A 56,939-nucleotide genomic window follows, 5' to 3' on the forward strand; every position below is an offset into this window, starting at 1 on the left:
ACTTGAGTTGGACACGCTCAACTCAACGCGATAGCAGGTGTTCGATGGCAACTCTCCCGGTACTTCCCCTGACCGACGCCGTGCTCCTGCCCGGCATGGTCATCCCGGTGACCCTCGACCCGACCACCCAGGCCGCCGTCGACGCGGCCCGCGCCACCGGCGAGGGCACGCTGCTCGCCGTGCCCCGCCTCGACGGCGAGTACGGCCCCGTCGGCGCGGTCGCCACCATCGAGAAGGTCGGCCGGCTGCCCAGCGGCGAACCGGCCGCCGTCGTCCGCGGCCTGTCGCGCGCCCGGATCGGCTCCGGCGTGCCCGGCCCCGGCGCCGCCCTCTGGGTCGAGGCGACCGAACTCGACGAGCCCGCCCCCGCCGGCCGCGCCCGCGAACTCGCCCGCGAGTACCGCGCCCTCATGACGTCCGTGCTCCAGCAGCGCGGCGCCTGGCAGGTCATCGACGCCATCGAGCGGATGACCGACCTCTCCGAGCTGGCCGACTCGGCCGGCTACGTGTCCTGGCTCAGTCTCGCCCAGAAGACCGAACTGCTCGCCGCGCCGGACGTCACCGCCCGGCTGGAACTGCTCGTCGGCTGGGTGAAGGACCACCTGGCCGAGCAGGAGATCGCCGAGCAGATCAGCACCGACGTCCGAGAGGGGCTGGAGAAGTCCCAGCGGGAGTTCCTGCTGCGCCAGCAGCTCTCCGCCATCCGCAAGGAACTCGGTGAGGACGAGCCGGACGGCTCCGCCGACTACCGGGCCCGCGTGGCGGCCGCCGACCTGCCCGACAAGGTCCGCGAGGCGGCGCTGCGCGAGGTCGGCAAGCTGGAACGCGCCAGCGACGCCTCCCCGGAGGCGGGTTGGATCCGGACCTGGCTCGACACGGTGCTGGAGATGCCGTGGGGCACCCGTACCGAGGACCACACCGACCTGGCCGCCGCCCGCGCCGTGCTCGACGCCGACCACGCCGGCCTGGCCGACGTGAAGGACCGCATCCTGGAGTACCTCGCCGTGCGCAACCGGCGTGCCGAACGCAACCTCGGCGTGGTCGGCGGCCGGGGCTCCGGCGCGGTGCTCGCCCTCGCCGGCCCGCCCGGCGTCGGCAAGACCAGCCTCGGTGAGTCGGTCGCCCGCGCGCTCGGCCGCAACTTCGTCCGGGTCTCCCTCGGCGGCGTACGCGACGAGGCCGAGATCCGTGGCCACCGGCGCACCTACGTCGGCGCGCTGCCCGGCCGGATCGTGCGCGCCCTGCGCGAGGCCGGCTCGATGAACCCGGTCGTGCTCCTCGACGAGGTCGACAAGCTCGCCGCCGGCTACTCCGGAGACCCGGCCGCCGCCCTGCTGGAGGTGCTCGACCCGGCGCAGAACCACACCTTCCGCGACCACTACCTCGAGGTCGACCTCGACCTGTCCGACGTGCTCTTCCTGGCCACCGCCAACGTGGTGGAGGCCATCCCCGGCCCGCTGCTGGACCGCATGGAACTGGTCACCCTCGACGGGTACACCGAGGAGGAGAAGGTCGCCATCGCCCGCGACCACCTGCTGCCCCGGCAGCGGGAACGGGCCGGGCTCACCGCCGAGGAGGTCGACGTCGCCGACGACGCCCTCGCCCGCATCGCCGGCGAGTACACCCGCGAAGCCGGCGTACGGCAGCTCGAACGGGCGCTCGCGAAGATCCTGCGCAAGGTCGCGGTGGCCCTGGCCGCCGACCCGGCGCCGGTCCGCGTCGACACCGGCAACCTCGCCACCTACCTCGGGCGGCCGAAGTTCACCCCGGAGTCGGCGGAGCGCACGGCCGTGCCCGGCGTCGCCACCGGCCTGGCCGTCACCGGCGCGGGCGGCGACGTGCTCTTCATCGAGGCCACCAGCATGGAGGGCGAGCCGGGGCTGACCCTGACCGGCCAACTCGGCGACGTCATGAAGGAGTCGGCGCACATCGCGCTGTCGTACCTGCGCTCCAACGGGCGCCGCCTCGAGCTCGACCCGAACGCCCTGGCCGGACGGCGGATCCACCTGCACGTGCCGGCGGGCGCGGTGCCGAAGGACGGCCCCAGCGCCGGCATCACCATGGTGACCGCCCTGGCGTCGCTGGCCAGCGGCCGGGCGGTGCGCCCCGAGTTCGGGATGACCGGCGAGGTGACGCTCTCCGGCCGGGTGCTGCCCATCGGCGGGGTGAAGCAGAAGCTGCTCGCCGCCCACCGGGCCGGCCTGACCGAGGTGATCATCCCGGCCCGCAACGAGCCGGACCTCGACGACCTGCCCGCCGAGGTGCGGGAGGCGCTGACCGTGCACACCCTGGCCGACGTCGCCGACGTGCTCGCCCTGGCGCTGCGCCCGGCCGACGCCGACACCCGCCCCGATCCGGCGCTGACCGCCGCCTGAGGTGTGAGGAAGGGCCCCCTGTCAACGCCTCGCGCGTAGCAGGGGGCCCTTCCCGACGTGCGGGGTCAGCGGCGGTCGCGCCGGTCGAAGTCCCGGTCGCGGCGCTCGCGCCGGTCGGCCCCGTCGAAGCGGCGCTCGCCGCCGCCGTCGCCGTCACGATCCCGGCGTACGGTCGCCTTGCGACCCTTGATGGTGCTGCCGCGCAACCCCGCGATCACCTCGTCGGCGACGCCCTGGGGCACCTCCACCAGCGAGAACCGGTCGGCGATCTCGATCGAGCCGATGTCCCGACCGCTGATCCCGGTCTCGCCCGTGATCGCGCCCACCAAGTCCTGCGGGCGGACCCCGGCGCGCCGGCCCAGCCCGATGAAGACCTGGGTGGTGCCGCCGCTGCGGGGCCGGGCGCCGCCACGCCGCTCGCCCCGGCCGCCGGCCTCCGGCCGCCCCTCGCGCGGGCCCCGGACGGGAACCTGGGGGATCTCCTCCTCGTCGTCCGAGCCCGGCGACGTCGCCTCGTGCGCCAGCTTCACCGCCGCGAGGGCCACCTCGACCAGGTCGAACTCGTCGGTCAACGACTCGACGATCGCCCGGTACGGGTCGAGGTCGTCCTCCAGCAGGCTCTCCCGCAGGGCGCCCTGGGTCAGCTCCAGCCGCCGGGTGCGCATGTCCGCCACGGTCGGGATCTTGTCGATGGCGATGCGCTGACCGGTGACCCGCTCGATGGTCTTGAGCATCCGGTGCTCGCGCGGCTCGGCGAGGGTGATCGCCACGCCCTCCCGACCGGCCCGGCCCACCCGGCCGATGCGGTGCACGTACGACTCGGGCGCCGACGGCACGTCGTAGTTGACCACGTGGGTGAGCTGCTCGACGTCCAGCCCGCGCGCGGCCACGTCGGTGGCCACCAGCAGGTCCGCGGTGCCCGTACGCAGCCGGCCCATCACCCGGTCGCGCTGCTCCTGGCTCATCCCGCCGTGCAGCGCCTCGGCCCGGTAGCCCCGGCCGTTCATCGTCTCGGTGAGCCGGTCGACCTCCTCACGGCTGCGGCAGAAGACGATCGCCGCCGTGGGGGACTCGACGTCCAGCACCCGGCCCAGCGCGGCCGGCTTGTGCGCCCGGGCGACGATGTACGCGCTCTGGCGCACCCGGGGCGCCTCGCCGGCCACCGGCTGCTCGCGGGCGATGAGGATGCGTACCGGGTCGGTCAGGTGCTTGCGGGCCAGCCCGTCGATGCGCGCCGGCATCGTCGCCGAGAAGAGCACCGTCTGCCGCTGCTCCGGCGCGTGCTCCAGGATCGCCTCGATGTCCTCGGCGAAGCCCATGTCGAGCATCTCGTCGGCCTCGTCGAGCACCACCGTGGCCAGCGCGCCCAGGTCGAGCGTGCCCCGGGCGATGTGATCCAACGCGCGGCCCGGGGTGGCGACCACGACGTCGACGCCGAGGTCCAGGGCGCGCAACTGCCGGCCGATCGGCTGCCCGCCGTAGATGGGCAGCACCCGCGCGCCCAGGTCCTTGCCGTAGCGGTGGAACGCCTCGGAGACCTGCACCGCCAGCTCGCGGGTGGGCACCAGCACCAGCGCCACCGGGGCGCCGCCGGGCCGGTCGTCGGGCATCCGCTGCAACAGCGGCAGCGCGAAGGCGGCCGTCTTGCCCGTGCCCGTCGCGGCCTGACCCAACAGGTCCCGACCGGCCAGCAGCGGCGGGATGGCCTCCCGCTGGATCGGAGTGGGCTCCTCGTAGCCCAGGGCGGTCAGCGCGCCCAGCAACTCGGCGCGTAGTCCGAGATCCGCGAAGGCGCTCGTGTCGTCGAGGGCGGCGGGGCCGGGCTCGGTGGGCGGGTCGTGCCGTACGGGTGCGGAACTCATGCCGTCAAGCTTTTCATCACCGCCACGACGCCGTTTCGCCGACCGGCACAACCGTGACCCGGGCGGGCCCGTCGCCGTGCTCCGGGGGCTAGCCTGGCGGCGTGCGTACGGTCGAACTGGTCTGCTCGCCCGAGCTGGAGGCGGCCGTGCGCGGCGCCTGGGAACGGCTGGCCACGGCGGGCCTGCCGAGCCTGGCCCGCAACGCCCACCCGACCAACCGGCCGCACCTGACCCTCGCCTCCGTCGACGAGTTCCCGCCCGGCGCCCGGCCGCGCCTGGCCGCCCTGTTCGACGCGGCGCTGCCGCTGCCGGTGCGGCTGGACCGGATCGCGGTGCTCGACGGCAGCGCCCCGCTGGTGTGGCTGCTGCGCCCGTCGCCGGAGTTGACCGCCCTGCACGCGTCGGTGTGGGACGTCCTCGCGGCGGCGCCGGGCCAGCGCCCCTGGCACGCCCCCGGGCGGTGGCGGCCGCACCTGAGTCTGGCGCTGCGCTTCCGCGACGCCGACCGCCGGCTGGCCCGCGCGGTGGCCGGCGTCGAGCGTCCCGGCGGTGCGTTCGTCGCCGCCCGCAGCTACGACGGGTCGACCCGGACGGTCAGCCCGCTCGGCGGCGACGAGCGCCGCGGCTGACGGGGCGGGCGCTGCGGCTGACTGGCGACCGTCGCGGCTGACCGGCCCCGCCGCCGCGCCGGCCCTGCCGCCCGGCGACGGGGCCGGGCCCCACCGTCCGGCGGGGGCCCGGCCCGGTCGAGGGCTCAGCGGGGCTCAGCGGTGGAAGCGCAGGTAGTCGAAGTGCGCGGTGACCGCCGGGTCGGCGCCGCCGTGCGCGACCAGCCCGATCCGGGGAGTGGTGTCGGCCGGGAACGTCCAGACTCCGCCCCACGTCCAGTTGCGCCCGTCCCGGCTGGAGCCGGCGCGGAACTCGTGCTCGCCGGAGACCGGGTCGACCCGGTGCGCCAGCCGCAGCCAGGTGGTGGCCGCCGGGGTGCCGACGATGGTGCCGCCGTAGACCGGCCGACCGGCGAAGGGCAGCTCGTAGCCGTACTCCACCTGCCGGGTGTTCCAGATGGCGACCTGCGCCAGCCGGGCGAACCGGTCGTCGTCGACGTAGGCGACGAGCCCCGCCTGCTGGTAGTTGCGGACCGTCTCCTCGCCGAGGTCGAGGGTCACCTTCGTCTCCACGACGTAGTCGCCGCTCGGCGCGTCGCGCAGCAGCACGCCGGCGGTGTTGCCGGTGCCGGTCAGGTCGGCACCCTGCACCGGCCAGCGCAGCGCCCCGCCCGACACGGTGGCCGCCGGGTCCGGCCGGACCCACCGCCACGCCGGGTCCAGCCCGCCGGTGAACTCGTCGGAGAACGCGGGCAGCAGTCGGCCCGCCCGCGGCTCGGCGACGGCGTGGCGCACCGGTCGGTGCAGCCGGGCGACGCTGACGTTGTCGAACCCGGCGGACCCGCCGGTGGCGGTGAGCGTTACGCGCCCCGCCACCGGCCGCGCCAGCCGCAGCGACACGACCGCCAGCTGGTCGCCGAGGCGGGCCGGGCTCAGCTCGGCCACCAGGTCCCGGCCGCGTACCTCGACGGCGAGGTGGTGCCCGGCGGCGGCGTCGAAGCCGGCGGGCAGCGGCGCGCTCACGGTACGTCCGCCGTCGGCGGCCACCAACCGGCCGGCGGCGGCGTCCACCCGCACCGAGACCCGGCCGCCGAGCGTGAGCCCGGCCGTCCCGGCGGCGGGAAGCCGCAGGTCGGCCTCCGCCCGCACGTCACCACCCACGGTCGTACGGCTGGTCAGCGCGCCGCTGCCGGTGAGGCGGCCGTCGGCGACCCGCCAGTCCCCGGCGCCGCGCCGCCAGCCGGCGAGCCCGGCGTCGAAGCGCTCGTCCACGCGGCCGGTGGTGACCGGCGCGGGCCGGGCGCCCTCGGACGGGCCGGCACCGGCGTTCACCGTCGGCCAGCCGTCGATCCAGTCGAGGCGGTCCAGCAGCATCGGCCGCTCGTTGACGCCGAACGGCTCGTCCAGGTACGGGTCGGCCCGGTCGATGGCGTGGTAGACGATCCAGTCCTGGCCCGACAGGTCGGTGAGGAAGCCGTTGTGGCCGGTGCCGATCCACCGGTTGCCGTTCTGGGTGAGCACCGGCGTGCCGCCGGCCCGGGAGGCGCTCAGCGCGATGCCGTCGCGGTCGACGAACGGCCCGCGCGGGCTCCGGGACCGGCCGACCTGCACGGAGTAGCCGGTGGCCGGGCCCGCGCAGCAGTTCGCCGTGGAGGCGAACAGGTAGTACCAGCCGTCGTGGCGCACCACGTGGCTGCCCTCGAACTTGTTGTCGATGGCGACCATGGTGGGCGTGCCGACGGCGCGCAGCCCGTCGGCGGAGAGCTCGGTCACCGAGATCCCGCCGTAGTAGCTGCCGTGGTAGAGGTAGTGCCGGCCGTCGACGTCGGTGAACTGGCTCGGGTCGATGGTCCACAACCAGCCCCCGCCGCCGCCGGGGCGGGGCGCGACCACGGGCTCGTCGGCGAAGGTCCACGGGCCGGTCGGGGTGGGTGCGGTGGCCGCGCCGACGGCGAAGTCGCCGCCGTCGGGGGAGACGGTGGTGTCGGTGACCGTCACGTACATGACCCAGCGGTCGCCGACCCGGCGCACGTCGGGGGCCCAGAAGCCGGCGCCCGGCGCCGCATACGCCGGGCGCTGGTCGGCGCCGAAGGCGTCCCCGACGTACGTCCAGTCGACGAGGTCGGCCGAGCGGGCAGTGGGGACGCGGTGGAAGACCCCCTCGCCTTCGCGCAGCGGGTCGGTGGTGCCGTACGCGTACCAGAAGCCGTCCTCACCACGGACGATCACCGGGTCGGCGAAGGTGTCGGCGAACCCGGCCGAGACGGGATTGTGGTAGCGGAGGTCGGGTACGGCGGCGGCCGGCGCGGACGCCGTCCCGGCCAGGACCAGACCGATGACGGCGGCGAGCGCCCCGGCGCGGCGGAGATGTCCCATCAGACCTGCCTCGGGTGCGAGATGTCGATCAGGATCGGTGCGTGTCCGTTTCTACAACGTTGGATACAACGTTGTAAAGGAGTGGCGGCACTTCGGTGTCCGTTGCGAGTTACCCGCGCCCGGGCGTGGATCCGTGCTCACTCCCGCGCTGGTCCGCTGCCAGTCCGGCGCGCTGGTCCCGGCGCCGGTGCGCCGGTCGGCGTTCCGCCGCCGTGCGCCACTTGCGTCCGCCGGTCGGCGTTGCGCCGACGCCCGTCCCGCCCGCCGGTCTCTTCTCGGACCTGATCTTCCGGGCGGCGAAGAACCAAGTGTCCTGTCCCGAATCCTGTTACCGACGGTGAGGGCGAGCTGCGGCTACCGTGCGTCACGGCCGATGTTCCGGCGGCAGATTGCCCTCTTGGCCCTTTGCTCTGCATCCCTCGACGCACCACCAATCTGAGCTGGGCTTTTGGATGTACTGGCCCAATCGGAGGCGTGAGTGCGTCTGACTCTAAGTAGTTGGTGCGTATGTGGATGCAGAGCAAAGGGCGGCGAGGGGAATGTGGCCGGGCGACCCGATAGCTACTTTCCGTCATGCTGTAGCTGTAGCTGTAGCTGTAGCTGTAGCTGTAGCTGTAGCTGGCGCGGCACGGCTGGGATGGCGCGCGTAGCGCGTGGCGGGGGTTCGAGTTGGTGGACGCCGCAGCCGCCGCCCGGGGCAGGAAGCCTCCGCTGAATGCGGGTGCTGAGCCGGCTCCCGGCGCTGTGGCCGTCGACATGGAGGCGAGGTGCGCCCTGGCGGCTTGGCGCCCTGGTGGCCACGGTGGCCCTGGCGATCGACTGCATCACCAGAGGTCGTGGCTGGGGCGGGCGCCGCGGGGCTGGCCGTGCTCGGGGTCCGGCGCCGCGATGCGCGTACGACCGCCGTCATGGGCCGAGGTGCAGCGGGTTGGGCGGCGGTGTCCCTGCCGTGGCCGTTCGTGCCTGGCGACGGCAGGGCAGCCCTGAAGGAGTAGATAGGAGGATTGTTCGGACTCCTCCCGTGCAGCCCGATTACGGTGTGTTCAGGGCGATGCACAGTGCTGCCGTGACGGGAGAGAGGACCCGACCATGCGAGTGCCCAGCCGAAGCCCGGGACAGCGGCCCGGCTTCTCCGTCACACCCGCCGCCCCGACGCGGCGGCGCGCGTTCGCCACGCCGACGCGGCCCGCGGCACCGGACCTCGACGCCTACCGGGCGGCCGTGGCCGACCTGCTGGTCGAGGTCGGCGCGCTCGCTGGGGAGTCCTGCACCAGCGCGCGGCAGATGCTGATCGACGACCGGCTGCGCGAGCCCGCGATCGCCTCGGTGCTGGAGGCCACTCCACAGGGGCCCGTCGGCGCCCGCGAGACGCTGTTGCTGGAGATGGCCCGCTACCAGCCCAACGCGCGCAGCTCCGCCGCCGACCTCACCGCGCTGGTCCGGATCTACCTGCTTTCCCGCATCGACGTGATGTGGTGGCGCGACGCCCCCACCTTCCTCACCGACGCCCAGGTCGACGCCAGCCCGGAGCTGGTGGACCTGGAGTGGCTGCGCCGGCGGGACCTGCTGCGCTTCCGCTACACCGAGCAGCCCCGCACGCTGCTGGGACGCGGCACGCGGGCGGTGCGACGCCGGTTGCTACCCGCCGCCACGCCGCGTACCGCCGGACTGCGCTTCCGGCGGGCCCGCCGGGAGGTGGTGGCGCTGCTCAACGACATCGCCCGGCAGTTCGCCGCCAGCACCCCGCCCGGCACGCCGTCGCTGTGGGTGACCAGCCTGGTCCGCAGCGCCGAGCACCAGCACCGGCTGCGCCGGCTCGGGTACGCCGCCATGGTGCCCAGCGGCCACTGCCTCGGCTGGGCGGTCGACGTGGAGATGGAGTGGTTCGACCGGTTCGGGGTCCGGGACACCCTGGCCGAGCTGCTGCTGGCCCGGCAGCGGACCGGCGAGGTCAACGTGGTCGACGAGGGCCAGGCCTGGCACGTGTGCCTCGCGCCCGCGGCGCGGCGGCGGCTGCGCCGGGCGTACGAAGCCGAGATGGGGGTCTGAGCCCGATGTGTGGCATCGCGTTGAGCCTCGGCCCCGAGGCCGATCCGACGATCTTCCGGCGGATGCTCGCCACCCTCGCCCCGCGCGGCGAGGTCACCGAGACCCGCTACGAGAACGGCCTGCTCACCGGCACCCGCCGGCTGCCGATCGTGGACCGCGAACGCGCCGTGCAGCCATGGGCCTCCGCCGACGAGCGGTGGCTGCTCTGCTACAACGGCGAGGTCTTCAACCACCACGAGCTGCGCGCCGAACTCGTCCGGCTGGGCCACCGCTTCCGCGGCACCAGTGACACCGAGGTGGTGCTCGCGGCGTTCCTGCACTGGGGCGAGGGCATGGTGACCCGGCTGCGCGGCGAGTACGCCTTCGCCGTCGTGGAACGGGCCACCGGCCGGGGCTACCTGGTCCGGGACCCGCTCGGCGTCAAGCCGTTGTACTGGTGCCGCACGCCCGGCTGCCTGCACGTCGCCAGCGAGGTCAAGGCGCTGGTCGGGCACCGCGCCCCGATCGCCGAGGTGCCGCCCGGGCACCACGGCTGGGCCGAGCCCGACGGATCGGTCCGGCTGCGTCCGTACGTCGACCTGCTCACCCTCGGCGACGGGCTGCCGGTGGTGGACGACCCGGACGAGGCCGCCCTGCTCGTCCGTGCCGCCCTCACCGACAGCATCCGGATGCGGGTGGACACCGACCTCACCGTGGGGGTGGTGCTCTCCGGCGGCCTCGACAGCTCGCTGGCCCTGCTGCACGTACGCGAGATGCACCCCGACTGCGTCGCCGTCACGGTCGGCGTGCCCGACAGCCCCGACGTCGCGTACGCGCGGCGGCTCGCGAAGGACCTCGGGGTGCCGCACGAGGTGGTCGAGCTGCGCCCCCGCGACATCCGGCTGGCCGACATCCGCGAGACCATCAGGATGTCCGAGCTGACCGAGTACGGCGACATCATCAACGCGGTGGTCACCCTGCCGCTGTTCCGCCGGCTGCGCGAGCTGGGCGTGAAGGTGGCGCTCACCGGCGACGGCTCGGACGAGCTGTTCGGCGGCTACCCGATGTACCACGAGGTCGGTCCCGAGGCGTCCCGCCGGCTCTTCCTGCACAAGATCCGCAACCTCTGCCGTACCGAGTTGCAGCGCGTCGACCGGGCCGGCATGGGGCACGGGGTGGAGGCGCGCGTGCCGTTTCTCGACCTGAGCCTGGTCGAGCTGGCGATGCGGCTGCCGATCGGGCTGAAGATGCGCGAGGGGCAGGAGAAGTGGATCGTCCGGCGGGCCTTCGCCGACCTGCTGCCGGGCTACGTCCGGCGCCGGCCCAAGAACCCCATGTCGTACTCCTCGGGGCTGCACGAGCGGGCCCGGCTCTACAAGCCGCTCTTCGCCCGGCTGCACCGCTCGTTCGGCTACGACCTGCTCGAACCGGTGCGCCGCGACTTCGACAACGTGCTGACCCGGTGCGGCAACGACCTGGACCGTGCCATCGCCGACGGCCGGGCCCGGCCCGACTACACGGTGCTGGAGCACGCCCGCGACCTGGTGGGCGCGGCGAAGTGGAACGCCGCCCCGATGGTGCGCCGGCTGGTCGGGCCGCGCCGCACGCGGGGCGACGAGGCGCCGCTGCCCGGGTGACCGGGCGGCACGCACCCCTCGCGGCGCCGGCCGGGGCGCGCCTCGCGCCCGGTCACGCCTCGGGCCCGGACACGCCTCGCGCCCGGCGCGGATCAACCCGGGCGCTCTCGGGTAGTGCTCCCGCCATGGTGGAACTGGACGTGATGGTGCTCGGGCAGGTGGCCCGGGATCTCGTGCTGCTGGTGGACGAGGTGCCGGCCGCCGGCGGGACCGCCCCGGTGCGACGGCGGCGCGAACTGCTCGGCGGCAAGGGGGCCAACCAGGCCGTCGGGCTGGCGCAGCTCGGCGCCGCCGTCGGTCTGCTCGGGGTGGTCGGCGACGACGAGGTGGGGGAGCGGCTGTTGGCGCTGGCGCGGGCCGACGGTGTCGACGTCGAATGGGTATGCCGGCGGCGCGGCACCCCGACCGGACTCATCGTCGACGTGGTCGACGCCGACGCGGACTGGCGCTACCTGGAGGACCTGCCGGAGGCCACCCTGCTCACCCCCGACGACGTCGCCGGGGCGGCGCCCGCGCTGCGCGCCGCGCGGGCCGTACTGATCCAGCTCCAGCAGCCGGCGCGGACCGCCCTGGCCGCGGCCCGGACCGCCCGGGAGGCCGGCCGGCTGGTCGTGCTCGACGGGGCACCCGCCGACGCGGCCGACGCCGACGCGCTGTTCGCCCTCGCCGACGTGCTGCGGGCCGACGCGCGGGAGGTCGAGCTGATCACCGGCGTCGCGCCGGAGGACGCCGGTGCGGGGCTCGCCGCCGGGCGCGCGCTGCTGCGCCGCGGCCCGTCGCTGGTGGCCGTCGAGGTGGCCGGGAAGGGCAACGCGTTCGTCTGGCCGGAGGGCGAGCTGTTCCTGCCGTTGAGCGAGACGCCCACCGTGGACGACACGGGCGCGGGGGACGCCTTCGTCGCCGCGCTGACCCTCGGCGTGCTGCGGGGCGAGCCCCGGGAGCGGGCCGCCCGGTACGCGGTCGCCGCTGCCGGCGCCACCGTCGGTCATCCGGGTGGTCGACCCGCGCTGACGCCCGGGGCGATCCGCGCGCAGCTCGACCGGATACCGGCCGGGTGACCGGCACTCGCCGAGGCGCAACCCGCCGGACGCGGTGACGATTGTGGACGGTCGGGCACGAAGGCGGGTTTTCCGCCCGCCGGGCCCGGGTATCCCGAGATTCTGACCGAGAGGCGGGTGACTGACATGAAGCGCAATCAATACCACGTCGTGCCGAACGGCGGCGGCTGGAAGGTCGAGCAGGGCAGTCAGGTCGTCGGCACGTTCGACACCAAGCAGCTCGCCGTCGAGGCGGGACGCCGGGCGGCGCACGGCAACGAGCCGAGCCAGCTCGTCGTGCACACCTCCGACGGCAAGATCGAGACGGAGTACACGTACCAGAACGACCCGTACCCGCCGGCCGGCTGAGCGCCGCCGCGTCCGATCCGGACACGAACGGGCCCGACCCCCTGCGGGGTCGGGCCCGTCGGCGCGTCGGGCGACTACCAGCTCAGGTAGCTGGGCTGGGTCTGCACGTTCAGTTCGCGGTACCGCACGAGGTTCGCCGACCAGGTGCGCCAGTCGGTCAGCTTCAGGACGTCGAGGCCCTTGACCATGTCGTTGGAGTAGATGTAGCCGTTGTAGTAGTACGCGGACCAGGTGCCACCGCCGACGAGCCGGTCGGCCGAGAGCGGGCCCCGCTCCCAGAACGCGATCTCCTTGGGATTGGCCGAGTCGGTGAAGTCCCAGACGGAGATGCCGCCCTGGTACCACGCCTGGACCATGATGTCGCGACCGAGCACCGGGATCAGCGAGCCGTTGTGCGCCACGCAGTTCTCGGTGTCGGCGTTCATCCGGGGGATCTTGTAGTAGCTGCGGAAGACCATCTTGCGGGCGTCACCGCGACCGGTGATGTCGTAGATGGCGTCGGCGCCCCGCTCCGGGCCGATGGCCTCGTTGCAGGTGGCCGCGCCGCCACCGCCCAGCTCGTCGGTGAAGACCACCTTGGTGCCGGCGTTGTTGAACGTGGCCGAGTGCCAGAACGCGAAGTTGACGGTGTCCCGGACCCGGTTGATCAGCCGGGGGGCCTCCCTGTTGGAGATGTCCATCAGGATGCCGTCGCCCATGCACGCGCCCGCGGCGAGGTTCTTCTCCGGGTAGGCGGTGATGTCGTGGCAGCCGGTGGTCGCCGATCCGCCGGGCCGGCCCTCGTAGCCGCCGTCCGGGAAGAGGTTCGGCGAGGCCACCACCGCCGCGTCGGTGGGCGACTTCACCGGCACCTTGACGATGGAGATGGAGTCGTGCGGGGGCTGGCAGTCGGGGAACTCCGCCCGCGGGCTGTACGAGGAGACGTACAGGTAGACGGTCTTGCGGTCCTTGCCCGGCACCAGGGTGTGGGTGTGCGAGCCGCAGGCCGTCTCCACCGCCTTGACGTAGCGCGGGTTGGCCTTGTCGCTGATGTCGAAGACCTTGATGCCCTCCCAGGACGCCTTCTCCGTCGCCGGCGCGCTGGTGCTGTTGCAGGAGTCGTCGCTGCGCGAGGAGTCGGTGGAGAGGAACAGCAGGTCACCGTGGACGGAGATGTCGTTCTGCGACCCGGGGCAGTAGACCTGCGACACCACGCTCGGCGCGCTCGGCCGGGAGATGTCGTAGATGACGAAGCCGTTGTAGTTGCCGGCGAAGGCGTAGCGGCCCTGGAAGGCCAGGTCGCTGTTGGTGGCGTCCAGCGGCGCCTGCTTCGGCAGGTTGGCGATCTGCCGAAGGTTGGGGCTGCTGACGATCTCGTCGACGCCCGGGATGGTGTTGGCGGTGTCCACGGTGCCCGATGGGGCGGACCGCGCCGCCACCCCGGCGCTTCCGGGCGTGGCGGTGGCGACGCTGGCGAGGAGAAGGCCGGCCGCGGCCAGGCTCACGGTGGTGAGCCGCCTGGCCCGCAGGGTGCGGAAACTGGTCATCGGCGACGCCCTTCGCAAGGGGATGGCGATTGGCCACACCTTACAGTCCGATGAGTTCCATCGATGTGATGTAGGTCACATGAAAGCCTGTCGGTCGATGGATAGCATCGCCATGACCTCTACCGGGGGGAGTGGCCCATGACCAACCGCCGTGCGCGGACCCTGGCCGTCGTCATATCCGCTTCGGTGCTGGCGGTGGTCGTCGTCGCCGTCGCGCGCTCCGGTGGCCCGACCACGGCTCCGGCGGGACAGGTCGCCGCCCCCGCCACGACGTCCGCCCCGGTGGATCCGAGCCGGCCCGCGGTGATCGTTCCCGGTCGGCCGGGCGAGACCGCCGCGGTCCGGCCCGCCGAGGAGCTGCGCGACGCGGCCACGTCCCGGCACAACTCGATGGACGTCTGGTTCGTCCGGATGATGATCCCGCACCACGCCCAGGCGCTGGAGATGGCGGAGCTGGCCGGCGACCGCGCCGGCGACCCTGCCCTGCGCGCCCTCGCGGAGCGGATCCGGGCCAGCCAGGGCCCCGAGATCGGCATGATGCGGGGCTGGCTGCAGGCGCGCGGGCTCTCCACCGACGTGGCCGACCACGATCACGGCAGCATGCGGGGCATGCAGACGCCCGAGGCGATCCGGCAGCTCGCGGCGGCGCGGGGCGCCGAGTTCGACCGGCTCTTCGTGCGGATGATGACCGAGCACCACCAGGGCGCGGTCCAGATGGCCACCGACCTGCTCAAGGTCGGCTCCGACCTCACCCTGTCGGAGTTCGCCAACTCCGTCGCCACCGAGCAGACCGTCGAGATCGACCGGATGCGCGAGCTGCTGGCGTGACCCGGGCGGGTCACCCGACCCGGCCCGGGGCGGGTGACCCCTGACCTGCGGCACGTACGCTGGGTGACCGTGAACCGCACGATCATCGGCCGCCCGTGGCGCGGCGTCGCCTTCGACGTCCTCGTCGCCGCCGTGGTGGTGCTGCTCGGCCTCGCCGGCCTGGCGAACCAGCCCGGCGGATGGAAGGCCACGCTGGTCAGCGCCGCGATGGCGGTGGCCCTGCTGTTCCGCCGGGCCCACCCGTCGGCGGTCGCCGTGGCGGTGGCGGCGCTCGCGCTGGTGCAGGTGGTCGCCGGGTGGGGGCCGCTGGCCTTCGACGTCGCCGTGCTGATCGCCCTCTACAGCGTGGTCAAGTACGCCGACCGGCTGCGCGACGGAATCCTCGCGGGTGTCGGGGCCGCCGTCGGGGTGGTGCTCGCCGGCCTGCAGACCCAGGGCGTCATCGCCTGGTGGGCGACGGCGATCTACTACGGCCTGGTCACCGGGGCCGTCTGGCTGGTCGCGCTGAACGTGCGCACCCGCCGGCTCTACGTGCTCACCCTGGAGGAACGGGCCGCCACCCTGGAGCGGGAACGGGAGGCGGAGGCGCGCGCCGCCGTGGCCGGGGAACGCACCCGCATCGCCCGCGAGCTGCACGACGTGGTGGCGCACAGCATGGCCGTGATGATCGTGCAGGCCGACGGGGCGCGGTTCATGCTCGACCGGGACCCGGAGACCGCCCGGCAGGCGGTCAAGGTGGTCGCCGACACCGGCCGGCAGGCGCTGGAGGAGATGCGCCGGCTGGTCGGCGTACTGCGGGAGCCCAGCGCGCCGGACGCGCAGGCCGGGCCCGGCGCGGCGGATGCGCCCGACGGCCCCGGGGCGGCCGCCGACCCGGCGCACCGCCGGCTGGCGCTGACGGAGCTGCCCGCCCTGCTCGACCGCTTCCGCGCCGCCGGCCTCCGGGCCCGGCACACGGTCACCGGGGAGCCGGCGCCGATGCCGCCCGGGCTGGAGCTGACCGTCTACCGGGTGGTGCAGGAGGGGCTGACCAACGCGCTCAAGCACGCCGGGGTCGGCGCCGGCGTCGAGGTCACCGTCGCCTGCGCGGGCGACGCCGTGGTGGTGCGGGTGGTCGACGACGGCCAGGGCCGCCCGCCGGTCAGCCCGGCGCCCTCCGGCGGGCACGGCCTGGTCGGCATGCGCGAGCGGGTGGGCGTGTACGACGGCAGCCTGACCGCCGGACCCCGACTGGCCGGGGGCTGGCAGGTCGAGGCGCGGCTACCGCTACCGTCGACGTCCGCGACGACGGAGGTGACGGCGGCATGACGGTCCGCGTGGTGATCGTGGACGACCAGGCGCTGGTCCGCGCCGGTTTCCGGATGGTGCTGGACTCCCAGGCGGACCTGGAGGTGGTCGGCGAGGCGATCGACGGCGCCGACGCCCTGCGGCTGCTGGCCCGCGTCGAGGCCGACGTCGTGGTGATGGACGTCCGGATGCCGACCATGGACGGGGTGGAGGCCACCCGCCGCATCTGCCGGGACCGGCCCGCCGGCTCGCCCCGGGTGCTGGTGCTCACCACCTTCGACACGGAGCAGGACGCCTTCGCCGCGCTCCAGGCCGGCGCCAGCGGGTTCCTGCTCAAGAACGTGCCGCCGGAGGAACTGCTGGCCGCCATCCGGGTGGTCGCCCAGGGTGACTCGGTCGTCGCCCCGTCCATCACCCGCCGGCTGCTCGACCGCTTCGCCGGTCGGCTCGGCCCCGGACCCGCCGAGGACCCCCGGATCGGCCAGCTCACCGAGCGCGAGCGGGAGGTCCTCCTGCTCGTGGCGCAGGGCCTCTCCAACGCGGAGATCGCCGCCCGGGTGCACGTCGCCGAGGCCACCGTGAAGACGCACGTCGGGCGGATCCTGGCCAAGCTCCAGCTCCGCGACCGGGTGCAGGCCGTGGTGCTGGCGTACGAGACCGGGCTGGTCACCCCGGGAGGCTGAGCCCGGATACGACCCAGGTCGTACGGGCCCACCCCGTCGGGGGCGTCCCAGGTCGCAGCGGGGTCACCCCGCGCGGGTGGACGCGGTCGCACCGGCGGCGCCCATAGCGTCGGAGACGTCCCAGTCACGATCTCCACGGGGAGCTCCACGTGTCCGTAGCACCTCCCGCGCACGCCACCGCCGGCGTCGCGGTCGCCGCCCACGGCCTGTCCAAGCGGTACGGCTCCGGCCCGGCAGCCGTCGTCGCCCTCGACGGCGTCGACGTCGACTTCGCCGCCGGCCGGTTCACCGCCATCATGGGCCCGTCCGGCTCCGGCAAGTCCACGCTCATGCACTGCCTCGCCGGCCTGGACCGACCCACCTCCGGCAGCGTGCGCATCGGCGACGCCGACCTCGCCCGCCTCGACGACAAGCGGCTCACCCTGCTGCGCCGCGACCGGGTCGGATTCGTGTTCCAGAAGTTCAACCTGCTGCCGGCGCTGACCGCCGAGGAGAACATCGTGCTGCCCCTGTCCATCGCCGGCCGGCGGCCGGAGCGGGCCTGGCTGCGCCAGGTCGTCGCCGCGGTGGGGCTCGCCGACCGGCTGCGCCACCGCCCCGCTGAGCTGTCCGGGGGCCAGCAGCAGCGGGTGGCGGTGGCCCGCGCGCTGATCACCAAACCCTGGGTGATCTTCGCCGACGAGCCGACCGGGAACCTGGACTCACGTTCCGGCGCCGAGGTGCTGCGCCTGCTGCGCGATGCCGTCGACACCCTCGGCCAGACGGTGGTCATGGTGACCCACGACCCGTCGGCCGCCGGGCACGCCGACCGGGTCGTCTTCCTCGCCGACGGCCGGCCGGTACGCGACCTCACCGCGCCGACCGCCGAGCGGGTCCTCGACGCGCTCGCCGGCCTCGACCCGGCGCGCGCACCGGGCGCCGGTCGCGGGGCGGTGACCCGATGATCCGTACGACCCTGCGCCAGCTGCGCGCCGAGGCGCTGCGCCTGATGCTCTCGTCGCTGGCCATCGTGCTCGGCGTCGCGTTCATCGCCGGCACGCTGATCTTCGTCGACGGGATGCGTGCCGGCGCGTACGAGCGGGCCGGCGCGTTCGACCGGCACACCGACCTCGCGGTGCACTCCACCACGGACGACCCGCTGCCGCCCGTGCTGGTCGAGAAGGTGCGCGCCCTCGACGGGGTCGCCGCCGCCGAGGGCGAGCTGCTCGGCTCCGGCGGGATCGTGGGCGCCGACGGCCGCCCCGTGCTCGGCTACGCCGTCCTCGCCGCGATCCCCGTCGACGCGGCGCTGCGCTCGTACGACGTGGTGGCCGGCCGGTTGCCCGACCGCCCGGGCGAGGTGGTGCTGGACGCCGCGACCGCCGAGCAGGAGAGCTTCGCCCTCGGCAGCGGCGTACGCGTCGGCGGCGGCGGGGGAGCGGCCCGCCCGTACACCCTGGTCGGCACGGTCGACGTGGCCGGCACCGCCCGCGACGTCGGCGGCCCGTTCATCGGCCTGGTCGGCGCGGACGCCCTCGCGGTCACCGGCCAGCGGGGCTACGACCGGATCATGGTGGCCGCCCGGCCCGGCGTGGCCGACGGGGCACTGGTCCAGCGGGCCGCCGAGGCCGTCGGCGCCGGCGCGACCGTCAAGACCCGGCAGCGCATCCTCGACGACGCCGTGACCGACGCGGTCCGCGACCTCGAGCAGTTCAACATGGTGCTGCTGACCTTCGCCGGCGTCGCCGTCGTGGTCGCCGGCTTCGTCATCGCCAACACCTTCGCCATCGTGCTGGCCCAGCGGACGCGGCGGACCGCCTTGCTGCGGCTGGTCGGCGCGACCCGGGGCCAGCTGTTCCGCGCCGCGCTGCTGGAGGCCGCGCTGGTCGGGCTGGTCGCCTCCGCCGCCGGCGTGCTGATCGGCGTGGCCCTGGCCGGCGGCATGAACCAGGTGATGACGCGGCTCGACGCGCCGGTCCCCGGCGGCCTCGCCGTCACCGCGTCGACCGTGCTGGTCAGCCTGCTCCTGGGCACGGCGATCACGATGGGCGCCGCACTGCTGCCCGCGTGGCGGGGCACCCGCGTCGCCCCGGTCGCCGCGCTCACCGACGCGGCGGTCCAGCCCGCCCGGGGCGCCGGCCGGCTCCGGTTGACGGCCGGTGCGGTGGTCTTCGCCACCGGGATCGCCGCGCTGGTCGCCGCCGCGTACGCCGTGCAGGTGGTCCTGGTGGCCGCCGGCGGCGTACTCACCTTCTTCGGGATCGTGCTCTTCGGCCCGGTGCTCGTGCCGGCCCTGGTCCGGGTGCTGGGGTGGCCGGCCCGCCGGCTGTTCGGTGCCACCGCCGGGCTGGCCGTGGCGAACGCCGTACGCAATCCGCGCCGGATCGCCGCGACCGCCACGGCCCTGGTGATCGGCATCGGTCTGGTGTCGGCCTTCGTGGTCGGCGCCCGCAGCACCAAGGACGGCATCGAGCGCAGCGTGGACGCCGAGATCGGGGTCGACTGGCTGGTCACCGGGATCGGCGGGGACCTCCCGGCACCGCTCGTGGCCGAGCTGCGCGCCCGGCCGGAGCTGGCGGTGGTGCACGAGCAGCGCGGCGCCGTCGCCGCCGACGTGCGGGTGCAGGCCGCGCACCCCGCCCTGGTCGGCCGGACCCTGACCGGTGTCGTGTCGGGGCAGGTCGATCGGCTGGGCCCGGGACAGGTGCTGGTGCACCGGGAATTGGCCGAGGCCCGGGGCTGGACGACCGGGTCCACCGTCACCGTACGCGGCCGGTCGTTGCGGGTGGCCGCGGTCGTCACCGCCGACGGGCCGACGCTCGCCGGCAGCCCCGTTCCCGCCGGTCACGTGATCGAGGTGGTGGACGCCGACTTCGCCGCCCTCTTTCCCGACGAGCGGGGCTACCTGGCCGAGATCGACCCCGCCGACGGGGTCTCCGCCGAGCAGGCCCGGGCCGCCATAGAGGCGGTGGTCGCCCGGTACCCGACCGCCAACCTGATGGATCAGGGCGCCTACAAGAAGATGCTCACCGCCACCGTCGACATGCTGCTCGCCCTCGTCACCGCGCTGCTGGGCCTGGCCGTGGTGATCGCGCTGGTGGGGGTCGCCAACACGCTGAGCCTGTCCGTGGTGGAGCGGACCCGGGAGAACGCCGTGTTGCGCGCGGTCGGGCTGACCCGGCGACGGATGCGCGCCATGCTGGCCGTCGAGGCGGTGCTGATGGCACTGGTCGGCGCGCTGCTCGGGGTGGGTCTCGGCACCGGCGTCAGCGCCGCCGCGATGGCCCTGCTGGCTCGGATCAGCGGCGACTTCGCCGTGGTGCTGCCGGTGGGGCAGCTCGGGCTGATTCTCGGGGTGGCGGTGCTGGCCGCCCTGGTCGCCTCGGTGCTGCCGGCCCGCCGCGCGCTGTCGCGGCCGGTGGTCGAGGCGCTCGCCGACCAGTGACGTCCGCTGGCCGGTCCCGCCGCCACCGGCACGGCGGGACCTGCCGGCGGTGGCGGGCCCACGAACCGTTGGGCGGGGCCGGGCGTCGCGGGCGGGCCGTGCCGGGGCGCGGTCAGCCTGCCGGCGGGTTGGCGGGCTCGACCGGCGTGGTCTGCGTCTCGGTCGGCTCCACCGGCGGCGGCGGGCTCTGCGTCGGGACGGCGGTGCTGGGCGACGGGCCCGGCGGTTCGGTGGTGCCGCTGGGCTCGGGGGACTCCGGGGCGTCCGACCCGCTGGGCTGGGGGGAGACCGGGGGCGCGGTGGCCGACGGCGAAGGGCTGGAGGTGGAGCCGGTCGGCCGGAACGGCCGGCCCGGGTTGGCGGGCTCGTCGTCCTGCTCCGCCGGCGCCTGCGCGTCACCGCTCGGCTCCGCGGCCGGGGTGGTCGCCTGCGGCACCTTGATCGCCGGCGCGTCGGCCTCGCCCGATGCGCCGAGCGCCGCGCCGAGCCCGGCCAACGCCACCAGCACGGCCGCCGCGGCGCCGACGAGGGTGCCGCGGCGTCTCCTACGGGCCACGCCGGCGACGGCCGGCATGTCGGTGCGGGTGCCCGGGTCCCCGCCGCCCACGGCCGCGGCGGCGGGCACCATGGCGGTGGCCGCGGAGGGGTCGGACACGGCGGCCCGCGCGGCCTCGGCCATCGCCGCCGCGCTGCTGAACCGGTCGGCCGGATCCTTGGCCAGGGCGCGCGAGACCAGCGCGCGGACGGCCTCCGGGACCTCGTGCGGCAGCTCCGGCGGCTCGTCGTCGAGGTGGCGCACGGCGACCTGCAACGGGTTGTCGCCGGTGAACGGCGGGCTGCCGCTGAGGCAGCAGTAGGCCACGGCGCCGAGCGCGTAGATGTCGGTCGCGCCGGACACGGGCCGGCCGGCGGCCTGCTCCGGAGCCATGTAGAGGGCGGTGCCGGGCACCGCGTTCGTGCTGGTGATGCTGGTGACGTTCGTCGACCGGGCGACGCCGAAGTCGACCAGCACGACGCTGCCGTCCTCCTGCACCAGCAGGTTGCTGGGCTTGACGTCGCGGTGCACGATCCCGCCGAGGTGCGCGGCGTGCAGCGCCTGCGCGACCTGCGCGACGATGCCCATCGTCTCGGCCACGTCGAGATGCCCGGCGGCCTCGATCCGCTTGGACAGGGGCTGGCCGGTCACGAACTCCATGACCAGGTAGTCGGCCCGGCTCCCGTCGGGCAGGTCGTCCTCGCCGCAGTCGAAGACCTGCACGATGCCCGGGTGGCGCAGTGCGGCCATGATCCGGGCCTCGGCGCGGAAGCGGGCGATGAAGTCGGGGTCGGAGACCAGCGCCGGCAGCAGGACCTTGACCGCGACCTGCCGGCCGAGGACGAGGTCCTTGCCCCGCCAGACGTCGCCCATGCCGCCCGTGGCGACACGCTCGTCCAGGCGGTAGCGACCGCTGAGTACGACCTCCGATGACAACACAGCACCACCGTACCCAGACCCACCGGGATCGGCTCGTCGCCCGCCCCCGGCCCGGCCCGCGCCGGTCGCGACGCGGGGGCAGCGCAACCCGACCTGCCTCGGATAACCTGTGACGGGCCGTGGACCGTGAGTGACGCCGATCCGGCCAGGGCGGCCTTACGCTGGATGAACGCGCCGCCGCCCGCGCCCGCCGATCGGCGCAGCGTCGTGGGCCGCCGCGTCGTTACAGCGACGGGCCGGCCGAACGGCTAGATATTTCTCACTCTTTTGCCCCCCGGGCGGGCTTGCCCGATCGACCCGGCGCTCCTAGCGTTAGCCCGTCTCGGGCCCGCCCCACGGCGCCGCCGCGGCACCTGCGCCACAGGCCGTGCCACCACGGCAGAGTCCGGACGTGCCGTCCGGGCGACGCGGTCCGGGCGTGATCAGGTCAGCGGGGGGCTGAGGGTGCGGGATCAGGTCCGGTTGCCGGACCGTGCTGGCCTCGCGCACGCCCACGTCGGCGTGCGCCGCCTGCACGTGTCCCCGGGACGAGAGCGGCGGCCGCATGGCGGGTGAGCTGAACGAGGCCGTCCTGGCGGCGCAGGCCGGCGACGAGGATGCCTTCCGCTTCCTCTACCGCAGCCTCCAGCCCGGCCTGCTCCGTTACCTGACCGCCCTGGTCGGCGCGGACGCCGAGGACGTCGCCTCCGAGACCTGGCTGCAGATCTCCCGTGACCTGCCCAGCTTCACCGGCGGCGAGTTCCGGGCGTGGGCCGTCACCATCGCCCGTAACCGGGCCATGGACCACCTGCGCCGGCAACGCCGTCGTCCGTCGCTGCCGGTGCCGGTGCAGGCGCTCGCCGAACTGGCCGGTGACGCCGACACCGCCGAACGGGCCGGCGAGACGATCGGCACCGAGGCGGCGCTCGCGCTGATCGCCACCCTGCCGCCCCGCGAGGCCGAGGCCGTGCTGCTGCGCGCGGTCATCGGGCTGGACGCCGAGACCGCCGGGCGGGTGCTCGGCCGCCGGCCCGGTGCCGTACGCACCGCCGCCCACCGGGGACTGCGCCGGCTCGCCGCGATGATGGAACGCCACGACCCGGCCCGGTCGCCGGCCGCGCCGGAGGCCGCCGTGACGCCGCGACCGCGTACCGGCGGACGGCAGGCGTCGCACGTCGAGCCGGCGGACGGTTGACGTGAGGGGATTCAGGATGTTCTTCCGTCGGACCGAGCGGCCTGCCGACCGCGGCGCGGCCGACCGGCTCCTCGACGACGCACGGGCGGGCGTGCCTCGTACGCCGGAGAACGACGTGTCCGAGCCGCTCAGCCGGTTGCTCGCCGCCGCCGCCGCTCCCGCCCGTCCCGGCGAACTGGCCGGCGAGGAGGCCGCCGTGGCCGCCTTCCGGGCGGCCCGCGCGGCCGGACCCGCCGCCGGGGGAGTCCCGGCGCCGCGCCGTCGCCGGTTCACCGCCGGCGCCGTGGCGTGGGGCGCGGGGATCGCCGTCACCGCCACCGCGGGCGCCGCCTTCGCGGCCGTCACGCTCGACCGGGCCGACGACCCGGCCCCGCCGCGGCACCCCGCCACCCCGGCACCGGCCACCGCGTCGCCAACCACCTCGACGCCGCAGCGCGACGGGCCGAGCGCCACCACCGGCGGCGGCGGCCCCACCGCGACCCCGGCCGGTGCCACCGCCCCGCCGACCTCGGGCGAACCCGGCCCCGGGAGCACCACGGGTGCCGCCCCGGGAACGCCGGAGCCGCCCACCGAGCAGTTGCACGGCCTCTGCCGGGCGTACCTGGCGAAGAAGCCAGCGCAGCGGGAGCGGGCACTGGACAGCCCCTCGTTCGCCGGCCTGGTGACCGCGGCGGGTGGCCGTGGGCAGGTCGAGGACTTCTGCGGGGACCTGGTGCCCGAGGCGGTGGCGGAGTCGCCGGAGTCGCCGACGAAGCGGAGGCCGTCGCCCACCCCGGGTCCGACCGCCGCCGACTGAGTCGTCCGCGCTCCTCCGGACAGCCGCGTGGCCGCCACCGGCTGAGCCGGCGTGGCCGATTCCCCCGGCCGTCGCGGCGGGCCGGGGCCGCCCGTTTGCACTGCACGTTCCGGCCGGTAGGACGAAATTCGTCTGCTAGACAGGAACGGGTGGGGTCGTCGCCGCCCTCGCCGATGACGGTGGGTGGCGTTACGGTGACACCGATCGGAAGTCTGCCGGGAAGGGAGACCGCCCTGTGGTGACGTCGCCGGAGCTCGACCGGACCACCGTTCTGCGGGAGTCCGCCGCCGCCGAGGGCCACCTCGCGCGCATCTGCTTCAAGACCGGTCCACCGACACACACCGGCGTCGAACTCGAATGGACCGTGCACGACGCCGCCGATCCCGCCCGCCCGGTCGACGGCGAGCGGCTACGGGCGGCTCTGGGGCGGCACAGCCCCCGCACCCTCGACCGCGCGAGCCCCGCCGATCCGCTCCCGCACGGTGGCACCGTGACCGTGGAGCCGGGCGGGCAGCTGGAGATCTCCACCGCGCCACGCTCCTCGCTCGCCACCCTCATCCACGCGGCCGACGGCGACATCGCCGAGCTGAGCGGCCTGCTCGACGCCGCCGGGCTGGTCCTCGGCCGCAGCGGCATAGACCCGCACCGGCCGCCCCGGCCGGTGGTCGAAGGCCCCCGCTACCGCGCCATGCGCCAACTCTTCGACCGGCGCGGGCCGGCCGGCCGGACGATGATGTACAGCACAGCCGGCCTCCAGGTCTGCCTGGACGCGGGGGAGCCGGAGCACCTGCCGGACCGGTGGGCGGCGGTGCACGCGCTCGGGCCGCCCCTGCTGGCCGCGTTCGCCACGGCCGACCGGCACGCCGGCCGCAGCACCGGCTGGGCGTCCGCCCGGATGGCGGCCTGGTACGGCATCGAGCCGGCCCGCACCCGTCCCGTCTGGACGCCGACGACCGACGTGGACCCCGTCACCGCCTGGACGAGGTACGTCCTCGCCGCGCCGCTGCTCTGCGTGCGCGGCGACGGCCCCGACTGGACGCCGCCGCCGGGGATCACGTTCGCCGACTGGGTCGACGGGGCGCTGCCCCGGCCGCCCACCACCGACGACCTCGACTACCACGTGAGCACCCTCTTCCCGCCGGTGCGGCCCCGGGGCTACCTGGAGCTGCGCTACCTCGACACGCAGCCGGGCCGCGGCTGGATGCTCCCGCTCGCGGTGCTGGCCGTCCTGTTCGCCGACCCCGCCACGGTCCGCGCGGCCCGCGACGTCGCCGGTCCGGTGGCGCACCGCTGGTACCCCGCCGCCCGCCACGGCCTGCGCGATCCGGCGCTGGCCGCCGCCGCGGCGGACCTGTTCGACCTGGCCCTCGCGGCCCTGCCCCGGCTCGACCTGCCGGCGGCCCTGCACGACGACATCGACCGAGGCGTACGGCGGCGGCGCGACGCCGCGGGAAGGAGTCACCGGTGACCGGGACGACCACCCAGTCGACGGGCGCGGAGCAGCTGCGCAGCCGGATCGCGGCGGAGCTGGCACGCACCCGCGCCCGCACGGCCCTGCTGACCGAGGCCGTCGACGAGGCCGACCTGGTGCGGCAGCACTCGCCGCTGATGTCCCCGCTGGTCTGGGACCTCGCCCACGTCGGCAACCAGGAGGAACTCTGGCTGGTCCGGGACGTGGGCGGGCGCGAACCCGTACGGCGGGACATCGACGACCTGTACGACGCGTTCAAGCAGCCCCGCCGGGACCGCCCGACGCTGCCGCTGCTGCCCCCGCAGGAGGCCCGCGCCTATCTGCTCACCGTCCGGGACAAGGTGCTCGACCTGCTGGACCGGGTCGCGTTCACCGAGCGACCGCTGGTCGCCGACGGGTTCGCCTTCGGCATGATCGTGCAGCACGAGCAGCAGCACGACGAGACGATGCTCGCCACCCACCAGCTGCGCGCCGGCCCGGCGGTGCTGCACGCCCCGCCGCCGCCGGAGCCGCGCGTCCGGGTCGACGCCGAGGTGCTGGTGCCGGCGGGCGAGTTCACCATGGGCACCGACACCGACCCGTGGGCGCTGGACAACGAGCGCCCCGCCCACCGGGTGCTCCTGCCGGCGTACGTCATCGACGCCGCGCCGGTGACCAACGGGCGCTACCGCGAGTTCATCGCCGACGGTGGCTACGACGACCCGCGCTGGTGGAGCCCCGACGGCTGGCGGCACCGCCGGGAGGCGGAGCTGGTCGCGCCGATGCACTGGCGACGCGACGGCGACGGCTGGGCCTGCCGGCGGTTCGGGCGGTGGGCGCCGGTACGCGACGACGAGCCGGTGGTGCACGTCTGCTTCCACGAGGCGCAGGCGTACGCCGCGTGGGCCGGCAAGCGGCTGCCGACCGAGGCGGAGTGGGAGAAGGCGGCGCGCTGGGACCCGGCCACCGGCCGCTCCCGCCGCTACCCCTGGGGCGACGACGACCCCACCGCCGAGCACGCCAACCTGGGCCAGCGGCACCTGTGGCCCGCGCCGGTGGGCGCCTACCCGGCCGGCGCCTCGCCGTTGGGCGTGCACCAGCTCATCGGCGACGTGTGGGAGTGGACCTCCACCCCGTTCCGGGGGCACCCCGGCTTCACCGCGTTCCCCTACCGCGAATACTCGGAGGTCTTCTTCGGCGACGAGCACCGGGTGCTGCGCGGCGGGTCGTTCGGCACCGACCGGGCCGCCTGCCGGGGCACCTTCCGCAACTGGGACTTCCCGATCCGGCGGCAGATCTTCAGCGGCTTCCGCTGCGCCCGGGACGCCCGGCCGGAGGAGGCACAGTCGTGAGGACGGATTCGCCGGGCGGTGCCGCCTGATGTGCCGCCACCTGGCCTACCTGGGGCCGCCGGCGACCCTGCGGGAGCTGCTGTTCGACCCGCCGTACTCCCTGGTGCGGCAGTCCTGGGCGCCGCGCGACATGCGCGGCGGAGGGACGATCAACGCCGACGGCTTCGGCGTCGGCTGGTATCCGGGCGACGGCGAGCCGGTGCGCTACCGGCGCTCGCAGCCGATCTGGAGCGACCCGACCATCGCCCAGCTCGCGGAGGTGACCTCGGCCGGCGCGGTGCTGGCCGCCGTCCGCTCCGCCACCGTGGGCATGGCGGTGCTCGACGGGGCCGCCGCCCCGTTCGCCGAGGGGCGCTGGCTGTTCAGCCACAACGGGGTGGTGCGGGGCTGGCCCGACTCGATGGTCCCCCTCGCCGCCACCCTGCCCGTACGCGACCTGCTCACGCTCGACGCGTCCACCGACTCGGCGCTGCTGTGGGCGCTGGTGCGCCACCGGCTGCGGGCCGGGGTGAAGCCGGCGCGCGCCATCGCCGAGACCGTGACGGCGGTGGCGGCGGCCGCACCCGGTTCCCGGCTCAACCTGCTGCTCACCGACGGGCGCACCGTGGTGGCCAGCGCGGCCGGGCACGCACTGTCGATCCGCGCGACGCCGGCCTCGGTGCTGCTGGCGTCCGAGCCGCACGACGACGACCCCGGCTGGCAGGCGGTGCCGGACGGGCGACTGGTGGAGGCCACCGCGACGGGGGTGCGCGTCCACGCCCTCGCCGAGGTCTGACCGCCGGCCGACAGGGACTTTCCACCCGACGACGAAGGGGATGACATGAGCGCGGAGCCGCTGGAGATCCACCTGGAGGAGCAGGACCTGGGCCGCAGCCTGCGGGAGGACGTCCGCACCGGCCTGACCGCCGAGGAGAAGTGGCTGCCGCCCAAGTGGTTCTACGACGCCCGCGGCAGCGAGCTGTTCGAGGAGATCACCCGGCTGCCGGAGTACTACCCGACCCGGGCCGAGCGCGCGGTGCTGGCCGAGCGGGCCGCCACGATCGCCGAGCTGACCGGGGCGAAGACGCTGATCGAGCTCGGTTCGGGCTCGTCGGAGAAGACCCGGCTGCTGCTGGACGCGTTCACCCGCCGGGGCGGGCTCGGCACGTTCGTGCCGCTGGACGTGTCGGTCAGCGCGCTGCGGCAGTCCACCGCCGAGATCGCCGCCGACTACCCCGGGCTGCGGGTACGCGGCATCGTGGGCGACTTCACCCGCCACCTGGAGCGCCTGCCGACCGGTGGGCGGCGGCTGGTGCTCTTCCTCGGCGGCACGATCGGCAACCTCCTGCCGGCCGAGCGGGCACGGTTCCTCGCCGCGATGCGGGCCGCCCTGGAGCCGGGGGACTGGCTGCTGATCGGCACCGACCTGGTGAAGGATCCGGCGGTGGTGGTGCCGGCCTACGACGACGCGGCCGGGGTCACCGCCGAGTTCAACCGCAACGTGCTGCGCGTGGTCAACCGGGAGCTGGGCGCCGACTTCGACCCGGACGGGTTCGCCCACGTCGCGCTCTGGGACGCCGAGCGGGAGTGGATCGAGATGCGGCTGCGGGCGCGGCGGCCGATGCGCGTGCGGGTGCTCGACCTGACGGTCACCTTCGCCGAGGGCGAGGAGCTGCGTACGGAGGTGTCGGCGAAGTTCCGTCCCGAGGGCGTCGCCGCCGAGCTGGGCGCCGCCCGCTTCGCCGCCCACGACTTCTGGACCGACCCGGACGGCCTGTTCGGCGTCACGCTGGCCCGCGCCGAGTGACCGACCGGCGCGCCGGGTGACCGGTGGCGGGCCCCGGCGGGTGAGCATCTTCACCCGCCGGGGCCGGGCCGATCGGTGATCGGCTAGGCTGGGCGGCGCGAAGGGGAGTAGCCCCCAATGTCGTGGTCGACACACTGGTGCGTTCCGCATCCGGCCACGCGGCCTCGTCATCCGAGGCGGGCGAGACCTTCGACCCAGGCTGTAGCAGCCGGGTCGAGGGCGCCCCCGTACCTCCTCCCGGCTTGATCCGGAAGGATGTCATGGAAGGTTTCCTCGTCGCGCTGGTCGTCAGCTTCGGCGTCATCTTCGTCGCGGAGCTGGGGGACAAGTCCCAGCTGATGGCCCTGACCTTCGCCACCCGCTTCAAAACCGTACCGGTCCTGATCGGGATCACCATCGCCACCGCCGTGGTGCACCTGGCCTCGGTGGCGATCGGCTACGGGCTCGGTGCCACCCTGCCGACCGAGTGGATCTCGCTCGTCGCGGGCGTGGCGTTCCTCGGCTTCGGGGCGTGGACCCTGCGGGGCGACAGCCTCACCGAGGAGGAGAAGCGCAAGGCCGAGAAGACCGGCAAGTCCGCCATCGTCGCGGTGTCGGTCGCGTTCTTCCTGGCCGAGCTGGGCGACAAGACCATGCTGGCCACGATCACCCTCGCCACCCAGTACGGCTGGTTCGGCACCTGGCTCGGCTCCACGATCGGCATGGTGGCGGCGGACGCGCTCGCCATCCTCGTCGGGCGGATGCTCGGCCGGCGGCTGCCCGAGAAGACCATCAAGTACGGCGCCGCGGTGCTCTTCGCGATCTGCGGGCTCTGGCTGATCCTGGAGGCCGTCACGCAGCTCACCTGACGGCCGACCACCGCCCCGCCGGCCACTGCCGCGCTGGCGGCCGACTACCGCCCCGCTGGCCGGGTAACGCCAGCGGATGGGTGTCGAGGAGATCCTGCGCCACGGCTACCAGATCCTGGTCACCGCGGTGGAGGTCGCTGGGGCGGTGGTCATCTTCGTCGGGGCGGCGTGGGCGGCGCTGCGGTTCGTGGTCGAGGGGCTGCGGCACCGCAGCGCCGCCGTGTTCACCCCGATCCGGCTCTCCCTGGGGCGGTTCCTCACCCTCGGGCTGGAGTTCCAGCTCGCGGCGGACATTCTGCGTACGGCGGTGTCGCCGACCTTCGCCCAGATCGGGCAGCTGGCGGCCATCGCCGCGATCCGGACCGCGCTGAACTACTTCCTGGGTCGGGAGATCCGCCAGGAGCAGCAGCAGGTGCGGGGGGCGGAGCGCGGCGGGTGATCCGGGTCCTGGTCACCGCCGTCACGGCGGCCGCCGCGCTGGCCGGGCTGGCGGTGCTGGTCGGCACGGGCTCCTGGCGCTCGGCGATGCGGGTGCTGCTGGACCTGCTCACCGCCGCCGGCCTGCTGCGGCTGGCCGGCGGCCAGGACTGGCCGGACCTGGCCGCCGCGGCGGCGATCGTGCTGCTGCGCCGGCTGCTCTGGGCCGCGCTCACCGCCGGCGCGCCGCCCGGGCGCGCCCACAGCCCGCCGCAGCGGGCCCCGGACGCGCCCGGATGAACGGCGGCGCCCCGACCCGGCGCGGTGCACCCTGATCCGGCGCCAGCCCGGTAGAGCCCGCCCGTCGCGACCCCGACGCGGCACGGTGACCTGCCGGCGCCGGACGGGCCGGTCCGGTCAGCCGTCTCCGCGCTGGTAGACGTCCGGAACGCCGTCGCGGTCGGCGTCCACCTGTTCCGCCTGCGCGATGCGCCGGTAGGCGGCGTTGCGCCGGACCAGCACGACGGTGGCGAGCAGCGCGGAGATCACCGAGCCGGCCAGCACGGCCGCCTTGACGTTGGCGTCGGCGTCGGTGCCGGGGCCGAACGCCAGTTCACCGATCAGCAGGGAGACGGTGAACCCGATCCCGGCGAGCAGCGCCACCCCGAGCAGGTCCGTCCAGGTGATGTCCTCGTCGAGTTGGGCGCGGGTGAACCGGGCGAGCAGGTACGTCGAGCCGAAGATCCCGACGACCTTGCCGAACACCAGGCCCGCGGCGACGCCGATCACGATCGGGTCGGTGACGATCGCGCCCAGGTCGGCGCCGCGCAGCGAGACACCGGCCGCGAAGAACGCGAAGACGGGTACGGCGATACCGGCGGAGATCGGACGCCAGCGGTGTTCGAGGTGCTCGGCGAGCCCGTGCGAGTCGCCGGCCTTGCCCCGCAGGACGGGCACGGTGAAGCCCAGCAGGACGCCCGCCACGGTGGCGTGCACCCCGGAGGCGTGCATGAGGGTCCAGGCGGTCGCGGCGAGCGGGATCAGCGCCCACCACCACGTCTTGCGTCGCTGCACGAGCAGGCCGAACACGGCGATCGGCACCAGGGAGGCCAACAGCGGCAGCGGGCTGAAGTCGTCGGTGTAGAAGATCGCGATGACGGTGATGGCGAGCAGGTCGTCGACCACGGCGAGGGTGAGCAGGAAGGCGCGCAGGCCCTGCGGCAGGTGCGAGCCGATGACGGCCAGCACGGCCAGGGCGAAGGCGATGTCCGTCGCGGTGGGGATGGCCCACCCCCGCAGCCCGTCGCCGCCGAGGTTGACCGCGAGGTAGATCAGGGCGGGCACCGCCATGCCGCCGACCGCCGCGACCACGGGCAGCGCCGCCCGGCGGGGGTCGCGCAGTTCGCCCGCGACGAACTCCCGCTTGAGTTCCAACCCGACGACGAAGAAGAAGATCGCCAGCAGACCGTCGGCGGCCCAGGCGGCCAGGTCCAGGTCCAGGTGCAGGGCCGCGCCGCCCGACCAGGGCACCCACGCGCCGAGGGCGGCGTAGGAGGATTCCCAGGGCGAGTTCGCCCAGGTGAGCGCGATCATCGCGCCGAGCAGCAGGAGCCCGCCGCCGACGGTCTCGGTGCGCAGCACGTCGGCCAGGAACCGGGCCTCCGGCCAGGACGTACGCGAGAAGAACCGCCGGTTCGGGCGGGGGCGGTCGGCGTGCGGGGTGCGGTCGGTCATGCGCGGGTCCACCTCGGTCTTGGGCAGCACGGGACGACGCCGACCAGGCTTCCCGGCACACCGTTGCCGACCTTATCCAGCGGCGGCGTGACCGGCGAGTCGGGACGGCCGATTGCCACCGAGGTCACGCCCGGTCGGTTTCCCCCGCCACCCGGAACGCCGTACGCCCGTTTGTCCGGTGGTGGGTCGGGCGCATATGTCAAGGGCCGAAAATACGTAACTCGGGACATAAGGCGTATGAGTCGCTTTAATGGTTTCACGAGATTAAGTCGACCTTGGGGGTTTTCGTGAAGTTCTTTGGCGTTACCGGCCCGGTACGGAGGCGCGCCTGATGGACGTGTACCGCCAACTCCGCCTCGTGCGCCGGCACTGGTGGATCGTGCTCCTGACCGTCATGGTCGCGCTCGGCGTCACCGCCCTCGTCACCGTCCGGGCGCAGCCCCGCTACGTCGCGTCGGTGACCTTCTTCGTCACCACGCCCAGCCAGGGCGTCACGGACGCCTACCAGGGTGGCCTCTTCCTCCAGCAGCGGGTCAAGTCGTACGCGGAACTGCTGACCAGCGACCGCCTCGCGCAGAGCGTGGTCGCCGAGAACTCCGTCGGGCTCACCGCCGAGGAGATCCAGCGCCGCGTCGGCACCTCGACCGAGACCGGCACCGTGCTGCTGCGCGCGTCCGTGACCGACACGGACCAGAACCGGGCCCTGAAGGTCACCGAACTGCTCTCGGCGAAGTTCGTCGAGCTGGTGCAGAAGGTGGAGACGACCCAGGACGGCAAGGCCGGCCCCATCCGCATCGAGGTGGTCAGCGGGCCCCGGGTCACCCCGACGCCCGTTTCGCCGCAGCCGGTGCGCAACTTCGCCGTCGGTACCCTGATCGGCCTGCTCGCCGGCGTGGGCCTGGCGATCCTGCGCGGGGTCGCCGACATCCGGCTGCGCGACGCCGCCGGCCTCCAGCGCACCACCGGCAGCCCGCTGCTCGGCGAGATCCCCTTCGAGAGCACCGCGAGGTCGCAGCCGTTGATCGTCGGGGAGGCGGCGAACTCCGCCCGGGCCGAGGCGGTGCGCAAGCTGCGTACCAATCTGCGCTTCGTCGACGTGCACGAGCCCGCCCGGGTCATCGCGGTCACCAGCGCCCTTCAGGGGGAGGGCAAGACCACGCTCTCCTGCAACCTCGCGATCGCCCTGGCCGAGGCCGGCTGGCGGGTGCTGCTGGTCGACGCTGACCTGCGCCGGCCGAAGGTCGCCGACTACCTGGGTCTCGACGCCGGCATCGGGCTCACCGACGTGCTGGTCGGCGACGTCCAGGTCGGTGACGTGGTGCAGCGCTGGGGCGACAAGTCCCTGCTGGTGCTCCCGAGCGGCTCGGCGCCGCCCAACCCCAGCGAGCTGCTCGGCTCCAAGGCGATGGCGGACCTGCTGCTCGCCCTGCGGGAGTCGGCGGACATCGTCATCATCGACACCGCCCCGCTGCTGGCCGTGACCGACGGCGTGGTGGTGGCCGTGCAGGCCGACGGCGCGCTGCTGGTCTCGCAGCAGGGCCGCACCTCGCGCAGCCAGGTGGCGCAGGCGGCCCGCGCCCTGAACTCGGTCTCCGTGCGGCTGCTCGGCTGCGTGCTGAACATGGCCAAGGTGGCCAAGGCGGAGGCGTACCAGTACGAGGCATACCGGGTGGTCGCGGGCGCCGCGACGCCGGACCTGCCGGCCGATCCGGCCCCGGTCGCCCGGCACGCGGAGCGCGTCGACGTCGTCAGCGACCGTACGCAGGAACTCACCCGGCTGTCCCGATGAGCGCCGCGAGGGGTCGCATCGACCGTTCGATCTCCTCCGCGCAGCGCCGGAAGTCGGCGACGGTCCCGCCGATGGGGTCCCGCAGATCGTCGGCGTCGGGGGTGGCGGGTTGCAGCCGCCCCCGGGCGCGGGCGGCCGCCTCGACCGCCGCCCGCAGGGGAGCGCCGGCCGGAGCCGTCGTCGGGTCGGCGGCGGCGGCCAGCCGGCCGAACTGCCGGACGGTGAACGTCCGGTGCAGCGCGGCCGGCGCGAGCGCGGTGCACACCGAGCGCTGGCGGCGCGTCGCCGCGAGCACCAGCGTCGCCCCGACCAGGTGCTCCGGGCGCAGCCGCCGGCTGCGGAAGTCGGTCGGGTCCCCGCCGGTCTCCGCCGCCAGGTCCGCCGCGTACGGGTGCATCGGCAGGTCGTCGACGGCGTCGGTGCCGGCGCTGGCGACCGTGACCGCCCGCCCGGCCAGCAGATGGCGGGCGATGTACTCGGCCATCGGTGAGCGGCACAGGTTGGCGTGGCAGACGAACAGCACCCGGTCGACCATGCGGACCCCTCTCGTCGGTGCCGTCGCGGACGGTGGCGCCGCGCCGGTCGCCGGCCGTCGGAGCCGGCCGGCCGTGGAGGGGATGTCGGCATCGTACGCGGGCCGGACGCCCCGACGTCACGGTGCCGCGCCGGGCGGGGCTGTCCGGACGGAGGTGGGTCGGTGAGGGTCGGGATCCTGTCGTACCACTTCCCGCCCGAGCCGGCGTTCATCCCGGGCAGTCTCGCCGAGGAGCTCGCCGTGCGGGGGCACGAGGTGAAGGTGCTCACCGGCTTCCCCGACTATCCCGGCGGCCACGTCTATCCGGGCTGGCGGCAGCGCTGGCGGCACGAGACCCGCAGCGAGCGGTTGACCGTACGGCGGGTGCCGCGCTACTCGGCGGGCGACGGCTCGGTGCGCACCCGGATGGCCGGGCACCTGTCGTTCGCCGGCAGCGCGACGCTGACCGGGCGGTCGTTCCTGGCCGACGTCGACGCCCTCTACGTGCACCTGCCGCCGGCGAACGCCTTCGCGGCGGCGGCTCTGCTGCGGGTGCTGGGCCGGATGCCGACCGTCGTGCACGTGCAGGACGTCTGGGCGGAGGACGAGCCCCTCGGGGCCGAGAACGGGCGGTGGGCCGCACGGATCGCCGCCGCGATGACGCGCGCCTACCGGGCCGCCGACCGGGTCGCGGTCGCCGCGCCGTCGCTGCGTGGCCGGGTGGTCGCGGCGGGCGCGGACCCGGCCCGGGTGCGGGTGGTGCTCAACTGGACCGACGAGCGGATCTTCCAACCCGCGCGGCCCAGCCGGGCGGCCCGCAGGCTGGTGCGGCGCGACGAGCGCTGCGTGGTGATGCACGCCGGCACGATCGGTGCCCGGCAGGGACTGGAGACCGCGGTGCGGGCGGCGGCGGCGCTGGACCACACCGTGGACCTCGTCCTGGTGGGATCGGGCGCGGACGAGCGGCGGGTGCGGGGGCTCGCCGCCGAACTGCGCGCCGAGAACGTGCGCTTCGTCGAGCGGCGGTCGCCGCCGGACATGCCGGACCTGTACGCCGCCGCCGACTACCAGCTCGTCATGCTGCGGGACCTGCCCGAGCTGCGCAGCACCCTGCCGGCGAAGCTCCAGGCGGCGTTCTCCTGCGCCGCGCCGGTGGTGGCCTCCGCCGGCGGCGACACCGCCGAGATGGTGGAGCGGGCCCGGGCGGGGCTCTCCTGCCCGCCGGAGGACTGGGCGAGCCTGGCCGACCGGTTCTGGCTTGCCGCGACCATCCCGCCCCCCGCCCGCACCGACATGGGCCGGCGCGGCCGCGAGGCGTACCTGCGCGAGATGTCGATGTCGGCGGGCGTGGACCGGATCGAACGGCTGCTGTACGAGGCGGCCGCCGGACGCGCCGGCGTGCGGTGAGCGACGAGCGGGGCTCGCTGGGGAGCGACCGCGTCATCACCGGGTGAAACCGATCGTTAGCAGTGTGCAACGGCAGTGGAATGCGGCCCAGTGGCCGTTTTCCAGGAAGGACGTGTGGTGTGACGGAGAGCGCGAGACCGCGTCGACGGCGTGGTCGTTCCCGTCGGCGGCGGCAGGTGCGCCGGGCCCTGCTCGCCGCCCTCGTGGTGGGCTCCCTGCTCCTGCTCACCGCCGGCTGGGTGGGCTTCCGGGGCTGGCAGGCCCGCGCCCACCTGCTCAACGCCGCCGGCCTGGCCCGGGAGCTCAGCGCGCAGGTGCTCGGGGGCGACACCGCCCGGGCGCAGCGCACCCTCGCGGCTTTGCAGGAGCAGTCCGGCAGCGCCCGGGCGGCGACCGGTGACCCCGGCTGGTGGGTCGGTCGGCGCACCCCGTACGCCGGCGACAACCTGGCGGCGGTCCGGCAGATCTCGGTGGCCATCGACGATCTGGCCCGGCAGGCGTTCCCGCCGCTGCTGCGCGCCGACCTGACCAGTCTCGTACCCGCGGGCGGGCGCCTGGACGTGGAGCGGTTGCGGGCCCTGTCGGCCGAGCTGGCCAGGGTCAACTCGGCGGTACGGGGGGCCCGGGACAGCCTCGCGACGGTGCCCACCGACGGCCTGGTCGCCCAGGTCCGGCAGGCGCTGACCGACCTGCGCGGCGAGATCGACCGGCTGGCCGGGCTGACCGCCGCCGCCGACCAGGCCAGCCGGCTGCTTCCGCCGCTGCTGGGCGCCGACGGCCGCCGCACCTACCTCGTGGTCTCCCAGAATCCCGCCGAGCTGCGCGCCACCGGCGGCATGATCGGCGCGTACGCCGTCGTGCACGCGGCCGACGGTCGGGTCCGGATGGGGCAGCAGGGCAGCAGCAGCGCGCTGGGCCGGTTCGTGCCGCCGCTGAAGGTGCCCGCGGAGGTACGCGGGATCTGGGCCGACCTGCCGGGGATCTACCCGGCCGACGTCAACCTCACCCCGCACTTCCCGACCGCCGCCGCCCTCTACCGGGAGATGTTCCGGCGGCGTACGGGCACCGCCGTGGACGGGGTGCTCGCGGTCGACCCGGTGGTGCTGTCGTACCTGCTCAAGGCCACCGGCCCGGTGATGGTGCCCGGCGGGGTCCCGCTGGCTGCCGAGAAGGTCGTGCAGACGGTGCTCAGCGACAGCTACCAGCGGATGGACAACCAGAAACAGGACGCCTTCTTCGCCGCGTCCGCCGCCGCCGTGTTCGACGCGCTGGTCACGAAGAATATTGACCCGAAGGCGTTATTGTCCTCATTTGACCGTGCTGTCACTGAACGCCGGATATTGTTCTGGAGTGCCCGACCCGAGGAGCAACGGACGATCGGCGACAGCCGGATGGCCGGGACGCTCCCGGAGAAGGACACCGTGCCGACCGTCGGCGTGTTCCTCAACGACGGCAGCGGCGCGAAGCTCGGCTACTACCTCCGGCCGTCGGCGACCCTGGCGGTCGGCGACTGCCGGCCCGACGGCCGCCGGGAGCTCCGACTCCGGGTCACCCTGCGCTCGTCGGCGCCCAGGTCGGGTCTCAGCGAGTCGGTCCTCGGTCTCGGTCTGGCCGGCGACCCGTACACCGTCCGCACGTTGGTGTCGGTGCACAGCCCGGCCGGCGGGGCGGTGCTCGCCGCCCGTCTGGACGGCGCCGAGACGGCCGTCGGCAGCGGCACCGAACGGCGCCGCCAGGTCGGCACCGTCAACGTCGAGGTCGGCCCGGGGCAGTCGCGCACGTTGGAGGTCACCGTGCTGACGGCGACCACCGGCGTCGGTGCCGCCGAACTGTGGCTGACCCCCACCGCCACCCCATGGACCACCCAAGTTGTTTCCGCACCAAGCTGTGATCAGTAGGAGGGAACCAATCATGCGGCTATCCCGCATCATCATGGCGCTCACGGTCGGTATGGCCGTGCTGGCCGCGCCGACCGCAGCGGGGGCGGCCCAGCCGCAGCCGGCGCCCGGCACCGGAACGCCACAGCCACCGGTCTACCCGCCCGGCCCCGCGACGCTCGCGGTGAGCCCGCCGACCGTCTTCGTCGGCCAGACCGCCACCCTGATCGGCAGCGGCTGGACGCCGGGCGAGACGGTCATCATCACCGTCAGCACGTCGCCGCTCGCCGCCGCCGTACCGGGTGCCGAGCAGGCGCGCCGCAGCAACGGCGAGATGGTCGCGATGGCGCCGGTCTCGTTGCAGCGGGCGCCCCAGCCGAGCCCCAGCACCATCGTGGTCACGGCGGACGGGGCCGGCAACTTCCGCACCACCTACACGCCGCGTCACCCGGGCAGGTACACCTTCCGGGCCGTCGGGCAGACGTCGGGCCAGGTGGCGACCGCGACGCTGACCGTGCTCAAGAAGCACGCGCCGCCGCTGCCCGTCACGGGCGACAGCCTGAGCACCCCGATGAAGTTCGGCGGCGGCCTCGTCGGTGCCGGCGCGGTGCTCCTGCTGCTGTCGCTGGTCTGGCGCAAGCGTCACCGCTTCGGCATGGGAGCCGCGCGCTGACGGTGAACTCCCTCCGGGCAGGGCCCGGACACCGCGAAACGGCTGGCGCCCGTCGGACAACTCCGGCGGGCGCCAGCCGTCCGCCTGCCCGGCCCCGGTCGCCCGCCGCAGGGCGCCCGTCCGCTCCGCGGCGGGCTCGGCCCCCGGGGCGACCCGGCCGTGCGGGCGTCCTCGGTCGGCAGGCGGGGGCATGGCACCATGACCGTGTCCTGCCCGCCGGGTGGGCGGGACACGACATCTGATGGAGTCGGAATGACAGGACTGGCCGGCGCGCCGGTGCCGGGGCTGGTGCCACTGTGGACGCACGACCCGAGCGCCGCCGGTCCCTACCGGCTGGTCGGCCGGCTCGGCTCGGGCGGGCAGGGAGTGGTCTACCTCGGCGAGGACGAGCAGGGCCACCGGGTGGCGGTCAAGATGATCAACATCGACCTGAGCGATCCCCGGGCGCGTTCGCAGTTCATGAAGGAGATCGCGGCGGCGCGCCGCGTCGTGCCGTTCTGCACCGCGCAGGTGCTCTTCGCCGACGTCGACGGCGAACGACCGTACGTGGTCAGCGAGTTCATCGAGGGTCCCACGCTGCACCGGCACGTACGCGAGCACGGCCCGGTCACCGGCAACGCGCTGCACCGCCTGGCGGTCGGCACCGCCACCGCGCTCGCCGCGATCCACCGCTGCGACGTCGTGCACTGCGACCTGAAGCCCGACAACGTCGTGCTCGGCCGGGACGGCCCCCGGGTGATCGACTTCGGCATCGCCCGCGCGCTGGGCGTCACCGAGACGGTGACCAGCCGGGTGCTGGGGACCACCGCGTACATGGCTCCGGAGCGGTTCCGCAACGACGACTCGGTCGGGCCGCCCTGCGACGTCTTCGCCTGGGCCGCCACCATCGCCTTCGCCGCGGGGGGCCGCCCGCCGTTCGGCACCGACTCGCTCTTCGCGGTGATGCACCGGGTGTTGAACGACCCGCCCGACCTGCCGCCCCTGCCACCGGGCCTCGACGAGCTGATCCGGCAGTGCCTCGCCAAGGACCCGGCGGACCGGCCGGAGGCCGAGCAGGTGCTGATGCGGCTGCTCGGGCAGGACGTCGCGGCGCCCGGCCCGCTGCGTCACGAGAGCGTGCTCCGCCTGGGCAACGAGACCGCCGGCGCGCCGACGCCGAACCAGCGGCTGCCGTTGCCCCGTCCCGCGTCGGACGCACCGCCGGCACCGCCGGAACCGACGTCGCCGACCCGAGTCGGTACGGCACCGGTGGCCCGGCCGGAACCGACGCAACGTGCGCAGAGCCGGTCTGCGGATCCCGCCCCCGCCGACCAGGCGGGCGGCGGCTGGGGGCAGCGGCTGCGCCGGGAGTCGGTCGACGCCTGGGGCATCTCGACCGCGATCTTCCTCGGCTCGGTCGGCGCCGCCGCCGGCTACGTCGCGTCGAGCGGGGTGGGCGTGGCCGCGGCCACCGGGGCTAGCGCCTTCGGCGTGGTGTACGTGGTCCGGCTGCTGGTCGCGGTGGCGCTCGGCGAGCGGGGCGAGCGCCCCTGACCGAGGGGCGCCGGGCCCGCCGCCGTTCGTGGCACCGCCCCGATAGGTTGACTGCCGTCAGTCGACCCGCGAGGAGGACGTCCCATGGCCCCAGCCCCGCCGCGCGCACGACAGTGGTTGCCGTACACAGCGGCCGTCACCGCCGGGCTGCTGGTCATCGTCGGGGCGTTCGTGCTCGTACGGCAGCGGGACGCGGGCAGCGACCGGCCCCGGGCCGACTGCGCCGTCCGCCTGGACGTCAACTCCTCGACGGAGAAGGCGGCGCTGCTGGTCGAGCTGGCGAAGCGGTACAACGACAGCGACCGGTCGCTCGACGGCGGCGGCTGCGCCCAGGTGCACGTCAGCGCCCTGAACTCGGGCCGGGCCACCGAGGTGCTGGCCGCCGGCTGGAGCGGCACCGGCCTGCCGCAGCCGCAGGTCTGGTTGCCGACGTCGAGCCTGTGGACGGGCCAGCTCCGGCTGCTCGACGAGGCCGCGGGGCGAACGCCACAGACCCCGGACCGCTACCCGTCGATCGCCAACAGCCCGCTGGTCATCGCGATGCCCCAACCCAAGGGCGAGCTGGTACGCCAGCGCGGGCCGCTGGGCTGGGGGGAGATCCTCGGCCTCTCCGGGCGGCAGGGCTGGGCGGGTTTCGGCAGGCCGGAGTGGGGCCGGTTCACCTTCGGCAAGGACAACCCGAACCTCTCCACCTCGGGTCTGGCGGCGACCATCGCCACCTACTACGCCGCCGCGAAGCGCTCCAGCGACCTGACCACGTCGGACCTGGCGGATCCGGAGGTGACCCGGTTCGTCCGGCAGATCGAGGCCAACGTGTCGCACTACAGCGACGACTCGGTGGAGCTGCTCCGCGACCTCGCCGAGGCCGACCTGGCCGGCGCCGGCGCTGGCGACATGAGCGCCATCGTCATGCAGGAGGAGCTGGTCCACCTCTACAACGAGGGAGGACTGAGCCCGCGGCAGGAGGGCCAGGAACGCGGCCCCCGGCCGAAGGTGCCGTTGGTCGCCGTGCACCCGGAGGAGGGCACCTTCAACCTCGACCACCCGTTCGTGGTGCTCCCCTCCGCCGACGAGCGGCAGCGCGTGGCCGCGGACGACTTCCTGGCCTTCCTGACCGAGGACGACCAGCAGGCGAGCTTCGCCCGCCTCGGCTTCCGCGACCACGAGCGTCAAGCCTCGGTGGAGCTGCTCGCCAGCGTCGGCGCCGAGCCCGCCGGCGGGCTGACCTACTTCGCGCCGCCGAACCCGGCGGTGGTCGAGACGATGCTGGACGGCTGGAGCACGCTGCGTAAGAAGGCCAACATCCTGATCGCGCTGGACACCTCCGGGTCGATGCAGGCCCCGGTCGGCGACCGCACGCGCTTCCAGGTCGCCTCGGCGGCGGCGGCCAAGGGTCTCGCGCTGCTCAACTCCGAGGACCGGGTCGGGCTCTGGTCGTTCTCCTCGGAGACGTCGAAGCGGCCCGACGGCCCGTACCGGGAGGAGGTCCGGCTCGGCGACTTCGACCAGAAGCGCATCAACAGCCGGATCGCCGGCCTGCACGTCGCGGGCGACACCGCGCTCTACGCGACCGTCCGGGCCGCCCACAAGCAGGTCCTCGAGCGGTACGACCCGCAGCGGATCAACGCCGTCGTCGTGCTGACCGACGGCAAGAACGAGTACGCCCGGGACAACGACCTGGCCCGGCTGCTCGCCGACGTCACCCTGGACCCGCGGCGCCCCGTGAAGGTCTTCTGCATCGCCTTCGACGGGGATTCGGACTTCGCGACGCTGGACCGGATCGCCAAGGCGTCGTCCGGCAAGGCGTTCGACGCCACCGATCCCGCCATGATCGACGAGGCGTTCGTGAAGCTGGTCAGCAGCTTCTGAGCCGCCGGCGCCGGGGCGGGGCGACGCGCACCGCCCCGCCCCGGCGCCGGCGCGACGGACCGGTCGTCGGTCAGATCAGGCCGTGGGCCAGCATCGCCTCCGCCACCCGGCGGAACCCGTCGATGTTGGCCCCGGCCACGTAGTCGCCGGGCAGCCCGTACTCCTCGGCGGTGCTCCAGCAGCGGTCGTGGATGTCGCGCATGATCCCGCGCAGCCGCTGCTCCGACTCGGCGAACGTCCACGAGTCGCGGCTGGCGTTCTGCTGCATCTCCAACGCGCTCACCGCCACGCCGCCGGCGTTGGCCGCCTTGCCCGGCGCGAACCGCACGCCGGCCCGGCCGAGGATGCGTACCGCCTCCGGCGTGGTGGGCATGTTCGCGCCCTCCACCACCGCGACGCAGCCGCCGGCCACGAGCGCCGCGGCCTCCGCGCCGCCGATCTCGTTCTGCGTCGCGCACGGCAGCGCCAGCTCGCAGGGCACCTCCCAGACCGTACGACCGGAGACCGCCACCGCGTGCGGCACGTGCCGGGCGTAGTCGTCGAGCCGGGCCCGGCGCTGCTCCTTGAGCTCCCGCAGCAGCTCCAGGTCGATGCCCTTGTCGTCCAGGACGTAGCCGGACGAGTCGGAGCAGGCGACCACCCGCCCGCCGAGCTGGTGCACCTTCTCGATCGCGTAGATCGCCACGTTGCCGGATCCGGAGACCACCACCCGCTTGCCGTCCAGGCTGTCGCCGGCCTGCCGCAGCATCTCGTCGGCGAAGAAGACCGCCCCGTAGCCGGTCGCCTCCCGGCGCACCTGCGCGCCCCCGTACGCCAGGCCCTTGCCGGTGAGCACCCCCGACTCGTACCGGTTGGTGATCCGCTTGTACTGGCCGAACAGGTAGCCGATCTCCCGGCCGCCCACGCCGATGTCCCCGGCCGGCACGTCGGTCTCCGCGCCGATGTGCCGGTACAGCTCGGTCATGAAGCTCTGGCAGAACCGCATGACCTCCCGGTCCGAGCGCCCCTTCGGGTCGAAGTCCGCGCCGCCCTTGCCGCCGCCGATCGACAGCCCGGTCAACGCGTTCTTGAAGATCTGCTCGAAGCCGAGGAACTTCACGATCCCGAGGTAGACCGACGGGTGGAAGCGCAGCCCGCCCTTGAACGGGCCGAGGGCGCTGTTGAACTCCACCCGGAAGCCCCGGTTGACCTGGATCCGGCCGCGGTCGTCCTCCCACGGCACGCGGAAGATGACCTGCCGCTCCGGCTCGCAGATCCGTTCGATGATCTGCGCCTCGGCGTACTCGGGGTGCCGGGCCAGCGCCGGGCCGATGCTCTCCAGCACCTCGCGTACCGCCTGGTGGAACTCCGGCTCACCCGGATTGCGGGCGACCACGCTGGTGAACACCGTCTCCACGGTCTCCGGCATACGACACGTCCCTTCGCTTGCGGTGGTAGTCCCCGTTGCTACCACCCACCCCCGGTTACCCGCCAACCGTCCCGCGATACGGACCGCGACCGGCGTCCGGTTCACTGGTCGGATGGACGCCCGCCGCCCGCCTGAGCGCCCCGCCGTCGGCCTGCCGTGACGTCACAGGCCGTGGCGCCGGTCGCCCACCACCCGTTCGCAGAGCGCCGCCTCCGAGCGCGCGGAGAAGGGGTCGCGGCGGGCGGCCACCGCCCGGCGGGTCTCCTCGGCGACGAGGTCGGCGTTGATCTGGGCCGCGGCGACCACGCCGGCCGCCGCGGCGGCACCGACCTGGGCGGCGGGGTCGGTGACGTTGCCCGCCACCCACACGCCGGGCACGTCGGTGCGGCCCGTCGGGTCGGCGGGGACGTGCTCGCCTGCCCCCGCCGGGTGTTCCGCCGCCGCGAGCCCGAGGGCCGCGAGGAAACCCGCGCGCGCCACCATCCGCGACGAGACGGCCAGCGCGTCGCGGTCGACGACCGCGCCGTCGCCCAGCCGTACGCCCACGAGGCGGTCCCCGACGACCTCCAGGGACGCGACCTCGCCGTCCACCACGCGGATCTCCCGGGCCGCCAGCTGCTCCGCCTGCTCGTCGGAGAGCGCCGTGGTGTGCCGGAAGTACGTGACGTCGGCGCTCAACTGCCGGAACAGCAGCGCCTGGTGCACCGAGAGCGGCCCGCCGGCCAGCACCCCGATCGCCCGGTCGCGGACCTCCCAGCCGTGGCAGTACGGGCAGTGCAGCACGTCCCTGCCCCAGCGCTCCCGCAGCCCCGGGACGTCCGGCAGTTCGTCCACCAGCCCGGTGGCCACCAGCAGCCGCCGCGCCCGCGTCGTCCGACCGTCGCCCAGGGTGACCGTGAACCCGCCGTCGTCGCGGGTCACCGCCTCGACCTCGCCGGTCACCACCCGGCCGCCGTAGCCGCGTACCTCCGCCCGGCCGCGTTCCAACAGCTCGGCCGGCGGGATCCCCTCCCGGGCCAGCAGCCCGTGCACCCCCTCGGCCGGGGCGTTGCGGGGAGCCCCCGCGTCGATCACCACCACCGACCGCCGCGCCCGGGCCAGGGTCAGCGCCCCGCTCAATCCCGCGGCGCCACCTCCGATCACCACCACGTCGTAGCCGCTGTCCAGCCGATCGGTCACCGTGACCACCTCCCGCGACCACAGTGCGGTCGCGACGAGCAGGGTGGCAAACGTTGTTGCCGAAGTGGCAATATGGCGGCATGGACGACGAACTGGACCAGACGCTCGGCGCGGTCGGACCCCGGCTGCGCGCGCTGCGCCGGCAGCGGGAGACCACCCTCGCCGACCTGTCGGCGGCGACCGGCATCTCGGTGAGCACGCTGTCCCGGCTGGAGTCCGGTGTCCGCCGGCCCACCCTCGAACTGCTGCTCCCGCTGGCCAGGGCGCACGGCGTCACGCTCGACGAACTCGTCGACGCCCCCTCCACCGGAGACCCGCGCATCCACCTGCGCCCGGTCACCCGCCATGGGATGACCATGCTGCCGCTGACCCGCCGGCCCGGCGGCATCCAGGCGTACAAGCTCGTGATCCCGGGCGGGAGCCGCCGGGCCGAGCCGGATCCGCAGACCCACGAGGGCTACGAGTGGCTCTACGTGCTCAACGGGCGGCTGCGGGTCGTCCTCGGTGACCAGGACCTCGTGCTCACGCCGGGGGAGGCGGCGGAGTTCGACACCCGCGTACCCCACTGGTTCGGGGCGGCCGACGCCGAGCCGGTGGAGTTCCTCAGCCTCTTCGGCAGGCAGGGCGAACGCGCCCACCTACGCGCCCGCCCCCGAACCCAACCTCCACCCACCCCCTCCACCCACAGCTGACCCGCCCTCTCCCGCCCGTTCCTCAACCCGGTGATCATGAGGTTGGCGGCACCAGCGGAGATCGACATCGCCGCTAACCTCATGATCGATGTGGACGAGCGGGGGAGCGGGGCGGGCGGGCGTGGCGGGGCATCGGGGGGAGCGGGGTGGACGGAAGGATGGGGGGATGCGTGACGGGCAGGTGTGGGGCGAGCAGGCGGGGGTCGTCGTACTGCCGAGCGGGGCGCGGGTGCGAGGGCGGCGGGTCGCGGACGCGGCGTCGCCCGCCGACTTCGCCCTGCTGCTGGCGCCCGGGCCGGTGCCCGCCTGGCCGCACCGGCGGATCCGGTGGCCCGACTTCTGGGTCCCGGTCGACCGGGCGGACGCGATCGACGCGCTGAGCGAGGCCCTGCGCCGCGCCCACGCCGGCGAGCGGGTGGAGGTGGCCTGCCGGGGCGGTACGGGGCGCACGGGCACGGCGCTGGCGGCGCTGGCGGTCCTCGACGGGCTGCCGCCGGAGCGGGCGGTGGACTGGGTACGCGCCACCTACCGGCCGCGGGCCGTGGAGACGCCCTGGCAGCGTCGCTGGCTGCGCCGCCTCACCTGACGCCCCGCCACCCGCCCGAGGGTGGCACGGCCGCCGCCCGCTCCGACCGCGCGGCCCGGCGGCTCAGACGGCCACGTACTCGCGCAGGTGCCGTGCGGTCAGGGTGTCGCCGTGGGCCACCAGTTCGGCCGGCGTGCCGGTGAAGACGATCCGGCCGCCGTCGTGCCCCGCCCCCGGCCCGAGGTCGATCAGCCAGTCGGCGTGCGCCATGACCGCCTGGTGGTGCTCGATGACCACGACGGTGTTGCCGGCGTCGACCAGCCGGTCCAGCAGGGCGAGCAACTGGTCCACGTCGGCCAGGTGCAGCCCGGTGGTCGGCTCGTCCAGCACGTACGTGCTTCCGCTGTCGGCCATGCGGATGGCCAGCTTGAGCCGCTGCCGCTCGCCCCCGGAGAGCGTGTTGAGCGGCTGCCCGAGGGTCAGATAGCTCAGCCCGACGTCGACCAGCCGGTCGAGGATCACCCGGGCCGGGCCGCTGGGGAAGAAGTCCCGCGCCTCGGTGGCCGACATCCCGAGCACCTCACTGATGTTCTTCCCGCGCAGCCGGTAGGTGAGCACCTCGTCGGTGAAGCGCCGCCCCTCGCACCGCTCGCAGACCGAGGCGACCCCGGCCATCATCGCCAGGTCGGTGTAGACGAGGCCGATGCCCTTGCAGGTGGGACAGGCGCCCTCCGAGTTGGCGCTGAACAGCGCGGCCTTGACGCCGTTGGCCTTCGCGAAGGCGGTGCGGACCGGGTCCAGCAGTCCCGTGTAGGTGGCCGGGTTGCTGCGCCGGGAACCCCGGATCGGCGACTGGTCGACGACCACCACGCCCTCGCGGCGGTGCAGCGAGCCGTGGATGAGTGAGCTCTTGCCGGAGCCGGCCACCCCGGTCACCACGGTCAGCACGCCGAGCGGGATGTCGACGTCGACGGCGCGCAGGTTGTGCAGGTCGGCGTTGCGGATCGGCAGCCGGCCGGACGGCCGGCGCACATGCTCGCGCAGGCGTACCCGGTGGTCGAGGTGCCGCCCGGTGAGGGTGGCGGAGCGGCGCAGGCCGGCGACGTCGCCGGTGAAGCAGATCCGGCCGCCCGCCGCGCCGGCCCCGGGACCGAGGTCGACCACGTGGTCGGCGATGGCGATCGTCTCGGGCTTGTGCTCCACGACCAGCACCGTGGTGCCCTTGTCGCGCAGGCGCAGCAGCAGGTCGTTCATCCGGGCGATGTCGTGCGGGTGCAGGCCGACGGTCGGTTCGTCGAAGACGTACGTGACGTCGGAGAGGCTGGAGCCGAGGTGCCGGACCATCTTCACCCGCTGCGCCTCGCCGCCGGAGAGGGTGGCGGACTCGCGGTCCAGGCTGAGGTAGCCCAGACCGATCTCGACCAGCGAGTCGAGCAGGTCGCGCAGGTTGCCGACCAGCGGGGCGACCGACGGGTCGTCGATCGCGCGTACGAACCCGGCCAGGTCGCTGATCTGCATCGCCGAGCACTCCGCGATGTTGCGCCCCGCGATCCGGGAGGAGAGCGCCGCCTGGTTGAGCCGGGCACCGCCGCAGTCGGCGCAGGTGGTGAAGGTGACCGCCCGGTCGACGAACGCCCGGATGTGCGCCTGCATCGACTCGCGGTCCTTGGCCAGGTAGAGCCGGCGCACCTTGACTGCCAGACCCTCGTACGTCCAGTTGTTGCTGCCCACCTTGATCTTCGTGGACGGCTTGTGGAGGAAGTCCTCCCACTGCTGCGGCGTGTAGTCCTGCAGTTTCGTGTCGGGGTCGAACAGCCCGGAGTGGACGATGGTCTGCCAGTACCACGAGTCGACGGCGAAGTTGGGCACCTTGATCGCCCCGTCGTTGAGCGAGCGCTCGCGGTCGACCAGTTCGTCGACGTCGAGGTCGGAGACCCGCCCGAGGCCCTCGCAGGTCGGGCACATGCCTTCGGCGAGATTGAAGCTGAACGCCCCGGCCCCACCCACGTGCGGGCTGCCGAGCCGGCTGAAGACGATGCGCAGCATCGCGTACGCGTCGGTGGCGGTGCCGACGGTGGAGCGCGAGTTGGCGCCCATCCGCTCCTGGTCCACGACGATGGCCGCGCTCAGGTTGCGCAGCGAGTCGACGTCGGGGCGGCTCAGGTTCGGCATGAACGACTGGAGGAAGGCGCTGTAGGTCTCGTTGATCATGCGCTGCGACTCGGCGGCGATGGTCCCGAAGACCAGGGAGGACTTGCCGGAGCCGGAGACCCCGGTGAAGACGGTCAGCCGGCGCTTGGGAATGTCGACCGAGACGGAGGCGAGGTTGTTCTCCCGGGCGCCGCGTACCTCGATCATGTCGTGGCTGTCGGCGGCGGACCGTGCTGGCTGCTGCATGCGAACCCTTCGCGAGATCGTGGGCGGAGTTCCGCCCGGACTACATCTACCGGGGGCCAGGCCGCCTTCAATCGTCTCATTGAAGCTCCTGTGGAGGGTTTTACGTCGATCACCAGCGCTAGGCGTCCGAATCAGGGGGTGAAGTCTCAAACCACGTGGAGACCGGTAGGGTGGCCCGCGTGGTGGATCCGGGGCGGCGGTGGCGGGGAGCGCAGGTGGCGGAGACCGCCGGCATCTCCGTGCAGCAAGTCCGCAACTACGTGGACCTCGGCGTGCTGCCGCCGGTCGAGCGCACCCCCGCCGGCTACCGCGTCTTCACCGACGAGCACGTGCGGGCGCTCGCGGTGGTGCGGCGGATGGCCGAGGGGCACGGCTGGGCACGTACCCGGGAGGTCATGGTCGCGGTGCACCAGGGCGACCTGGCGGCGGCGCTGGCGGCGCTCGACGCCGGCCACGCCGAGCTGGACCGCGAGCGGGCCGACATCCGGCGGGTGCTCGGCGCGTTCGAGACCGTGGTGGCCAGCCCGGCCGCCGTCCTGCCGGCGCCCCGGCGCGGCGCCCGCATCGGCGAGGTCGCCGACCTGGTCGGCGTCCGCACCTCGCAGCTACGGCTGTGGGAGCAGCGCGGCCTGGTGCGTCCGGTCCGCGAGCGCGGCACCGGCTACCGGGTGTACGACGCGGCCGAGGTGCGCGCCGCGCAGGTCGTCGCGCTGCTGCGCCGGGGGGCGTACCCGTTCGACATCGTGGCGGCCGTGCTCGACGAGATGCGCACCACCGGCAGCGCCCAGCGGGTCCGCGCGGAGCTGGCCAAGCGGGAGCAGGAGCTGCACCGGCGCAGCCTGCGCCGGCTGCGCGCCTCGGCGACGTTGCACGACTACCTGCGCCACCTCGACCCGGCCCCGCCGGGGTGACTCAGCGCAGCACCAGCAGGTCGAGGTGGTCGACGACCGGGCCGGTGACCGTATCGGCGGCGGCCCGCAGCCGGGCCAGGCCGGCGGTGTACTCCTCGTCGGTGATCAACTGGAGCGGGGTGTGGGCCCGGCGGTCGAGACGCTCGGCGAACTCGGCCAGCGACGCCGCCGTGGTCTGCGCGACGGGCTCGACCGTGCTGACGGTGAACCCGGCCGCGGCGAACGCCGCGCGTACCCGCGCCAGGTCGGGGTAGGTCTCGAGGACCCGTACGGCCTCGGGGAACCAGCGGAACAGCGTGATCCGCCGGTGCCGGCCGGGGGAACGGCGAGCGGATCAGCACGGGGGCGCCCGGCCGGAGCACCCGGCGCAGCTCACGCGCCGCGACGTCGAGGTCGGGGCGTCAGTGGGAGGCGGGCTGCGCGAGGCGCCCGTCCTGTTCGCCTCCCTCGGAGGGCGGCGCGAAGAAGGTGTCGGCGGCGCGCAGCGCGGCGGCGTCGCGGAGCACGTCGCCGGGCCGGTTGGCGTGGCCGAGCAGCACGCCGCCCCACCGCATGCCGAGGTAGTCGGCGCTTCGCTGCAGGGTGGTCACCAGCGGTTCCGCCGTGGCCGGGTCCTCGTCGTTGAGGGCGCTGACCGCCCACATCCGGCGGCCCCGCATGCGCTGGCGGAAGTCGACGCCGGGCACCCGCAGCCAGCCCGACCAGTGGTCGAGGTAGAGCTTGGTGGCGGCGCTGACGCTGTACCAGTAGAGCGGGGAGGCGACCACCAGGTCGGTCGCGGCGAGCGTCTCGGTCAGCAGCAGCGCCTCGTTGCCGGTCGGCTGCGCGTAGCGCTGCTCGTCGTGGCGGATGTCGCGGAAGGGCGCCAGGGGATGGTCCGCCAGGCGCAGCCAGTGCTGCTCGGTCCCGGCCGGCAGCGCGGCCGCGGCGCGCCGGGCCAGGAGTTCGGTGTTGCCGCCGGAGCGTGAGCTGCCCAGCAGGAAGAGGAAACGCATGCCGACACCGTCCATGTCCGACCGAACAGAGGTGCCCTGAAGGTATCTCGGCCACCGCGGGGCCGGCGGCCCGGCGCCGGCGTCGCGCCGGCCGGTCAGAGCGCCACCGCGGCCAGCACCAGCAGGGCACACGCCGTCTCGACCAGCCCCACCCGCACCGGAGCGACACGGCGTCCGGCGAGCAGGACCGCCCGGGCGAGCAGCAGCGCGAAGACGACGGCGACCGGCACCGACGCCCAGAGCACCGCGGCGAGCGCGGCCACGGCGTGGTAGGCCCACGAAGCCCACCGGTACCGGACGCTGTCCCGTTCCCGGATCATCGTCTTGACGTACAGGACGGTGCCGACCAGGTAGCCCAGCGCCACGACCGTCACCCCGACCACGCGCGTCCACGGCACCTCGGCGACCGTGGCGACGACGAGACCGAGCAACCCGCACTGGAGCACGAAGGCGAGGTCGTTGACGAACGCCCGGTCCCGGCGCCGGCGGGCGTGGCCGGCGTTGACGGCGGCGAGGGCCGCGTAGAGAGGCGCGTAGGCGAGCGTCGCGGGCCGGGCCACCAGCACCGGCACGGCCAGCGCGACCGTGGCGAGGCCGTACCCGACGAGCTGCGGGCGGACGCGGCGGAACCGCCCGGTCTTGACCGCCTGCAACCCGAAGTACGACAGCGGGTACGCCGCGAGCGCGGCGCCGAGCAGGGGCAGGTGCAGCGGGTGCGGACCGGTGACGGCTAGCGCCGCGAGGACGGGCAGCAGCAGCATCGCCCACGCGCCGTGCTGCGGCGGCATCCACCCCGGCGACCTGCCCCGGCCCGGCGCGTGGCCGGTGGCGCCGGCCGTGGTCCGCCCGGCCGGGCCGGCGACCGGGCGGCGGTGGGCCGGGACGGTGGTCACGGCCGCGGCGTCACGGTGAGCAGGACGGCGGCGTCCGTGACGGCGTGCAGCGCGTGCCGCAGCGGCGGGATGACCACGAGGTCGCCGGCGTCGCCCTCCCAGGCCTCGTCCCCGGCCACCAGGCGCACCCGCCCCGCGAGCACCTGCAACGTCGCCTCGCCCGGGCTGTCGTGCTCGTCGAGGGAGCGGCCACCGCGCAGGGCCAGCAGGGTCTGCCGCAGCCGGCGGTCCCGCCCGTGGTGCAGGGAACGGGCGCTGCGTCCGCTGTCGGCCTCCCGCGCGGCGGCGAGCTGCTCGTCGGCGAGGCGGGTCAGCGAGAGGGCTTCCATGGTCGTCCCTTCGTCGGTGTCGTCCGGGCCGCGCGGCGGGCCGCCGGTACGGCGGATCATCTCGCAAACCGGAAGATCGTCTACCACTTTCAGTCCCCAGCTTCCGTCGCGGTGCCGCCGGGCGGCAGGGCCGATGGTCCCGAAGTCGCCGTGGCCCGCGCCGCCACCGTTCGGCGGCGTGCGCCGGCGGGCCTCCGGGCGCCGGCGACCCCCGGGCCTGGGGAACCCGGCCCGGACCGCGAACCGGGCCGACTAGGGTGCGGGGCATGAAGGTTCGGCTGCTGGTGGCCACGGCGACCGCCGTCCTCCTCGGCACCGGCGTGCCCGTTCCCGCGGCGGCCGGTCCCGCCGCCCCGGTGCCGGCCGCGCCCGCCCCGGTGCCGGTGGCGCGCGCTTTCGTGCCGGCGACTGGCGGTGCCGCCGCGTCCGGCGTGCCCGCGTCCGGCGTCGTCCCGCCCGCGCCCTGTCCGAAGGCGCCCGCGCCCCGGGTGTCCCGGCCACCCCGTCCGTCGCCGCCGCCGGCCGTGCCGAGTGAGCGGGCCGTCGGCGGCCCGGCGCTGGACACCGCCGGCCTGGTCGTCCCGCCGGGGGCCGCGCGCCCGCCGGCGGTCACCGCGATCTCGTGGCTGGTCGCCGACCTGGACACCGGCGAGGTTCTGGGCGGCTGCGGGCCGCACGAGTACGGCACCCCGGCCAGCGTGCAGAAGCTGCTGCTGGCGGCCACCATGCTGCCCCGGCTCGACCCGCGGCAGGTCGTCACCGTCACCGACGAGGACATGGACATCGAACCCGGCTCCTCGGCCGTCGGGCTGGTCGCCGGCGGGCGCTACCGGATCGAGACCGTCTGGCTCGGGCTGCTGCTCCAGTCCGGCAACGAGGCGGCGAACGTGCTGGCCCGCCTCGGCGGCGGGGCGGACGGGATGGCCGGCGGCGTACGGGCGATGAACGAGGAGGCGCACCGCCTCGGCGCCCTCCAGACCCACGCGGTGACCCCGTCCGGCCTCGACGGGCGAGGCCAGTTCACCAGCGCGTACGACCTGGCGCTGATCGCCCGGGCCTGCTTCGCCGACCCGACGTTCCGCCGGTACGCGCTGACCGAGACGCACCGCGTCCCCGCCCAGCCGGCGCAGCGCACCAAGGGTTTCGAGATCCAGAACGAGAACCAGCTCATCTACCGCTACCCGGGCGCGCTCGGCGGCAAGACCGGCTTCACGGACCTGGCCCGGCACACCTACGTCGGGGCGGCCCAGCGGAACGGGCGGCGGCTGGTGGTGACCCTGCTCGGCGCCGAGCCGCAGCCCGCGCGGGGCTGGGAGCAGGGGGCCGCCCTGCTCGACTGGGGCTTCTCGGTGCCGCGGGGCTCGGCCGTCGGCCGGCTGGTCGAGCCGGGGGAGCTGACCGCCGCCTCGGCGGCCGCCCCGCCGCCCGCGCTTGCCGCCACCGGTGACCCGCGCCCGGCTGCGGCCAGCGGCCCGTTCGAGGACGGGCTGATCGCGCGCTGGCCCGTGGCCGTGGCCGTGGCGACGGCCGTCGCGCTGCTGGGGGCGGCCCTGCTGTGGCGTCGCCGCGCGGGGCGGCCCCGGTAGAGGGCGGGGCCCCTCCGCGCGGTCGGGGTCGCCCGGTCGACCCGGCCCGAGGCGTTGCGGATCGACAACCGACGACGGGATCCATAGACTCCGGTCTTTCTGGCGCCATCAGTGCAGGGAGGATCCCCGTGTCGAGCGAACCCCGACCGCAGACCGTCGCGCCGCCCACCGCGGCACGCCGTCGACCGACCCGTACGCTGTCCCGCCTCGCCGGGGTGGCCCTGGTCGTGGGGGCGCTGGTGACCGGTGGCGGCGCCGCCGCGCTCGCCGCGCCCGGCGGGTCCCCGGCCGACGCCGCCAGCGGTCCCCGGGTGACCCCCGGCCCGTGCGCCTACACCGAGACGCCCGAGGACCCGGCCGCCCGGCCGGTCCCGCTGCCGCCCGACCCGAGGCGCACCCCCGACCGGGGCACCGTGCGGGTCACGCTGCGGACCAACCAGGGACCGATCGGGCTGACCCTCGACCGGGAGACCGCCCCCTGCACGGTGCAGAGCTTCCTGCACCTGGTGCGCCACCGCTTCTACGACCGGACCTCCTGCCACCGGCTCACCGCGTACCCGACGCTGCGGGTGCTCCAGTGCGGTGACCCGTCCGGCACCGGCTCCGGCGGGCCGGGCTACCGCTACGCCGACGAGCTGCCCACCGACCTGCCGCCGGCGCCGACCGATCCGACCGGCGTGCGCCGGCTCTACGCGCGGGGCACGCTCGCCATGGCCAACGCGGGCCCCGACACCAACGGCAGCCAGTTCTTCCTGGTCCAGGCGGACTCGGCGTTGCGCCCCAACTACACGGTCTTCGGCTCGATCGACGCCGCCGGCCTGGCCACCCTCGACCGGATCGCCGCCGGCGGGATCGCCCCCACCGTCGAGGATCCCGCGCCGGTCGACGGCGCACCCGCCCTGCCGGTCGACATCCGGCGCGCGGTCCGGCACCACCACCAGCACCGCTGAACCTCCCCGCCCGCCGTCGACGGCGCCCCGGGCGTCGCGGATCCGCTCGACCCCGCCGCCCGTGGCGCCGTTGCCGGAACCTCCGGCCGGCCCCGGGCGGCGGGGGAGCGGCAGGCCGTGCCGGACCTGCGGGTGCTCCGGGCCGGCGGTGGGTGATCGGAACTTCCGGAACGCTACCGGAAGCGCCGTCGAGGGGCGGGGAGCCTCACGGCAGTCGCGGTGGGGCCGTGCTGTCGCGGACGACCAGGTTGGTGGCGAGTTCCACCCGGGGGGAGTCGATGCCCTCGCCCTGCGCCAGCCGCAGCACGGTGCGGGCGGCCAGCCGGCCCATCTCCACCAGCGGTTGCCGGACGGTGGTCAGCGGCGGTGAGGCCCAGCGGGCCTCGGGCAGGTCGTCGAAGCCCACGACGCTGACGTCGTCGGGGATCCGCAGCCCGCGCCGCCGGACGGCCTCGTAGACGCCGAAGGCCATCTGGTCGCTGGCGGCGAAGATGGCCGTCGGCGGGTCGTCGAGGTCGAGCAGCGCCGTCCCGGCGGCGAAGCCCGAGGCGTGGTAGAAGTCGCCCGGGTGCACCAGCCGGTCCTCCACCGGCACCCCGGCCGCCTCCAGCCCGGCGCGGTGCCCGTCCAGGCGGGCCCGGCTGCACAGCAGGTGCGTCGGCCCGGCGACGAAGCCGATCCGCCGGTGCCCGAGCGACAGCAGGTGCTCGGTGGCGGCGAGCCCGCCCGCCCAGTTGGTGGCCCCGACGGTGGGCACGTCCGTGGCGGGCACGCCGGCCGGGTCGACGACGACCACGGGCACGTTGAGGCGGCGCAGCTGCGCGTGCAGCGGCGGGCTCAGGTGCGAGGTCACGAAGATGACGCCGTCGGTGGCGCGGGCGCGCAGGTTCTGCAACCACTGCCGGGCGGCGGTCGACTGGCGGTGTATCGCGGAGACCACCGTGCCGACGCCCGCGCCGTGCCCCACGTCCTCGACCCCCCGGATGATCTCCACCGCCCAGGGGCTGTCCAAATCGTTGAAGACCAGGTCGACCAGGCCGGCGTGGCTGACCGTGCGGCTGCCCCGGCGTTGGTAGCCGTGGTGGCGTAGCAGCTCCTCCACGCGCTCGCGGGTGTCGGGCGCCACGTCCGAGCGCCCGTTGAGCACCCGCGACACGGTCGGCACCGAGACCCCGGCCTCCCGCGCGATAGCGGTGATGGTGATCCTGCGCCCGTCGTCGCCGTCCACCCGCGTCTCCTTCACCGGTCGGAAGGCCGACCGTACCCGTCACCACCGGAAAACGTCCGGAACGGCGGGGCCGCTCCATCGGCCCATCTTGCCCCACGATCGGGGGTTGACGACACGGCAGGTCGGTTCTAGCGTTCGGACGAGTTACGGAAGTATTCCGGAAACTTGTCGGACACCTTTCGGTCGTCGCGCCGGCGGCGACGTCCCCCACCACACCCCCACCACGAGAGGTCGATCATGACTGTACGTACGCGGCTCGCCCGCGTCGTCGCGCTCGGCGCCGCACTGGCGCTGGCGCTGCCACTGACCGCCTGCGGCGACGGTGACTCGGCGGCCGGCCAGGACGAGATCCGCATCCTGGTGTACGGCGACGCCACCAACAAGGTCGAGAAGCAGCTCGTCGACACGTTCAACAAGACGTCGAAGGTCAAGGCGGTGCTGGACACCATCCCCGGCGCCGACTACCAGACCAAGCTCCAGACGATCATCAACACCAAGCAGGCGCCGGACGTCTTCTTCAACTGGGGCGGCGGCAGCATCACCCCGTTCGTCAAGGCCGACCTGCTGCTGCCGCTCGACGACATGATCGCCAAGGACCCGGGGCTGAAGGCCAACTTCCTGCCCTCGGTCTTCAACACCGCCGTGGTCGACGGCAAGGCGTACGGGGTGCCGATGCGCGGCACCCAGCCGGTGCTGCTGTTCCACAACAAGAAGGTCCTCGCCGACGCCGGCATCACCCCGCCGAAGACGTGGGACGACCTGCTGGCGGCCGTGAAGACCCTCAAGGGCAAGGGGATCACCCCGATCGCCCTCGGCGGCGGCGACCAGTGGCCCACCCAGATGTGGTACCAGTACCTCTACGACCGGGTGGCCGGCCCCGAGCTGTTCGCCAAGGCGCTCGGCGGCGACAAGAGCGCCTGGGAGAGCCCGGAGAGCCGCCGCGCCCTGGAGCTGCTGCGGCAGCTGACCGACGCCGGCGCGTTCGGCACCAACTTCGACTCGGTCAAGTTCACCGACGGCGGCTCTCCGGCGCTGCTGTCCAGCGGCAAGGCCGGCTTCGAACTGATGGGCTCCTGGAACTACTCGACCCACAACGACGCCAACCCGACCTTCGCCGCCGAGGGCCTCGGCTGGAGCGCCTTCCCGAGCGTCCCGGGCGGCAAGGGCGACCCGCGCAACGTGGTCGGCAACACCAACAACTTCTACTCCGTGCTGAAGAAGACCAAGCACCCGGAGGCGGTGGCCGAGTTCCTCAAGCTCCAGTACTCCGACGAGTTCGTCCAGGCGCAGCTCGCCATCGGCAACCTGCCCACCACCACCAACACCGAGAAGTTCCTCGACGGCGCCACGAACCCCGACTACCTGAAGTACCAGTTCACCCTGGTCAAGGAGGCCCCGAGCTTCCAGCTCTCCTGGGACCAGGCGTACCCGCCGGCCGCGACCACGACCATCCACCAGGCGGTGCAGCAGTACTGCAACGGCCGGATGGACGCCGCCGGCTTCATCAAGGCCATGCAGTCCCTCCAGGCGGGCTGAGCGCGACCATGTCCACCACCACCCTCGCCGCCCCCACCGTGACGGAGCAGCGACGGGCCCGACGACGCCCGGGCGGCGGCCCCACCCTCAGCCGCCCGGGCTTCGCCTGGGCCCTGCCCGCGACCCTGTTCTTCGGGCTCTTCGCGCTCGCCCCGCTGGTCCTCGTGGTCGTGCTCAGCTTCACCAGCTGGGCCGGCCTCGGCTCGCCGGAGTTCGTCGGGCTGGACAACTGGCAGCGACTGGCCCGCGACCCAGTCATGATCAACAGCCTGTGGTTGAGCGTCCTGCTCACCGCCCTCGGGGTGCTGGTGCAGACGCCGCTGAGCCTGCTGATCGGCGTGTGGGCGGCCGGGCCGCAGCGCAACCGGGCCGTGCTGTCCGCCATCTTCTTCCTCCCGCTGCTGCTGTCGGCGACCGCCGTGTCGGTGCTGTGGCGGGCGCTGCTCGACCCGAACTTCGGCGTGCCGGGCCAGGCCCCGTGGCTGTTCGGCGACGGCAACCTCTTCGGCAGCCGCACGGGCGCGATCGCCGTGTTGGTCTTCGTCAGCAGCTGGCAGTTCATCCCGTTCCACGCGTTGATCTACCAGGGCGCGGCCCGCGCCGTGCCGGCGGTGCTCTACCAGGCCGCCGAGGTCGACGGGGCCAGCCGGTGGGGGCAGTTCCGCCACGTCACCCTGCCGCAACTGCGCAACGCCATGATCACCTCGGTGGTGCTCATGGTCGTCGGCGGGCTGACCACCTTCGACACCGTGCTGATCCTCACCCAGGGCGGGCCGGGCACCGACACCACCATCACCGCCTACCACATGTACGAGCAGGCGTTCCGCAGCTTCGACTTCGGTGCCGGCGCGGCCATCGCCCTGCTGCTCGTCGTCGTCGCCACCGTCATCTCGCTGATCGTGGTCCGGGTCTCCGGCTACGACAGGATGCGCTCCACGATGGAGGGTCTGTGAAGCGGCACCGTCCCAACTGGCTCGCCGGGATCGGCGCCGTGGCCTGGCTGCTCCTGGTCGGCCTGCCGATCTACGTCATGCTGGCGATCACCGTGCAGACCCGCGAGGGGTACGGCCGCAACGGCCCCATCGCCCTGCCCGACACCTTCACCCTGGACAACTACACCGGCGCCTTCGACGAGGGCTTCGGCCGCTACCTGGTCAACACCCTGGTGGTGACGGCGAGCGTGGTGGCCATCGTGCTGCTGCTCGTGCCCCCGCTGGCGTACGCCATCGTGCGCAGCCGCAGCCGGCTCACCTCCGGTGTGTTCCGGCTGTTCCTGCTGGGCCTGGCGATCCCCGCGCAGGCGGTCATCGTGCCGATCTTCTACCTGATCAGCAAGGCCGGGCTCTACGACAACCTCGTCGGCGTCATCCTGCCCACCGCCGCCTTCTCGCTGCCGGTGTGCGCGCTGATCCTCAGCGGTGTCATGCGCGACATCACCCCCGACCTGTACGAGGCGATGGCCATCGACGGCGCCGGCCCCGCCCGGGTGTTCCGCCAGCTGGTGCTGCCGCTGTCGCGCGGTGGGATCGCCACGATCGCGGTCTTCTCCGCCCTACAGGCGTGGAACGGCTTCCTC

48 protein-coding genes and 1 pseudogene (2 of these 49 running past the window's edge) are annotated in these 56,939 nt (G+C 74.4%); 35 read left to right on the forward strand and 14 right to left on the reverse strand.

All coding sequences use genetic code 11. The annotated features are described in order from the left end of the window. Both GA0070610_RS11530 and lon read left to right on the forward strand, forming a co-directional pair. Positions 1-6 carry the 3' end of a hypothetical protein gene (locus tag GA0070610_RS11530; RefSeq protein ID WP_089000029.1) on the forward strand. 252 nt of this gene lie to the left of the window's left edge, so only the last 6 of its 258 coding nucleotides appear in the window; its start codon lies off the left edge, out of view; its stop codon occupies positions 4-6. A 38-nt stretch (positions 7-44) separates the two neighbouring features. Continuing rightward, positions 45-2,375, forward strand: coding sequence for an endopeptidase La (lon, locus tag GA0070610_RS11535; protein ID WP_089000030.1), 2,331 nt, complete (start codon positions 45-47; stop codon positions 2,373-2,375). 65 nt (positions 2,376-2,440) lie between these two features. On the opposite strand, the gene GA0070610_RS11540 is transcribed toward lon, so the two are convergent. Next, a complete protein-coding gene (locus tag GA0070610_RS11540) occupies positions 2,441-4,237 on the reverse strand; it encodes a DEAD/DEAH box helicase (RefSeq protein WP_089000031.1) in 1,797 nt (598 codons plus the stop codon). Positions 4,238-4,338: 101 nt separating this feature from the next. On the opposite strand from GA0070610_RS11540, the gene GA0070610_RS11545 reads away from it, so the two are divergent. After that, complete coding sequence (locus tag GA0070610_RS11545; protein WP_089000032.1) at positions 4,339-4,866, forward strand: 2'-5' RNA ligase family protein; 528 nt, start codon at positions 4,339-4,341, stop codon at positions 4,864-4,866. Between the two features lie 135 nt (positions 4,867-5,001). On the opposite strand, the gene GA0070610_RS11550 is transcribed toward GA0070610_RS11545, so the two are convergent. Then, positions 5,002-7,221: a family 43 glycosylhydrolase gene (locus tag GA0070610_RS11550; RefSeq protein ID WP_089000033.1), complete on the reverse strand. Its 2,220-nt coding sequence runs from the start codon at positions 7,219-7,221 to the stop codon at positions 5,002-5,004. A 1,089-nt stretch (positions 7,222-8,310) separates the two neighbouring features. On the opposite strand from GA0070610_RS11550, the gene GA0070610_RS11555 reads away from it, so the two are divergent. From GA0070610_RS11555 to GA0070610_RS11570, 4 genes are all read left to right on the forward strand, one after another. Continuing rightward, positions 8,311-9,270 carry a DUF5715 family protein gene (locus tag GA0070610_RS11555; protein WP_089000034.1) on the forward strand — a complete coding sequence of 320 codons (960 nt, stop codon included), beginning with the start codon at positions 8,311-8,313 and terminating at the stop codon, positions 9,268-9,270. 5 nt (positions 9,271-9,275) lie between these two features. Continuing rightward, positions 9,276-10,886, forward strand: a complete 1,611-nt coding sequence (locus GA0070610_RS11560; RefSeq protein WP_089000035.1) for an asparagine synthetase B family protein — start codon at positions 9,276-9,278, stop codon at positions 10,884-10,886. 125 nt (positions 10,887-11,011) lie between these two features. Continuing rightward, positions 11,012-11,944: a PfkB family carbohydrate kinase gene (locus GA0070610_RS11565; RefSeq protein WP_089000036.1), complete on the forward strand. Its 933-nt coding sequence runs from the start codon at positions 11,012-11,014 to the stop codon at positions 11,942-11,944. A 126-nt stretch (positions 11,945-12,070) separates the two neighbouring features. Then, entirely contained in the window at positions 12,071-12,292 is a 222-nt protein-coding gene (locus tag GA0070610_RS11570; protein WP_089000037.1) for a DUF2188 domain-containing protein, read from the forward strand. Between the two features lie 74 nt (positions 12,293-12,366). On the opposite strand, the gene GA0070610_RS11575 is transcribed toward GA0070610_RS11570, so the two are convergent. Continuing rightward, positions 12,367-13,818: an LVIVD repeat-containing protein gene (locus GA0070610_RS11575; RefSeq protein WP_089000038.1), complete on the reverse strand. Its 1,452-nt coding sequence runs from the start codon at positions 13,816-13,818 to the stop codon at positions 12,367-12,369. A gap of 138 nt (positions 13,819-13,956) precedes the next feature. On the opposite strand from GA0070610_RS11575, the gene GA0070610_RS11580 reads away from it, so the two are divergent. From GA0070610_RS11580 to GA0070610_RS11600, 5 genes are all read left to right on the forward strand, one after another. Further along, a complete protein-coding gene (locus tag GA0070610_RS11580; RefSeq protein ID WP_089000039.1) occupies positions 13,957-14,646 on the forward strand; it encodes a DUF305 domain-containing protein in 690 nt (229 codons plus the stop codon). A gap of 63 nt (positions 14,647-14,709) precedes the next feature. After that, positions 14,710-15,954 carry a sensor histidine kinase gene (locus GA0070610_RS11585; RefSeq protein WP_089003427.1) on the forward strand — a complete coding sequence of 415 codons (1,245 nt, stop codon included), beginning with the start codon at positions 14,710-14,712 and terminating at the stop codon, positions 15,952-15,954. Continuing rightward, the gene (locus GA0070610_RS11590) at positions 15,951-16,616 is read left to right on the forward strand and encodes a response regulator (protein ID WP_089000040.1); all 666 of its coding nucleotides are present in this window, start codon (positions 15,951-15,953) and stop codon (positions 16,614-16,616) included. Before GA0070610_RS11585 ends, GA0070610_RS11590 begins: the two co-directional genes overlap by 4 nt. A 149-nt stretch (positions 16,617-16,765) precedes the next feature. Continuing rightward, on the forward strand, positions 16,766-17,560 hold the full coding sequence (locus tag GA0070610_RS11595) for an ABC transporter ATP-binding protein (protein ID WP_089000041.1): 795 nt from the start codon (positions 16,766-16,768) through the stop codon (positions 17,558-17,560). Then, on the forward strand, positions 17,557-20,040 hold the full coding sequence (locus GA0070610_RS11600; RefSeq protein WP_089000042.1) for an ABC transporter permease: 2,484 nt from the start codon (positions 17,557-17,559) through the stop codon (positions 20,038-20,040). The genes GA0070610_RS11595 and GA0070610_RS11600 overlap by 4 nt, the downstream gene beginning before the upstream one ends. Before the next feature lie 112 nt (positions 20,041-20,152). Here the strand turns inward: GA0070610_RS11600 and GA0070610_RS11605 are convergent, their stop codons facing one another. Next, on the reverse strand, positions 20,153-21,514 hold the full coding sequence (locus GA0070610_RS11605) for a serine/threonine-protein kinase (protein WP_089000043.1): 1,362 nt from the start codon (positions 21,512-21,514) through the stop codon (positions 20,153-20,155). A 544-nt stretch (positions 21,515-22,058) separates the two neighbouring features. Here GA0070610_RS11605 and GA0070610_RS11610 point away from each other — a divergent pair. The 9 genes from GA0070610_RS11610 (at position 22,059) to GA0070610_RS11650 (ending at position 29,637) form a co-directional block, all read left to right on the forward strand. Further along, on the forward strand, positions 22,059-22,688 hold the full coding sequence (locus GA0070610_RS11610; RefSeq protein WP_089000044.1) for an RNA polymerase sigma factor: 630 nt from the start codon (positions 22,059-22,061) through the stop codon (positions 22,686-22,688). Positions 22,689-22,704: 16 nt separating this feature from the next. Next, positions 22,705-23,484 carry a hypothetical protein gene (locus GA0070610_RS11615; protein ID WP_089000045.1) on the forward strand — a complete coding sequence of 260 codons (780 nt, stop codon included), beginning with the start codon at positions 22,705-22,707 and terminating at the stop codon, positions 23,482-23,484. 235 nt (positions 23,485-23,719) lie between these two features. Beyond that, entirely contained in the window at positions 23,720-24,952 is a 1,233-nt protein-coding gene (gene egtA / locus GA0070610_RS11620) for an ergothioneine biosynthesis glutamate--cysteine ligase EgtA (protein ID WP_089000046.1), read from the forward strand. Next, a complete protein-coding gene (gene egtB / locus GA0070610_RS11625) occupies positions 24,949-26,286 on the forward strand; it encodes an ergothioneine biosynthesis protein EgtB (RefSeq protein WP_089000047.1) in 1,338 nt (445 codons plus the stop codon). Before egtA ends, egtB begins: the two co-directional genes overlap by 4 nt. 28 nt (positions 26,287-26,314) lie before the next feature. Continuing rightward, the gene (gene egtC, locus GA0070610_RS11630) at positions 26,315-27,061 is read left to right on the forward strand and encodes an ergothioneine biosynthesis protein EgtC (RefSeq protein ID WP_089000048.1); all 747 of its coding nucleotides are present in this window, start codon (positions 26,315-26,317) and stop codon (positions 27,059-27,061) included. 45 nt (positions 27,062-27,106) lie between these two features. Further along, the gene (egtD, locus tag GA0070610_RS11635) at positions 27,107-28,072 is read left to right on the forward strand and encodes an L-histidine N(alpha)-methyltransferase (protein ID WP_089000049.1); all 966 of its coding nucleotides are present in this window, start codon (positions 27,107-27,109) and stop codon (positions 28,070-28,072) included. A 260-nt stretch (positions 28,073-28,332) separates the two neighbouring features. Next, positions 28,333-28,920 carry a TMEM165/GDT1 family protein gene (locus tag GA0070610_RS11640; protein WP_089000050.1) on the forward strand — a complete coding sequence of 196 codons (588 nt, stop codon included), beginning with the start codon at positions 28,333-28,335 and terminating at the stop codon, positions 28,918-28,920. Positions 28,921-28,996: 76 nt separating this feature from the next. After that, complete coding sequence (locus tag GA0070610_RS11645; protein ID WP_089000051.1) at positions 28,997-29,359, forward strand: DUF1622 domain-containing protein; 363 nt, start codon at positions 28,997-28,999, stop codon at positions 29,357-29,359. Then, on the forward strand, positions 29,356-29,637 hold the full coding sequence (locus GA0070610_RS11650; RefSeq protein ID WP_089000052.1) for a hypothetical protein: 282 nt from the start codon (positions 29,356-29,358) through the stop codon (positions 29,635-29,637). The genes GA0070610_RS11645 and GA0070610_RS11650 overlap by 4 nt, the downstream gene beginning before the upstream one ends. 117 nt (positions 29,638-29,754) lie before the next feature. On the opposite strand, the gene nhaA is transcribed toward GA0070610_RS11650, so the two are convergent. Next, positions 29,755-31,071, reverse strand: coding sequence for a Na+/H+ antiporter NhaA (gene nhaA / locus GA0070610_RS11655; protein WP_089003428.1), 1,317 nt, complete (start codon positions 31,069-31,071; stop codon positions 29,755-29,757). Positions 31,072-31,402: 331 nt separating this feature from the next. On the opposite strand from nhaA, the gene GA0070610_RS11660 reads away from it, so the two are divergent. Further along, positions 31,403-32,860 carry a polysaccharide biosynthesis tyrosine autokinase gene (locus tag GA0070610_RS11660; protein ID WP_089000053.1) on the forward strand — a complete coding sequence of 486 codons (1,458 nt, stop codon included), beginning with the start codon at positions 31,403-31,405 and terminating at the stop codon, positions 32,858-32,860. On the opposite strand, the gene GA0070610_RS11665 is transcribed toward GA0070610_RS11660, so the two are convergent. Then, positions 32,841-33,395, reverse strand: a complete 555-nt coding sequence (locus tag GA0070610_RS11665; protein WP_089000054.1) for an arsenate reductase/protein-tyrosine-phosphatase family protein — start codon at positions 33,393-33,395, stop codon at positions 32,841-32,843. The genes GA0070610_RS11660 and GA0070610_RS11665 overlap by 20 nt on opposite strands. Positions 33,396-33,557: 162 nt before the next feature. On the opposite strand from GA0070610_RS11665, the gene GA0070610_RS11670 reads away from it, so the two are divergent. The 5 genes from GA0070610_RS11670 (at position 33,558) to GA0070610_RS11690 (ending at position 40,733) form a co-directional block, all read left to right on the forward strand. Further along, positions 33,558-34,781: a glycosyltransferase family 4 protein gene (locus GA0070610_RS11670; protein ID WP_089000055.1), complete on the forward strand. Its 1,224-nt coding sequence runs from the start codon at positions 33,558-33,560 to the stop codon at positions 34,779-34,781. A gap of 176 nt (positions 34,782-34,957) precedes the next feature. Beyond that, complete coding sequence (locus GA0070610_RS11675) at positions 34,958-36,679, forward strand: DUF4012 domain-containing protein (RefSeq protein WP_231926071.1); 1,722 nt, start codon at positions 34,958-34,960, stop codon at positions 36,677-36,679. 13 nt (positions 36,680-36,692) lie between these two features. Next, complete coding sequence (locus tag GA0070610_RS11680; RefSeq protein WP_089000057.1) at positions 36,693-37,331, forward strand: hypothetical protein; 639 nt, start codon at positions 36,693-36,695, stop codon at positions 37,329-37,331. A 252-nt stretch (positions 37,332-37,583) separates the two neighbouring features. Further along, positions 37,584-38,864, forward strand: a complete 1,281-nt coding sequence (locus tag GA0070610_RS11685) for a serine/threonine-protein kinase (protein ID WP_157747122.1) — start codon at positions 37,584-37,586, stop codon at positions 38,862-38,864. Between the two features lie 117 nt (positions 38,865-38,981). Further along, positions 38,982-40,733, forward strand: a complete 1,752-nt coding sequence (locus GA0070610_RS11690; RefSeq protein ID WP_231926073.1) for a vWA domain-containing protein — start codon at positions 38,982-38,984, stop codon at positions 40,731-40,733. A gap of 70 nt (positions 40,734-40,803) precedes the next feature. Here GA0070610_RS11690 and gdhA read toward each other — a convergent pair whose 3' ends face one another. Both gdhA and GA0070610_RS11700 read right to left on the reverse strand, forming a co-directional pair. Further along, positions 40,804-42,141: an NADP-specific glutamate dehydrogenase gene (gene gdhA, locus GA0070610_RS11695; RefSeq protein WP_089000060.1), complete on the reverse strand. Its 1,338-nt coding sequence runs from the start codon at positions 42,139-42,141 to the stop codon at positions 40,804-40,806. A gap of 162 nt (positions 42,142-42,303) precedes the next feature. Further along, the gene (locus tag GA0070610_RS11700) at positions 42,304-43,320 is read right to left on the reverse strand and encodes an NAD(P)/FAD-dependent oxidoreductase (protein WP_089003429.1); all 1,017 of its coding nucleotides are present in this window, start codon (positions 43,318-43,320) and stop codon (positions 42,304-42,306) included. Between the two features lie 80 nt (positions 43,321-43,400). Between GA0070610_RS11700 and GA0070610_RS11705 the strand changes: the two genes are divergently transcribed. Then, positions 43,401-44,012 (forward strand): helix-turn-helix domain-containing protein, encoded by a 612-nt coding sequence (locus tag GA0070610_RS11705; RefSeq protein ID WP_089000061.1) that lies wholly within the window; start codon positions 43,401-43,403, stop codon positions 44,010-44,012. 166 nt (positions 44,013-44,178) lie between these two features. Next, positions 44,179-44,598, forward strand: a complete 420-nt coding sequence (locus GA0070610_RS11710; protein ID WP_089000062.1) for a protein-tyrosine phosphatase family protein — start codon at positions 44,179-44,181, stop codon at positions 44,596-44,598. Between the two features lie 63 nt (positions 44,599-44,661). Here GA0070610_RS11710 and GA0070610_RS11715 read toward each other — a convergent pair whose 3' ends face one another. Then, entirely contained in the window at positions 44,662-46,935 is a 2,274-nt protein-coding gene (locus GA0070610_RS11715; RefSeq protein WP_089000063.1) for an ATP-binding cassette domain-containing protein, read from the reverse strand. Between the two features lie 215 nt (positions 46,936-47,150). Between GA0070610_RS11715 and GA0070610_RS11720 the strand changes: the two genes are divergently transcribed. Further along, positions 47,151-47,846, forward strand: a complete 696-nt coding sequence (locus GA0070610_RS11720; protein WP_197697828.1) for a MerR family transcriptional regulator — start codon at positions 47,151-47,153, stop codon at positions 47,844-47,846. A 1-nt stretch (position 47,847) separates the two neighbouring features. On the opposite strand, the pseudogene GA0070610_RS11725 reads toward GA0070610_RS11720, so the two are convergent. The 4 genes and pseudogenes from GA0070610_RS11725 to GA0070610_RS11740 all read right to left on the reverse strand — a co-directional run. Further along, positions 47,848-48,244, reverse strand: a pseudogene (locus tag GA0070610_RS11725) (SAM-dependent methyltransferase); the annotation flags it as partial. A 3-nt stretch (positions 48,245-48,247) separates the two neighbouring features. Beyond that, entirely contained in the window at positions 48,248-48,841 is a 594-nt protein-coding gene (locus GA0070610_RS11730) for a flavodoxin family protein (RefSeq protein ID WP_197697829.1), read from the reverse strand. A 95-nt stretch (positions 48,842-48,936) separates the two neighbouring features. Then, the gene (locus GA0070610_RS11735) at positions 48,937-49,734 is read right to left on the reverse strand and encodes a YwiC-like family protein (RefSeq protein ID WP_231926075.1); all 798 of its coding nucleotides are present in this window, start codon (positions 49,732-49,734) and stop codon (positions 48,937-48,939) included. Then, positions 49,731-50,123, reverse strand: coding sequence for a cupin domain-containing protein (locus GA0070610_RS11740; RefSeq protein WP_231926077.1), 393 nt, complete (start codon positions 50,121-50,123; stop codon positions 49,731-49,733). Before GA0070610_RS11740 ends, GA0070610_RS11735 begins: the two co-directional genes overlap by 4 nt. 206 nt (positions 50,124-50,329) lie before the next feature. Between GA0070610_RS11740 and GA0070610_RS11745 the strand changes: the two genes are divergently transcribed. Together GA0070610_RS11745 and GA0070610_RS11750 are read left to right on the forward strand one after the other, a co-directional pair. Beyond that, positions 50,330-51,649, forward strand: coding sequence for a D-alanyl-D-alanine carboxypeptidase family protein (locus GA0070610_RS11745; RefSeq protein ID WP_089000065.1), 1,320 nt, complete (start codon positions 50,330-50,332; stop codon positions 51,647-51,649). A gap of 128 nt (positions 51,650-51,777) precedes the next feature. Then, the gene (locus GA0070610_RS11750) at positions 51,778-52,599 is read left to right on the forward strand and encodes a peptidylprolyl isomerase (RefSeq protein ID WP_231926078.1); all 822 of its coding nucleotides are present in this window, start codon (positions 51,778-51,780) and stop codon (positions 52,597-52,599) included. Between the two features lie 205 nt (positions 52,600-52,804). On the opposite strand, the gene GA0070610_RS11755 is transcribed toward GA0070610_RS11750, so the two are convergent. Next, a complete protein-coding gene (locus tag GA0070610_RS11755) occupies positions 52,805-53,827 on the reverse strand; it encodes a LacI family DNA-binding transcriptional regulator (RefSeq protein ID WP_089000066.1) in 1,023 nt (340 codons plus the stop codon). 237 nt (positions 53,828-54,064) lie between these two features. On the opposite strand from GA0070610_RS11755, the gene GA0070610_RS11760 reads away from it, so the two are divergent. The 3 genes in view from GA0070610_RS11760 to GA0070610_RS11770 are tightly spaced (at most 8 nt apart) and all read left to right on the forward strand, a layout consistent with a single transcriptional unit that may run on beyond the window. Further along, positions 54,065-55,363 carry an ABC transporter substrate-binding protein gene (locus tag GA0070610_RS11760; protein WP_089000067.1) on the forward strand — a complete coding sequence of 433 codons (1,299 nt, stop codon included), beginning with the start codon at positions 54,065-54,067 and terminating at the stop codon, positions 55,361-55,363. A gap of 8 nt (positions 55,364-55,371) precedes the next feature. Beyond that, the gene (locus GA0070610_RS11765) at positions 55,372-56,316 is read left to right on the forward strand and encodes a carbohydrate ABC transporter permease (RefSeq protein ID WP_089000068.1); all 945 of its coding nucleotides are present in this window, start codon (positions 55,372-55,374) and stop codon (positions 56,314-56,316) included. Continuing rightward, a protein-coding gene (locus GA0070610_RS11770) for a carbohydrate ABC transporter permease (protein ID WP_089000069.1) crosses the window boundary here: on the forward strand, positions 56,313-56,939 show its 5' portion. It continues 195 nt past the right edge of the window; the window shows 627 of its 822 coding nt (coding positions 1-627); the start codon lies at positions 56,313-56,315; its stop codon lies beyond the right edge, outside the window. Before GA0070610_RS11765 ends, GA0070610_RS11770 begins: the two co-directional genes overlap by 4 nt.

This window comes from Micromonospora echinofusca (assembly GCF_900091445.1).
Lineage (GTDB): Bacteria > Actinomycetota > Actinomycetes > Mycobacteriales > Micromonosporaceae > Micromonospora > Micromonospora echinofusca.

Excerpts from the sequence above, each read along its gene's own strand:
- GA0070610_RS11760 (WP_089000067.1), top strand. The coding sequence starts at position 54,065 with ATGACTGTACGTACGCGGCTCGCCCGCGTCGTCGCGCTCGGCGCCGCA.
- GA0070610_RS11555 (WP_089000034.1), top strand. The coding sequence starts at position 8,311 with ATGCGAGTGCCCAGCCGAAGCCCGGGACAGCGGCCCGGCTTCTCCGTC.
- GA0070610_RS11610 (WP_089000044.1), top strand. The coding sequence starts at position 22,059 with ATGGCGGGTGAGCTGAACGAGGCCGTCCTGGCGGCGCAGGCCGGCGAC.
- GA0070610_RS11590 (WP_089000040.1), top strand. The coding sequence starts at position 15,951 with ATGACGGTCCGCGTGGTGATCGTGGACGACCAGGCGCTGGTCCGCGCC.
- GA0070610_RS11560 (WP_089000035.1), top strand. The coding sequence starts at position 9,276 with ATGTGTGGCATCGCGTTGAGCCTCGGCCCCGAGGCCGATCCGACGATC.
- gdhA (WP_089000060.1), bottom strand. The coding sequence starts at position 42,141 with ATGCCGGAGACCGTGGAGACGGTGTTCACCAGCGTGGTCGCCCGCAAT.
- GA0070610_RS11600 (WP_089000042.1), top strand. The coding sequence starts at position 17,557 with ATGATCCGTACGACCCTGCGCCAGCTGCGCGCCGAGGCGCTGCGCCTG.
- GA0070610_RS11740 (WP_231926077.1), bottom strand. The coding sequence starts at position 50,123 with ATGATCCGCCGTACCGGCGGCCCGCCGCGCGGCCCGGACGACACCGAC.
- GA0070610_RS11580 (WP_089000039.1), top strand. The coding sequence starts at position 13,957 with ATGACCAACCGCCGTGCGCGGACCCTGGCCGTCGTCATATCCGCTTCG.
- GA0070610_RS11710 (WP_089000062.1), top strand. The coding sequence starts at position 44,179 with ATGCGTGACGGGCAGGTGTGGGGCGAGCAGGCGGGGGTCGTCGTACTG.
- GA0070610_RS11550 (WP_089000033.1), bottom strand. The coding sequence starts at position 7,221 with ATGGGACATCTCCGCCGCGCCGGGGCGCTCGCCGCCGTCATCGGTCTG.
- GA0070610_RS11715 (WP_089000063.1), bottom strand. The coding sequence starts at position 46,935 with ATGCAGCAGCCAGCACGGTCCGCCGCCGACAGCCACGACATGATCGAG.
- GA0070610_RS11705 (WP_089000061.1), top strand. The coding sequence starts at position 43,401 with ATGGACGACGAACTGGACCAGACGCTCGGCGCGGTCGGACCCCGGCTG.
- egtD (WP_089000049.1), top strand. The coding sequence starts at position 27,107 with ATGAGCGCGGAGCCGCTGGAGATCCACCTGGAGGAGCAGGACCTGGGC.
- GA0070610_RS11615 (WP_089000045.1), top strand. The coding sequence starts at position 22,705 with ATGTTCTTCCGTCGGACCGAGCGGCCTGCCGACCGCGGCGCGGCCGAC.
- GA0070610_RS11540 (WP_089000031.1), bottom strand. The coding sequence starts at position 4,237 with ATGAGTTCCGCACCCGTACGGCACGACCCGCCCACCGAGCCCGGCCCC.
- GA0070610_RS11765 (WP_089000068.1), top strand. The coding sequence starts at position 55,372 with ATGTCCACCACCACCCTCGCCGCCCCCACCGTGACGGAGCAGCGACGG.
- GA0070610_RS11660 (WP_089000053.1), top strand. The coding sequence starts at position 31,403 with ATGGACGTGTACCGCCAACTCCGCCTCGTGCGCCGGCACTGGTGGATC.
- GA0070610_RS11685 (WP_157747122.1), top strand. The coding sequence starts at position 37,584 with ATGACAGGACTGGCCGGCGCGCCGGTGCCGGGGCTGGTGCCACTGTGG.
- GA0070610_RS11645 (WP_089000051.1), top strand. The coding sequence starts at position 28,997 with ATGGGTGTCGAGGAGATCCTGCGCCACGGCTACCAGATCCTGGTCACC.
- GA0070610_RS11640 (WP_089000050.1), top strand. The coding sequence starts at position 28,333 with ATGGAAGGTTTCCTCGTCGCGCTGGTCGTCAGCTTCGGCGTCATCTTC.
- nhaA (WP_089003428.1), bottom strand. The coding sequence starts at position 31,071 with ATGACCGACCGCACCCCGCACGCCGACCGCCCCCGCCCGAACCGGCGG.
- egtC (WP_089000048.1), top strand. The coding sequence starts at position 26,315 with ATGTGCCGCCACCTGGCCTACCTGGGGCCGCCGGCGACCCTGCGGGAG.
- GA0070610_RS11575 (WP_089000038.1), bottom strand. The coding sequence starts at position 13,818 with ATGACCAGTTTCCGCACCCTGCGGGCCAGGCGGCTCACCACCGTGAGC.
- lon (WP_089000030.1), top strand. The coding sequence starts at position 45 with ATGGCAACTCTCCCGGTACTTCCCCTGACCGACGCCGTGCTCCTGCCC.
- GA0070610_RS11730 (WP_197697829.1), bottom strand. The coding sequence starts at position 48,841 with ATGCGTTTCCTCTTCCTGCTGGGCAGCTCACGCTCCGGCGGCAACACC.
- GA0070610_RS11745 (WP_089000065.1), top strand. The coding sequence starts at position 50,330 with ATGAAGGTTCGGCTGCTGGTGGCCACGGCGACCGCCGTCCTCCTCGGC.
- GA0070610_RS11565 (WP_089000036.1), top strand. The coding sequence starts at position 11,012 with ATGGTGGAACTGGACGTGATGGTGCTCGGGCAGGTGGCCCGGGATCTC.
- GA0070610_RS11680 (WP_089000057.1), top strand. The coding sequence starts at position 36,693 with ATGCGGCTATCCCGCATCATCATGGCGCTCACGGTCGGTATGGCCGTG.
- GA0070610_RS11570 (WP_089000037.1), top strand. The coding sequence starts at position 12,071 with ATGAAGCGCAATCAATACCACGTCGTGCCGAACGGCGGCGGCTGGAAG.
- GA0070610_RS11665 (WP_089000054.1), bottom strand. The coding sequence starts at position 33,395 with ATGGTCGACCGGGTGCTGTTCGTCTGCCACGCCAACCTGTGCCGCTCA.